42 protein-coding genes and 1 tRNA gene are annotated in these 46647 nt (G+C 45.5%); 18 read left to right on the plus strand and 25 right to left on the minus strand.

Features of this window, described 5'->3' with window-relative positions:
* Positions 1-180: 180 nt before the first annotated feature.
* Positions 181-702 carry a hypothetical protein gene (locus tag MRY86_RS20990; RefSeq protein WP_293571871.1) on the plus strand — a complete coding sequence of 174 codons (522 nt, stop codon included), beginning with the start codon at positions 181-183 and terminating at the stop codon, positions 700-702.
* A 176-nt stretch (positions 703-878) separates the two neighbouring features.
* Here MRY86_RS20990 and MRY86_RS20995 read toward each other — a convergent pair whose 3' ends face one another.
* The 5 genes from MRY86_RS20995 to MRY86_RS21015 all read right to left on the minus strand — a co-directional run bounded on the left by MRY86_RS20995 (position 879) and on the right by MRY86_RS21015 (position 9456).
* Positions 879-1409: a hypothetical protein gene (locus MRY86_RS20995; RefSeq protein ID WP_293571873.1), complete on the minus strand. Its 531-nt coding sequence runs from the start codon at positions 1407-1409 to the stop codon at positions 879-881.
* A gap of 482 nt (positions 1410-1891) precedes the next feature.
* Positions 1892-4228 (minus strand): carboxypeptidase-like regulatory domain-containing protein, encoded by a 2337-nt coding sequence (locus MRY86_RS21000; RefSeq protein ID WP_293570085.1) that lies wholly within the window; start codon positions 4226-4228, stop codon positions 1892-1894.
* A 104-nt stretch (positions 4229-4332) separates the two neighbouring features.
* Positions 4333-5103, minus strand: a complete 771-nt coding sequence (locus MRY86_RS21005) for a LuxR C-terminal-related transcriptional regulator (protein ID WP_293570087.1) — start codon at positions 5101-5103, stop codon at positions 4333-4335.
* Between the two features lie 18 nt (positions 5104-5121).
* Positions 5122-8007 (minus strand): aminomethyl-transferring glycine dehydrogenase, encoded by a 2886-nt coding sequence (gene gcvP / locus MRY86_RS21010; RefSeq protein ID WP_293570089.1) that lies wholly within the window; start codon positions 8005-8007, stop codon positions 5122-5124.
* A 153-nt stretch (positions 8008-8160) separates the two neighbouring features.
* Entirely contained in the window at positions 8161-9456 is a 1296-nt protein-coding gene (locus tag MRY86_RS21015) for an NAD(P)/FAD-dependent oxidoreductase (RefSeq protein ID WP_293570091.1), read from the minus strand.
* A gap of 218 nt (positions 9457-9674) precedes the next feature.
* Here MRY86_RS21015 and MRY86_RS21020 point away from each other — a divergent pair, with 218 nt between their 5' ends.
* The 4 genes from MRY86_RS21020 (at position 9675) to MRY86_RS21035 (ending at position 11802) form a co-directional block, all read left to right on the plus strand.
* A complete protein-coding gene (locus MRY86_RS21020; protein ID WP_363325464.1) occupies positions 9675-10259 on the plus strand; it encodes an FKBP-type peptidyl-prolyl cis-trans isomerase in 585 nt (194 codons plus the stop codon).
* A 91-nt stretch (positions 10260-10350) separates the two neighbouring features.
* A complete protein-coding gene (locus tag MRY86_RS21025) occupies positions 10351-10662 on the plus strand; it encodes a DUF6122 family protein (RefSeq protein ID WP_293570095.1) in 312 nt (103 codons plus the stop codon).
* 45 nt (positions 10663-10707) lie between these two features.
* Positions 10708-11391: a tRNA (guanosine(37)-N1)-methyltransferase TrmD gene (trmD, locus tag MRY86_RS21030; protein WP_293570097.1), complete on the plus strand. Its 684-nt coding sequence runs from the start codon at positions 10708-10710 to the stop codon at positions 11389-11391.
* Positions 11392-11430: 39 nt separating this feature from the next.
* Positions 11431-11802 carry a hypothetical protein gene (locus tag MRY86_RS21035; RefSeq protein ID WP_293570099.1) on the plus strand — a complete coding sequence of 124 codons (372 nt, stop codon included), beginning with the start codon at positions 11431-11433 and terminating at the stop codon, positions 11800-11802.
* A gap of 253 nt (positions 11803-12055) precedes the next feature.
* Here MRY86_RS21035 and MRY86_RS21040 read toward each other — a convergent pair whose 3' ends face one another.
* Both MRY86_RS21040 and MRY86_RS21045 read right to left on the minus strand, forming a co-directional pair.
* Entirely contained in the window at positions 12056-13630 is a 1575-nt protein-coding gene (locus tag MRY86_RS21040) for a choice-of-anchor B family protein (RefSeq protein ID WP_293571875.1), read from the minus strand.
* Between the two features lie 5 nt (positions 13631-13635).
* Complete coding sequence (locus MRY86_RS21045) at positions 13636-14118, minus strand: DUF6495 family protein (RefSeq protein ID WP_293563871.1); 483 nt, start codon at positions 14116-14118, stop codon at positions 13636-13638.
* Positions 14119-14216: 98 nt separating this feature from the next.
* Here MRY86_RS21045 and MRY86_RS21050 point away from each other — a divergent pair, with 98 nt between their 5' ends.
* The gene (locus MRY86_RS21050) at positions 14217-15059 is read left to right on the plus strand and encodes a TerC family protein (RefSeq protein ID WP_293563870.1); all 843 of its coding nucleotides are present in this window, start codon (positions 14217-14219) and stop codon (positions 15057-15059) included.
* Here the strand turns inward: MRY86_RS21050 and ilvN are convergent.
* The 3 genes from ilvN to ilvD are packed head-to-tail and all read right to left on the minus strand — an operon-like array spanning position 15056 to position 19115.
* Positions 15056-15592, minus strand: coding sequence for an acetolactate synthase small subunit (gene ilvN, locus MRY86_RS21055; protein WP_293563868.1), 537 nt, complete (start codon positions 15590-15592; stop codon positions 15056-15058). The genes MRY86_RS21050 and ilvN overlap by 4 nt on opposite strands.
* 48 nt (positions 15593-15640) lie before the next feature.
* Positions 15641-17395, minus strand: a complete 1755-nt coding sequence (ilvB, locus tag MRY86_RS21060) for a biosynthetic-type acetolactate synthase large subunit (RefSeq protein ID WP_293563866.1) — start codon at positions 17393-17395, stop codon at positions 15641-15643.
* A gap of 40 nt (positions 17396-17435) precedes the next feature.
* Positions 17436-19115, minus strand: a complete 1680-nt coding sequence (ilvD, locus tag MRY86_RS21065; RefSeq protein ID WP_293563864.1) for a dihydroxy-acid dehydratase — start codon at positions 19113-19115, stop codon at positions 17436-17438.
* A 575-nt stretch (positions 19116-19690) separates the two neighbouring features.
* On the opposite strand from ilvD, the gene MRY86_RS21070 reads away from it, so the two are divergent.
* The gene (locus tag MRY86_RS21070) at positions 19691-20581 is read left to right on the plus strand and encodes a hypothetical protein (RefSeq protein WP_293563863.1); all 891 of its coding nucleotides are present in this window, start codon (positions 19691-19693) and stop codon (positions 20579-20581) included.
* On the opposite strand, the gene MRY86_RS21075 is transcribed toward MRY86_RS21070, so the two are convergent.
* A complete protein-coding gene (locus MRY86_RS21075; RefSeq protein ID WP_293563861.1) occupies positions 20549-21241 on the minus strand; it encodes an autotransporter outer membrane beta-barrel domain-containing protein in 693 nt (230 codons plus the stop codon). The genes MRY86_RS21070 and MRY86_RS21075 overlap by 33 nt on opposite strands.
* A 140-nt stretch (positions 21242-21381) precedes the next feature.
* On the opposite strand from MRY86_RS21075, the gene MRY86_RS21080 reads away from it, so the two are divergent.
* Both MRY86_RS21080 and MRY86_RS21085 read left to right on the plus strand, forming a co-directional pair.
* Positions 21382-21453, plus strand: a tRNA-Arg gene (locus tag MRY86_RS21080).
* A gap of 123 nt (positions 21454-21576) precedes the next feature.
* A complete protein-coding gene (locus MRY86_RS21085) occupies positions 21577-22437 on the plus strand; it encodes a hypothetical protein (RefSeq protein ID WP_293563859.1) in 861 nt (286 codons plus the stop codon).
* Positions 22438-22503: 66 nt separating this feature from the next.
* Here MRY86_RS21085 and MRY86_RS21090 read toward each other — a convergent pair whose 3' ends face one another.
* From MRY86_RS21090 to MRY86_RS21135, 10 genes are all read right to left on the minus strand, one after another.
* Complete coding sequence (locus tag MRY86_RS21090; RefSeq protein ID WP_293563857.1) at positions 22504-22875, minus strand: DUF5681 domain-containing protein; 372 nt, start codon at positions 22873-22875, stop codon at positions 22504-22506.
* A gap of 85 nt (positions 22876-22960) precedes the next feature.
* Positions 22961-23143, minus strand: a complete 183-nt coding sequence (locus MRY86_RS21095) for a hypothetical protein (protein WP_293563855.1) — start codon at positions 23141-23143, stop codon at positions 22961-22963.
* A 28-nt stretch (positions 23144-23171) separates the two neighbouring features.
* On the minus strand, positions 23172-26153 hold the full coding sequence (locus tag MRY86_RS21100; protein WP_293571876.1) for a hypothetical protein: 2982 nt from the start codon (positions 26151-26153) through the stop codon (positions 23172-23174).
* Entirely contained in the window at positions 26092-26658 is a 567-nt protein-coding gene (locus MRY86_RS21105) for a hypothetical protein (protein WP_293571877.1), read from the minus strand. The genes MRY86_RS21100 and MRY86_RS21105 overlap by 62 nt, the downstream gene beginning before the upstream one ends.
* Before the next feature lie 127 nt (positions 26659-26785).
* Entirely contained in the window at positions 26786-27814 is a 1029-nt protein-coding gene (locus tag MRY86_RS21110; protein ID WP_293571879.1) for a hypothetical protein, read from the minus strand.
* A gap of 357 nt (positions 27815-28171) precedes the next feature.
* On the minus strand, positions 28172-28507 hold the full coding sequence (locus tag MRY86_RS21115; RefSeq protein ID WP_293571881.1) for a hypothetical protein: 336 nt from the start codon (positions 28505-28507) through the stop codon (positions 28172-28174).
* 194 nt (positions 28508-28701) lie between these two features.
* Positions 28702-28995 carry a hypothetical protein gene (locus tag MRY86_RS21120; RefSeq protein WP_293571883.1) on the minus strand — a complete coding sequence of 98 codons (294 nt, stop codon included), beginning with the start codon at positions 28993-28995 and terminating at the stop codon, positions 28702-28704.
* Between the two features lie 25 nt (positions 28996-29020).
* Positions 29021-29308 (minus strand): hypothetical protein, encoded by a 288-nt coding sequence (locus MRY86_RS21125; RefSeq protein WP_293571885.1) that lies wholly within the window; start codon positions 29306-29308, stop codon positions 29021-29023.
* Between the two features lie 2 nt (positions 29309-29310).
* Entirely contained in the window at positions 29311-30765 is a 1455-nt protein-coding gene (locus tag MRY86_RS21130; RefSeq protein ID WP_293571886.1) for a hypothetical protein, read from the minus strand.
* 92 nt (positions 30766-30857) lie between these two features.
* Positions 30858-32324, minus strand: a complete 1467-nt coding sequence (locus MRY86_RS21135) for a site-specific integrase (RefSeq protein WP_293571888.1) — start codon at positions 32322-32324, stop codon at positions 30858-30860.
* 373 nt (positions 32325-32697) lie between these two features.
* Here MRY86_RS21135 and MRY86_RS21140 point away from each other — a divergent pair, with 373 nt between their 5' ends.
* Both MRY86_RS21140 and MRY86_RS21145 read left to right on the plus strand, forming a co-directional pair.
* Positions 32698-33855, plus strand: a complete 1158-nt coding sequence (locus tag MRY86_RS21140) for a tyrosine-type recombinase/integrase (RefSeq protein WP_293571890.1) — start codon at positions 32698-32700, stop codon at positions 33853-33855.
* A 105-nt stretch (positions 33856-33960) separates the two neighbouring features.
* Entirely contained in the window at positions 33961-35445 is a 1485-nt protein-coding gene (locus MRY86_RS21145) for a hypothetical protein (RefSeq protein ID WP_293571892.1), read from the plus strand.
* Positions 35446-35529: 84 nt separating this feature from the next.
* Here MRY86_RS21145 and MRY86_RS21150 read toward each other — a convergent pair whose 3' ends face one another.
* Complete coding sequence (locus tag MRY86_RS21150) at positions 35530-36459, minus strand: hypothetical protein (protein ID WP_293571893.1); 930 nt, start codon at positions 36457-36459, stop codon at positions 35530-35532.
* A gap of 653 nt (positions 36460-37112) precedes the next feature.
* Here MRY86_RS21150 and MRY86_RS21155 point away from each other — a divergent pair.
* Entirely contained in the window at positions 37113-37847 is a 735-nt protein-coding gene (locus MRY86_RS21155) for a hypothetical protein (RefSeq protein WP_293571895.1), read from the plus strand.
* Positions 37848-38198: 351 nt separating this feature from the next.
* On the opposite strand, the gene MRY86_RS21160 is transcribed toward MRY86_RS21155, so the two are convergent.
* Positions 38199-39437 carry a GAF domain-containing sensor histidine kinase gene (locus tag MRY86_RS21160; RefSeq protein ID WP_293571896.1) on the minus strand — a complete coding sequence of 413 codons (1239 nt, stop codon included), beginning with the start codon at positions 39435-39437 and terminating at the stop codon, positions 38199-38201.
* A gap of 437 nt (positions 39438-39874) precedes the next feature.
* On the opposite strand from MRY86_RS21160, the gene MRY86_RS21165 reads away from it, so the two are divergent.
* From MRY86_RS21165 to MRY86_RS21170, 3 genes are all read left to right on the plus strand, one after another.
* Positions 39875-40327 (plus strand): DUF3291 domain-containing protein, encoded by a 453-nt coding sequence (locus MRY86_RS21165; RefSeq protein WP_293571898.1) that lies wholly within the window; start codon positions 39875-39877, stop codon positions 40325-40327.
* A gap of 336 nt (positions 40328-40663) precedes the next feature.
* On the plus strand, positions 40664-40840 hold the full coding sequence (locus tag MRY86_RS27245; RefSeq protein ID WP_366145572.1) for a transposase: 177 nt from the start codon (positions 40664-40666) through the stop codon (positions 40838-40840).
* Between the two features lie 15 nt (positions 40841-40855).
* Positions 40856-41647, plus strand: coding sequence for a hypothetical protein (locus tag MRY86_RS21170; protein WP_293571899.1), 792 nt, complete (start codon positions 40856-40858; stop codon positions 41645-41647).
* Between the two features lie 165 nt (positions 41648-41812).
* Here the strand turns inward: MRY86_RS21170 and MRY86_RS21175 are convergent, their stop codons facing one another.
* Positions 41813-42061, minus strand: coding sequence for a hypothetical protein (locus tag MRY86_RS21175; RefSeq protein WP_293571901.1), 249 nt, complete (start codon positions 42059-42061; stop codon positions 41813-41815).
* Between the two features lie 324 nt (positions 42062-42385).
* Here MRY86_RS21175 and MRY86_RS21180 point away from each other — a divergent pair, with 324 nt between their 5' ends.
* The 3 genes from MRY86_RS21180 (at position 42386) to MRY86_RS21190 (ending at position 45849) form a co-directional block, all read left to right on the plus strand.
* Positions 42386-43102: an outer membrane beta-barrel protein gene (locus MRY86_RS21180; protein ID WP_293571902.1), complete on the plus strand. Its 717-nt coding sequence runs from the start codon at positions 42386-42388 to the stop codon at positions 43100-43102.
* A 114-nt stretch (positions 43103-43216) separates the two neighbouring features.
* Entirely contained in the window at positions 43217-43684 is a 468-nt protein-coding gene (locus MRY86_RS21185; RefSeq protein ID WP_293571903.1) for a DinB family protein, read from the plus strand.
* Positions 43685-44448: 764 nt separating this feature from the next.
* On the plus strand, positions 44449-45849 hold the full coding sequence (locus tag MRY86_RS21190; RefSeq protein ID WP_293571905.1) for a hypothetical protein: 1401 nt from the start codon (positions 44449-44451) through the stop codon (positions 45847-45849).
* A 74-nt stretch (positions 45850-45923) separates the two neighbouring features.
* On the opposite strand, the gene MRY86_RS21195 is transcribed toward MRY86_RS21190, so the two are convergent.
* Entirely contained in the window at positions 45924-46520 is a 597-nt protein-coding gene (locus MRY86_RS21195) for a helix-turn-helix domain-containing protein (protein WP_293571907.1), read from the minus strand.
* Between the last annotated feature and the right edge of the window lie 127 nt (positions 46521-46647).

Genomic DNA, 46647 nt, shown 5'->3' on the forward strand with positions numbered 1-46647 from the left:
CAAAGCGCAAGTTTGGCAGGGGCTAGCCCCTGCCAAACTTGATTGGAACTACTATTTTACAATTATAGACTGTCTTAAGAAGCATAAGTCTACATTACCCTATCCGATGATCAGACAAAGATCTGGGTCAGTGGCCGCTTAAGGCAAGCAGAACCCTTTCTGATTGACGGCCAAACGTTGATGGTCAATGAACAGTTCGGCGGTTTCCTTATGGCTTTGGATGCAGGGACAGGTGCCTTCATAGAGGTATTTTACCCGACAATGGACGCTGACCCGGGCATACAGCCCTATACTGACATCAGGCAAATTCACGGCATAGGCGACGGTAGCCTGAAAGTCATCACCCAGGTAGGTTTCAGAGAAAATGAGCTAAGCCCGACTTATGATTATGCCATTGGTGATTTGACCATCCCAGTTGCTGGCAAAGGAGAGTTATTGATTTATGATTTGAAACTGGATACCGGGGTCTCCGCTCAGGAGGTTTCGGTACAAAAAGCCAGAGCCTATCCTAACCCTGTAAGCCCTGGTCAAAGGATTTATCTTTCAGATGCCAGCAATAATGCTTACACGCTGTTTTCGTTAGCGGGCAAAAACCTGGGAAGCCTCAAAAATGAGGATGCGTTTCCCTTCGTCTCTCCGGGGCTCTACTTGCTGAAAGGAAATAGGGATGGCAGGGCTTTTAAAATTTTGGTTGTTGATTGACTAATGAAGTTGTGTGAAAACCGATACCTGCAAACAGCGTCATTTTAAAGCGCCGTAACGGATGGGGGAGGCTTGTTTTGAGGGAGGGACAGCTAAGCAGGTGTATTTCGGTCAGGTCTGAATAAATAGGACAGCCCTGTTTGATGATTCATCGGCAGGGCTGTCTTTTGCGTGCATCAATACGCTAGTTTATATTGCGATAATTTTCTTTTTTGTCCCTTCGAGCGGCCACTAATCGGTATGGTTGTTTTAGCAGAGCCAATTAATGCGCCCAAGAGTCCCCCCGGAATCGCAAACAGGCCACCATAAAATACGGCTTTTTCCTCTGCACTAAATCTCAAAAATCCTGATCGATCATCTCCCTGTACAAGGCCCGCTAATCCTCCGATGACAAAACCTGTTAAAGCGCCAGAAATAAATCCTCTTCCAATCTGTCCTTTTTGCCTGAATTGAATATTTTGAATCTCATTGAAGTAAATCTTACGTTTTCCTTGTCCGGAAAGGTTTGATATCACGATCAGGCTATCCTCAACCTCATTCAGATACCCTTTAGTTATTTCAGCTTTATTAATAGGGTGAACCCATGTTTCATAATTCCTATTCGGCTTATTTTCTAACCTAGTTGTGGTTTGCCCTATCAGAAGATTGGGAGTAGGAATGCAAAAGGTAATTATACAAACTAATAGGGTGGGAATTGATTTTTTCATGTGATGAGTTTTAAGGGTTGAGTTCATACTTGGCATAAGATTAATCAATCATGTCTCTTCAAGTAAAAAGAATGCCCCTAATTGTTATTGGCATCTTTTCATTGCCTGCTGATTCGGATGTGTGATGAACATGTCTGCAAGCTCGGAAAATCAAGGAGAGTGGTGGAAGCCCATTTTCTCTTTTATATATAAAATTTAATTTAATATCAATAAAGCTATCTCTATCACCTGCCAAACATTGAGTATTTTGTAAATTTCCATTGGCAACCAAAATACTTAGTAAAATATCATAAATCTGGATCAGCAATAAAGCGCGCCAACATAGCATTTGCCGTAAAAGCATTGGACCGGCCTGGTGCTGCTGCGGGAGATATGTCAGCGGCAGCTTGCTCCAGATCGGTCCAAATTTGTTCCTACACTATGCCGAGCGTTAGCCTTTACGGGTATTGTAGTTAGATAAAGCCTTGATCAACAAAGGGCTATCAGAACTGAATTTTATAGCTCAGATTAGGAATAACTGTGGATGCCCGGTCTTCGTCAATAGTGTGAGCCACATGATTGTATTGAAACCCATTAAAATCGGGCGTTCCTGTTACATTCAATACTTTGAGTGCAAGCTCATGAGAACTTTTCTCTTTATTCATTTTGTAGCTTGCCGTAAAATGGACATTCAGGGTAGGGTCAGCCTGCAAGCTAAAGGCTTTGGTTTCGTCGTATACTACCTCTTCAAGCAAATGCGAAGCAGCTTCATTGACGGGCGAATACCGGTTTCCTCCCTGGTAACCAATCCTTCCGTTTAGACTGAATATGTTTTGTTCCCGCTTACCTGCCAGCCATTCCTTCCCGATTAGAAAGTTAAAAACATAGTTGCGGTTAAACCGGGTATTGTGCCAAGCCCCGTCCCCTCCTTTGTATCTTGATTTAAAGATGGAAGCCGTAGCCAAATAGTAATAACCATTTGAAACATATTTTTCAAGGGTGACATCGAGCCCATAATTTTCGCCAACGCCGGTATTTTCTAGCTTGGCTCCAAAAAATAAATCATTGTGGAGATTAATAAAAGAAAACGAACTGTCTGGAATGATAGGAATAGAAAACAACCATTGGTAATAGGGCTCGACTTTTAAATGAACGAGGTCTGAAATATTCCAGTCATAACTGATGACCATATGGTGTGCTTTGCTGAAGTCAAGGTCCTTGTTTACTGCTTCTTCGCCAGTAGCAGTTGAGTTGTTGAAATAATAATTCAATTTTTCTAGCCGGCTGTGTAGTCCGTAGCCGAAGCCGACTGAATGATTGTCGGTAATTTGTTGACGAAGCCCTAACCGTGGCTCTAGGGTAGATTGTTTATTCAAAAGAAAATACTGGCCATTAATTCCAATATTCATCGATAGGTTTCGAGCTAGGTTAAGGGAGGAACTGGAATACCCCGATACAACACCGCTAAATCCGTCTGCATCAAAAATTTCCTGGGGTGGATCACCGAGGGTTAAAGCATTATTCGAAAATATATCGTACATCATTCCCGTAAGGAGTATCCCTGTTCTATTGGTATGCGTTGCATTAAATTTTTTGTTGAATACCGATGAAAGCACAAGTCTGGTATTTGTGTTATAAATGTTGCTTGCGGGCTGCAATTGCTGTTCCTGGTCCAGCCTTTTGGTCGACCAATCTGTATTGATCATTGTGGCAGCCAATGTGGTTTTGAGATATGCCCTTTCGGCAAAGAAATATTTATGGGAAAGTCCGGCCGCTCCCATCCGCTGTTTTATTACATCGGTTTGTTTGTCATCGGTGTATAGCCGCTCTGCTGCCGCCGTTTTAGCATCATTCGAAGCCCCATCAATCATTCCAAGGCCCCATAGGGTAAAAATGCCGGACTTCGTTGAGGGGAAATTTAATTTGAATGACAAGTCCTGGTATTCAATGCTTCCGGCACCATCAGGCAATAAGGGGGCAGCTAAAGCCAAGGTTGAATAGCGATAATTAAACAGGTAAGATGATCGCCCTCCTCTGGTTAGTGGCCCTTCAGATGAAATGTCGATACCCAGTAGCCCCAGTTGGAAAGTATGTTCGTGTTCTTGGTTGTTTCCGGTTCTCATCTGTAGGTCAAAAACACCAGAAAGCGCGTTATTATATTCTGCGGGGAAGGCTCCGGTAAGAAAGTCGGAGTTGGCTAGCACCTGACTACTCAGCGCCGTCAGGGTTCCGCCACCCAGGGAATTGAGGTCAGCAAAATGATTAGGATTGGGAATTTCAACTCCTTCTAACCTCCATTGCAAAAATTTTGGTGCATTTCCTCTCACTATTATTCCATTCTCACTGGTATTGCTAGCTACGCCTGCAACGGATGAAGCGAGGCGTGCCGGGTCGTCAAATCCACCAGCATAGCGGCTAGCCTCTTCCACGCTCAACATTTTGGCGCTAACTGTAGCCATTGCATTCAATGGTTTTGCCTTGTTTACCGTTGGTGTCACCACTACTTCACCAAGCTTCATCACGCTTTCCTTCATCCTAATAGTAACCTGTGCCTGCTTGGCTGACGACACTACAACTTCGTACACGACAGAAGGCTCGTAACCCAAAAAGTCAGCTTGCAGGTTGTACCTGCCCACCGGGAGGTCCGCAATAATAAAATGCCCCTTCATGTCAGTAGTCGTGCCTATTATGGGGTCAGAACCAATAACCACCACCGTAGCCAAAGGCATAGGCCTGGTTGACGCGTCATCAATAACGGTTCCGTAAATAGAAGGTGCAGGCTGTGAAAATAGCTGCGTGGTAAAAAGTATTACCAATAAAGTTGAGATCAATCGTGTCATAATCTTTTGATTTTAGACACAAAAATCTCTTGTCTAACGCGACCTTACAATACTGAAAAATCATTAGCCGGTATTTAACTAGCTAGTAATGAGTTGATTATGACTTATTCCAACAGGCCGTATTTTGATGCAAAAATTATTGCTTCCATAGAATTGTTGGCACCTAACTTTTTAATTACCCGTTGGCGGTGCGTATTTACCGTGTGCACGCTGATGGATAGCCGGTCAGATATCTCCTTGCTCAACAGCCCTTTCTTTACAAGTTTTAGTACTTCGGTTTCTCTCCTGGTTAGTTCAAACTGTACTTTTCGTGGTATTTCGAGCGGAATAAATTTACCCGTTCTAAAATTAAGCAACTGGCTTTTGCCAGCCTCAAGATGCTCTTGGTTAGGTGCTACATCAACCATCGTGAGCATTAACCAAATTTGCCCTTTTGGGTCTAATTCTAAAATCTGATATTGCTCAACCATTCGAACATACTCACCCTTTGCATTCAGCATTCTGTATTCGTTGACTACTTTGTGGTTGAGCTTTTCATCGCCGGACAGGTTGATGAAAATCTTCAGTGCTGTAATACCACTTATGCTCAGTTTTTGTAAATCTTCCGGATGTATCCTTCGGGCAAAGAATTGCTGCCCTTCATCTTCATAATCCGACACTTGATATCCCAGGGTAATGCCAAAATTTGACGAATAATACACCATTTGTTTCTTCGAAAAATCGAAGATGCCTGTTCCCGAGTTCGTTATTTCTGATAGGTTTTGGAGGACTTTTGATTGTTTAAGAACGATACTTTGGTCCAGGCTGTCCTCTTCATATTTTATCTGAGACAAATACCTCAGAAAAATTTCCTCCAGGTTTTCTTTATTTGTCATTAAGCAATAGGGATATAACTAGCTCAACGCATCCTCCTCATAAGCCTCCATTGGCGGGCAGGTACAGACCAGGTTGCGGTCGCCGAAGGCATTGTCTACACGGCCTATGCTAACCCAGAACTTATGCTCGAAGCGCAAGTGGGGCAGTGGGAAGGCCGCTTTGGACCGAGAGTAAGGCAGATGCCACTCGTCCATGGTGATCAACTGCAGAGCGTGTGGGGCGTTGACCAGCACGTTGTTGTCCTCGGCAGCTTCGCCCCGGGCAATCTCGTCGATCTCTTCCCGAATGCAAAGCATAGCATCGCAGAAGCGGTCGAGCTCGTCTTTGCTTTCACTTTCTGTAGGCTCGATCATAATCGTGCCGGGCACAGGCCAGGAGAGGGTGGGGGCGTGGAAGCCATAGTCTATCAGGCGCTTGGCTACATCCTCTGCCGAAGCCACAGATTTATAAGGGCGCAGGTCGATGATGAGCTCGTGGGCTGAATGGCCGTATCTGCCAGTGAAGAGCACATCATAGGCGCTTTCAAGGCGGGCTTTGATGTAATTGGCATTCAAGATGGCTGCTTTTGAGGCATCCGTGAGGCCTTTCTTGCCCAGCATTCTGATGTAAGCGTAAGAAATCAGCAGGATGCTGGCACTGCCAAATGGCGCTGCGCTGACTGCTCCGATGCCCTGATTTCCGCCAGTTTGAATCATGCTGTGGTTAGGCAGGAAGGGCTTCAGGCTCTCGTTGACGCAAATTGGGCCCATGCCGGGGCCACCGCCACCGTGTGGGATGGCAAAGGTCTTATGAAGGTTGAGGTGGCAAACATCGGCGTCAATAATGCCCGGGCTTGTCAGGCCGACCTGCGCATTCATATTGGCACCGTCCATATAGACTTTGCCGCCGTTATCGTGGATGATTTTGCAGATTTCCTGAATTTCAGTCTCGAATACACCGTGAGTAGATGGGTAGGTGACCATCAGAGCGGACAGCTCATTGCTGTGCTTCTCTGCTTTTGCGCGGAGGTCTTCCAGGTCGATATTCCCCTGATTATCACACTTCACAACCACGACTTTCATGCCTGCCATCACTGCACTTGCCGGGTTGGTACCGTGGGCAGAGTCCGGGATGAGCGCCACGTTGCGGTGGAAGTCGCCGTTGGCTTCGTGGTAACCGCGGATGGTCAGCAAGCCAGCGTACTCGCCCTGTGCGCCCGAGTTGGGCTGCAGAGAACAAGCAGCAAAGCCAGTGATTTCGCTCAGCCAGGCTTCCAGTTCGCGGAAAATTTGGAAGTAACCTGCGGCCTGATCAACAGGAGCAAAGGGGTGTATGTTGGCGAACTCCGGCCAGCTTACCGGGATCAATTCTGTAGCCGCATTCAGTTTCATGGTACAGCTACCTAAGGGGATCATCGAATGCACCAGGGACAAGTCCTTGTTTTCCAGAGACTTGAGGTAGCGCATCATTTCCGTTTCGGTATGATAGCTGTTGAATTTTGGATGTGTCAGGTAACTGGAGGAACGCTCCAATGCAGCTGGCAGTTGGAGCCCTTCTTTCGCTTCTGTTGTTAAGCTGGCGGATTGCCCTTTTACTTTAGCGAAAAGAGCAGTGAGGCGCTCAATCTCTGCAAGGTTAACTGTTTCGTCCAGGCTGATTTGTATGCTGTCTTCGGTGTACCAGAAGTTGGTCTCCTGGTTCAAGGCTTCGGTTTTGACTGCCTGAATAAGTTCGGCGTCCGCTTTGATGCTAAGGGTGTCGAAGTAATGCCCATTCTGCTGCTCATAACCCAGGGCTTGCAGATTTTGGTCCAGAATTTTCGCTAATTCATGCACTCTTCGGGCAATAGCTTTAATGCCTCTAGGCCCATGGTATACAGCGTACATGCTTGCCATTACGGCCAGTAGTGCTTGTGCGGTACAAATATTAGAAGTCGCTTTCTCCCGGCGGATGTGCTGCTCGCGGGTCTGAAGGGCCATGCGGTAGGCTGCTTGGCCGTGGCGGTCTACAGAGACGCCAATGATGCGCCCGGGAATCTGCCGCTTAAACTGCTCGCGGGTCGCAAAAAATGCAGCATGCGGCCCACCGTAACCCATTGGAACTCCAAAACGCTGCGTATTGCCCACTACAGCATCTGCGCCCCATTCACCAGGAGGGGTGAGCAGAGCAAGGCTGAGGATATCGGCGGCAACAGTCAGGTAGATCTCTTTGTCGTTGGCTTGCTCCGCCAGTGCCCGGTAATCTTCGACTTTGCCGGTGCGGTCAGGGTACTGCAGCAGCATGCCGAATACCTTGTCGGTTAGTTCAAAAGACTTCCAGTCGCCTACCACCACTTCGATGTCAAGCGGCTTGGCCCGGGTCATCAATACCTCAATGGTTTGCGGCAGTACGGTATCGGCTACGAGGAATTGATTGATGGCTTCCCCTTTGTTGCGTTTGTTTTTCTGGCTGTAGAACATCGTCATTGCCTCCGCTGCAGCCGTGCCTTCGTCCAGGAGTGAAGCATTGGCGATCGGCAGGGCCGTGAGATCGCTCACCATGGTCTGGAAGTTGAGCAATGCCTCCAGTCGGCCCTGAGAAATCTCTGCCTGATAGGGGGTGTACTGCGTGTACCAGCCTGGATTTTGAAAGACGTTGCGCAAAATAACCGAAGGGGTGATTGTGCCGTGGTAGCCCATGCCGATGTAGGTTTTGTAAACCTTGTTCTTGGCAGCGGTGCGCTTCAGCTCGTTGAGGAAGTCAAACTCCGTCAGGGCTTCCGGCAGGTCCATTTCCTTTTTTAAGCGGATTTTGTCCGGCACAGTCTCGTCGATAAGCTGATCCAGTGACTGTACGCCAATGGTTTCAAGCATTTTCGGCAGATCTTTATTAGAAACCCCGTTGTGGCGGTTCACAAACTGATCGAAGGAGGTGGTGTGTTTCATTATCCGTCGCTTGTATTGTTATATTCGGTTAGGATTATTGGAATGGAGCTCATGCCCCGCACCGTAATTTTAAGCCGCAAAGGTACGACTTTTTTCTGTCCGCCTAACAAGCAATCCGGAATTTGGGTTGCTCCTTTTTATGTAAAAATTCTATCATTCCCGGGCGACGTCCGCAGGGCCTTCCTTGGGGCGGATGATCAGGCGCAGGGATTGGTCGTAAGTCAGGTAGTTCCAGACCCAGTTGAGGAATATGAACACCTTGTTTTTGGCTCCTAAAATCTGGAAGAGGTGTACAAATAACCATATCAACCATGCGAAAGCCCCCTGGAATTTAAAGCCAGGCAGGTCGGCTACGGCACGGTTGCGGCCGATAGTGGCCATAGAACCGAGATCCTTGTAGGAGAAAGGTTCCATTTCTTTGCCCTTTGATAATTTTTTGAAGTTTTTGCCCAGGTGCCTGGCGTGTTGCATCGCAGCCTGTGCCACCTGCGGGTGCCCTTTGGGGTAGTCGGGCTCTTCCATGTAAGCAATATCGCCAATTGCAAAGATACCTTGCGTGCCTTTCACCTGGTTGAACCGGTCTACGGCAAGCCGGTTTCCCTTGACCAGTGCCTCCTCCGGCAGGCCCGGCATTTTATTGCCTGCCACACCGGCTGCCCAGATAAGCTTGTGGGTAGGGATTTTTGAATCGTCGCTCAGTGTGGCGTACGCTCCATCAAATCCGGTGACCATAGCATTTAGCTGAACCTTAACGTCCAGCCCCTCGAGAAATTCCTGCGCTTTTTGGGCGGCTTCTTCCGACATGCCCAACAGCAGCCGGTCAGCCCCTTCCACCAGGTGGATGTCAATCTCATCGGTATTCAGCTGTGGGTAGTCCTTGGGGAGGACATAACGCTTCATTTCCGCCAGAGCGCCTGCTACTTCCACACCAGTAGGCCCTCCACCAACGATGACGATGTCAATCAGTTGTTGCCGTTTTTCGTAGTCCGTTACGGATAGCGCGATTTCATAATCGGTGAGGATACGGTTGCGCAGGTGCAGCGCTTCTGAAACGGATTTCATGGGCAGGGCTTTTTGTTCAATTTCCTCATTGCCAAAGAAATTGGTGTCTGCGCCAATGGCCAGGACCAGATAATCGTAGTTGCAGATGCCGAGTGGGGTATGAAGTTGCTTTTGGTCCGTGTCCACCCGTTCCACTTCCGTTACCCGGATGAAGATGTTCTTTTCGCCCTGAAAAGCTTTCCGGAAGGGAAAAACGATGGAGCTGGGCTCCAGACCGGACATGGCCACCTGGTAAAACAGCGGTTGGAACTGATGATAGTTGTTTTTATCGATCAGAACGACCTGGTAGTTTTGTTTTTTGAGTGCGCGGGCAAGGGTCAGCCCACCAAATCCACCGCCTACAATAACGATGCGTTCCTGGTCGGATTCAGGTATGTTAATTTTCATAAAGTGAGGTCTGTCGTAAAAAAGTCTACGGTATTGAAAGGGCTTATCCGGGTCAATGTTTGCAGCTTTTTTTACCTGGGTTATTGAAAGCGTTATAATTTTCTTTTCTTCGCAGCGTTTCAGCAGAACAGAAAATCAAAGTATTTATGAATAAAACAATTCTATCAGTCCTTATGTTAGCAGGGCTGTTCACAATGACCACAGCAAAAGCACAGGAAATGGATTCACTTAGCTACGCACTGGGCGTACTTTTAGCGCAAAACCTGCAGAGCCAGGGCTTTGACAACCTGGACGAAACGTCTATGACTACGGCTATTCACGATGTACTGGCGGGCAACGAGCCTAAGTTTACAGCGGAGGAGGCCAATCAGGTCGTTCAGCAGTACATGATGAAAAAGCAGCAGGCAAAGCACGCCGATGCAATCGAAGCGGGCAAGGCTTTCCTGGCTGAAAATGCTAAGCGCGAGGAAGTAAAGGTTACAGATAGTGGCTTGCAGTACGAAGTGCTCAAGGAAGGCAACGGCCCTAAGCCTACCGAAACCAGCAAGGTGAAAGTCCATTACCACGGCACACTTACCGATGGCACTGTGTTTGACAGTTCCGTAGAGCGTGGCGAGCCTACTTCATTTGGGGTAAATCAGGTCATCAAAGGCTGGACGGAAGCGCTGCAGCTTATGCCTCAGGGGTCTAAGTGGAAGTTGTATATTCCATCTGACCTGGCTTACGGGCCGCGTGGCGCCGGCGGAAAGATTGGCCCATACGAAACCCTGATTTTTGAAGTGGAACTGCTGGAAATCCAGTAAGCCCTTTCAGGATAAGAAAATGTCGACAGGTGCTTTCGGGATGACCGGGAGTGCCTGTTGTGTTTTTACAGCATCGCAAAATTGCTTGGAAATGGCATTGCTCCAACCGCTGGTCCACTACAGCCTGCACTTTCTGGCGCCCGGCCTTCTGGCTTACCTGTTTTTCCGTTCGCAATGGCAGCGGGCCTGGCTGATCATGGTCGCTACTATGCTCGTAGACCTGGACCACCTGCTGGCGGACCCTGTCTTTGATCCGGGGCGCTGCAGTATTGGCTTTCATCCCCTGCATTCCTATCCGGCTATTGCTGCCTATGTTCTGCTGCTATTTTGGCCCCAAACGCGAATGGTGGCAGTTGGGTTATTATTTCACATGTTAACCGATTATCAGGACTGTTTGTGGTAAGGCGGACTTCAGACTGAATTGCTACATTTGCAGAAAAAAGGGACCATGCGCATCGACATCATCACCGTATTGCCGGAGCTTTTGGAAAGCCCGCTCAGCCACTCCATCATGCAACGGGCACAGGACAAGGGCCTGCTGGAGGTTCACTTGCAGAACCTGAGGGAATATGGCATCGGTAAGCACCGGCAGGTAGATGACTACCAATACGGAGGTGGAGCAGGTATGGTGATGATGCTGGAGCCCCTGGTCAACTGCATTGAGGACCTGCAGTCCGAACGCACCTACGACGAGATCATCTACATGACCCCTGACGGGGAACGCCTGCACCAAGGCCTGTCCAACCGTCTTTCCCTAAAGGAAAACCTGATGATCATCTGCGGGCATTACAAAGGCATTGACGAGCGGATCCGGGAGCATTTTGTGACGATGGAGATTTCTATTGGTGATTTTGTGCTTTCGGGTGGCGAGTTGCCCGCGGCAGTGCTGGTAGATTCGATCGGGCGTCTGCTGCCGGGGGTGTTGAATGATGAAACTTCGGCTTTGTTTGATTCTTTTCAGGACAATCTGTTAGCGCCACCTGTGTACACGCGCCCGGAGGAGTTCAGGGGCTGGAAAGTACCGGAAATTCTCAAGTCCGGCAATTTCAAAAAGATTGAAGAGTGGCGGATGGACAAGGCGGTGGAGCGCACCCGTGCCCGTCGCCCGGATTTGCTGGAGGGGGAGGAGTAAGGTATGTCGTCCCGAGTGAAATACCTGTTTTTATTGCTCTTGCCCTACATAATTATGGTAGTGGTCAATGAAGTTTCCCGTTGCCGGCAGCCTGTTGCTTACGAGTACAAAGGCGGCGTTACCTATGGCGTTTCCATTCCTGCTATTAACCCCTCTGAAGGCGACCCGGATCGTTGTACCTGGCGTTGCCACGATGAAACTGAATACTGCCTCCGCCACCATGTTGAGCCTCCACCTCCGGATTGGCTGAAAGAAGTTTACTTGGGCATTATCAGGCTGCTGGCTGGCACCGGGGTTTATGGGCTGTCGAATGTCTTATTGCTCGGAGTGGTGTGGCCATTTATAATGTTGCTGCTATTAATTGGAGTGGTCCGAATGCGGCGAAGAATCAAATCACTTCGGTATGAGTAGCGGTATGGAATGGATTGTTAGGGCTTATGTGTATTGTACTGATTTTATAATCAATGTGGCTAATGGCACGGGTTTGTCTTATTTTGAGGTGAATGCGTTGCTTTTTATACTGGTTTGGCCTGTTGTTTCGCTGGGGCTGCTGGGGTATTTGGTTTGGCTTTGTTTTCGGTATTGGCAGCTCGAAAAGGAGATTCACCCGTAGAGAGTTGCAGGCTAAGCAAGCTTAACAAAACTAAACTTGCAAGACTACGGATTAACGAAAAATGACAGGGGCAGTGGTAAGTATCGCTCCCTGAGAGGCATAAACTACAAAAAGGTATTGCCCGGCCGGAATACTGCTGCGTTCTATGCGCAGCTGATTTTCAGACAGAGTTGGCCAGCTTTTCAGGACTTTCCCTGCCGTAGACAGTAATGCCGCGGTAGCGCCTTTCGGCAAAACCGGAAGGTCGATGGTGACTTGCTGCGTGGCGGGGACAGGGTAGGGGCTGACCTGGTATTTTTGCCGCTCGTTTTGGGTGGCAGTGCTGATGGGGCTAAGCGCTACGGTAAACTCTGTGCCGGCGCCGGGTTCGATGTCCACTTCGATGGTTTTGGTCACGTAACCACTTCGGGTGACCTGCAGGGTGATGCTGCTGGACAAGGTGCCGGAAGCAAAGGCGCCGTCGAAATCTGTGGTTAGTGCGAATCCTGGAATTTCAGGGGCAGTGATAACGGCATTGACAATGGGTGTTCCCGTCAAACTGTCTATCACTTGCCCGTAGTACCGATTTGCCTGAGTGTTGTTAAACTCCCAAACGTACAGCCCGTCCTCCCGGTTGCCGCCCAGGATTTTGCCGGAAGGCAAGTAAGGGCAGGCGGACCAAAGCCCGCTGAAGCCACCGCTCTGGCCGGCGAAGGTGTCGTAATAGCCAACTTCCACCGGTACTTCCGGGTCTGCAATATCCAGCACGCGCAGCCCCTCGGTGTTGTGGGTGATGAACATGAAGTCGCCCCGGATGTATGGATTGTGCACCAGGCTTTGAAGGTTAGCCGTGTAAGTAGCAACCTGTACCGGCTCGGTGAGGTCAGAAATGTCGTACATGCGAGCGACCAGCCCATCCTGCTCATCACAGAGAAAGAGGTAATTCATATCAAGGGTGGTGGTCATGCTATGCGTGTTCCCCCCGGGATAGGACATACGGTAAAGCAGTACCGGTGCTGCAGGGTCAGAAATGTCCAGAATGTCCATAGTGCCTTCGTAAAAAGCCGCCGCAAAAAGAATATCACCTCTGACGTGACAGTCGTGGATATAGTATCCCGGCTGATAAAGCCCCACTTGCTGAGGGTTGGCCGGGTCTGAGACATCAATGAAGTGCACCCCGGAAGTGGTGGTCGTCCCGCAGACAAACACGTAGGGCTGTTCCTCAAAAATGTCCTTTTGTATGATATGCCCCCGGTTGAACTGAGCATTGTAGGTTGTCGCCAAAGTGGCATCCTGAGGCAGCCCACTCAGGTCAATGACCTGCATGCCAGGATGCGGATTGGCACCGCCTTCCGTCACGACATAGGCATGGTCGCCTACGACAGTGATTTCCCGCCAGTTGGAAGGCGGGCCGGGTATGAATGCGCGTTCCGTGAGGTCGCCATTGGTGCCGATTTCGACCACAGCGGTGCCGGTCTGCGCGCCCAGTAGAGCATATTCTGTGCCATCAGCCCCCACATAGCTCCAGGAGCCTGAAGCCCGCCCGTCACCCGGATTGTACTGGCCGCAAAGGCTGACATTAAGGGCATCTTGCGCGTGGAAAAAGGAAGGGAAAAACAGCAGGCAGGCAAAAGTGACAAGTCGCATAAGGCTTAGGCTTTAAGGGATTCTAAGGATTTGAACAGTGCACCATCCCGGGAGATGAGGGCTCCACCTTCCATGAGGTGAAAGATTTCCATTTTTCGGGATTCGGCGTATTTTTTCTCGGCAGTGTAGAGCTTGAGCTTGGCGCCGGTTAACTTCAGCTGCTCCTGCATTTGCTGCGGGCTCTGCTGCTGAGTAAGGTCAACGGACGATTCGCCCTCAATTTTCAGCCCGTTCATTTCCGCCTGTTCCTCCCCGAAGCGGAAGGCTTTAAGGTCGTGCGGTGTTTTATGTTCCAGGTACTCGACATCCTCCAGTACCTTATCGAAGACCATATCGCTGAAGATTTCGATCAGGCGGTTGGCTTTATCGTTGTCCTCACCTTTAATTTTTTCCCATTCATCGGCCGTTACCTGATTGGCAGCCAGGAAGTTGATAAACTCCTTTTCCAGTTCCTGCAGCTCTTCATTACGTAGGCGGCGGTACTTCATGTCTTCGCTTTTTTTGTAAAGGTAAAAAATGATAACAGGGGCAGCCCTATAGCTAATCGGGATTTTCGTAAACTTGCGGTCAGAAAAACTGATGCACCATGGATTTTATAATGCCCGATTTCGCCAGCGGAGCCGTTTGGATGAGCCTGCTGACGCTTACCTTTCTGGAAATTGTACTGGGGATTGACAATATTATTTTCATCTCTATTGCTTCGGGCAAACTACCCGAAGAGGAGCGCCCCAAAGCCACCAATATTGGCTTGATTCTGGCTATGGTGCTGCGTATTGTGCTGTTGTTCGGGGTGTCTGTTCTGGTAGCTATGGAGGAACCTTGGTTTGAAATCCATACTTCCTGGATACACGGTGGGTTTTCCGGGCAGAGCATCATCCTCATCCTAGGCGGGCTGTTCCTGCTGTACAAAAGTACCACCGAGATCCGCCACAAGCTTGAGGAAGAGGACCCCCACGATGAGACGCCTAAAGGCAAGGCGTCCCTAACGAATGTGATCATTCAGATTACCCTTATCAACATCGTTTTCTCCTTCGATTCCATCCTGACTGCGGTAGGCATGACAAATGGGGTGACCGGGGCGTTGATTATCATGATCATTGCCGTAGTCGTATCTGTAGTGATTATGATGTTGTTCGCCAATCCGGTAGCCAGCTTCGTCAACAAAAACCCAACTATACAAATGCTGGGCATGGCCTTCCTGATCCTGATCGGCTTCATGCTGATTGCGGAGGGCGCACATTTGGCGCACCTTTCAATTGCCGGTTCAGAAGTCGGCACGATACCGAAAGGCTATCTATATTTCTCGATCACCTTTTCTCTTTTTGTCGAGTTCCTCAACATGCGGCTGCGGGCCAACAGGAAGAAAGCACCGGTGCAGCTGCATGGTTACACGGAGGATGCCAAACGGGAGGGAATTTTGGAGGATTAGTTAGTTTGTTCTGTTTCCAACTCCTTTAGATACCGGTTCAACCGTTCCATAGGCTTCACAATCGCCACCCGGCCGGAGCGGACGAACTCATAAATGCCGATTTTCTCCAGCTCATGGAAGAAAGCAGTGGTCTCGTGCTCATGGCCGGTCTTTTCGAGGACGATAAACTCCGGCTCGATCACCAGCACGCGGGCATTGTGCTTGCGGATCAGGTGCTCCACGTTTTCGCTGTTGCTGAACACGTGGGTGGGCACCTTGTAGAGGGCGATCTCCTGGTAGACGACCTCCTCAGAGGTGTAGTAAAAGGCCTTAAGTACATCGACTTGCTTTTCGAGCTGGGCGACGAGCTTCCTGACCATTTCTTCTGTAACCTGGACTACGATGGTAAAACGGTGGATGTCCGGCTGGGAAGACTGGCTGGTGGTAAGGCTCTCGATATTGATGTGGCGGCGGCTGAAGACGGAAACCACCCGTGACATCAAGCCACTGTAGTTTTCTGTGAAAACCGTTATGGTGAATTGTTGCTTTTCCATTGTATTCTGGATAGGCCGGGCTGTAATGGGCCAGGCAGGTTCATGAGATTAGGCTTTGGGCTGCGGTTCCAGTACGATTTCGTCCACGGCAGCTCCGGAAGGTACCATGGGGAAGGTATTGGTCTCTTTTTCCACCCGAACATGCAGGAGGTAGGGGCCGTCATGCGCCAGCATTTCCGCTATGGATTCAGAGAGTACTGCAGGGTCTGAGATGGTTTTGCCCGGTACGCCGAAACCTTCTGCAATTTTCACAAAGTCCGGGTTTTGCAACTCCACGGAAGAGTAGCGGCGGTCGAAGAAAAGCTCCTGCCACTGCCGCACCATGCCCAGGAAGTTGTTGTCTAGCAGTACTATCTTGACGGCCGTATCCATTTGGGCACAAAGTCCGAGTTCCTGAATGGTCATTTGGAAGCCGCCATCGCCGATAAAAGCCACGACTTCTCGTTCTGGCTGTGCCAATTTAGCTCCAAATGCGGCAGGCAGGCCATAACCCATGGTCCCAGCCCCTCCGGAGCTGACCCATTGATTGGTGGACTCGTAGTCGTAGTAGCGCGCAGCGATCATTTGATGCTGTCCCACATCGGTGGCTACCACGGCCTGTCCTTTGGTTTGGCGGGACACTTCACGTACGACCATGCCCATACGGATTTGCCCGTCTTCGGAAGGGGACATATCGTGCCGGATCACTTTCTCTTCCTCCTCCGCATCCATCTCCTTAAACCGGGCGATCCATTCGGGGTACTGCTTCTCTTTGATCATAGGGAGCAGTTTCTCCAGTGCCTCTTTTGCGTCGGCAAGTACGGCGACATCTGCCGGTACATTCTTATTGATTTCCGAAGGATCGATTTCGATGTGGATGACTTTGGCTTGTTTGGCATATTTTTCCAAATTGCCCGTCACCCGGTCATCGAAGCGCATCCCAATTGCAATGAGCACATCGCAGCGGTTTTGCATCACATTTGGCGCATAATTGCCATGCATGCCCAGCATCCCCATATGAAGCGGGTGGCTGTTGGGGATACTGCTTAGCCCGTGGATGGTGCACGCCAGTGGAATACCCGATTTTTCAACAAACTGCCGGAACGCCTCTTGCGCATGAGCAATCTGAATACCGTGGCCTGCCAATATCAGCGGGCACTCAGCGGCATTAATCAGCGCAGCAGCGGCAGTTAATGCCGAGGTGGAAGGTTTGGGCTTGGGCTTGTAAGAACGGATTGGCCCTTGCTTTTGATAGCGGAAATCGAGCATCTCGATCTGCGCATTTTTGGTAATATCAATGACCACAGGGCCCGGCCGACCGGTATTGGCAACGTAGAAAGCCTTGGCAAACACTTCCGGGATTTCCTTGGCAGAAGTGATCTGATAATTCCACTTCGTAACCGGCATGGTACAGTTGATCACGTCTGTCTCCTGAAAGGCATCGCTGCCCAGCAAGTGGTAGTATACCTGCCCGGTAATACAGACCAACGGAACTGAGTCCAGCAGCGCATCTGCCAGCCCGGTAACCAGGTTGGCAGCACCAGGACCGGAGGTAGCCATGCAGACCCCCGTTTGGCGGGTGACCCGTGCGTAGCCCTCTGCAGCATGAATGGCGCCTTGTTCGTGCCGGGGCAGGATGTGACGCAACTGCTTTTCGTAGTGGTAAAGCGCATCATATACCGGCATGATAGCCCCGCCGGGATACCCGAAAATAGTGTCTACCTGCTCTTCAATCAGGCAGCGGAGAATAGCTTCTGCGCCGGACAGGCGTTCTGTCTTTGGTGGCCCTTCGAGGGTTTCAGTGGAGGTCGCTTGCTGTTTCATACATGGTCGATTTTCATGGTACTGAGAAGTAGCTTGCAGGCTATAGTTGATCGGTGACACAGCCTTCGCTGGCTGAAGTGACCGTTTTGGCGTACTTACGTAAAATACCGGTGGTAGCCCGCAGCGGTGGTTCCTGCCATCCGGACCGGCGTTTTTCAATTTCAGCTTCGGTAAGGTCCGCTTTGAGCGTGTTGTTGACCGCATCAATAATTATGGTATCGCCATCCTGCAGCAGCCCGATGAGGCCGCCGGCTTGAGCTTCGGGCGTGATGTGGCCTACTACAAAGCCGTGGGTGCCTCCGGAGAACCGGCCATCGGTAATCAGGGCGACTTCTTTGCCCAGCCCTTCGCCCATAATGGCAGAGGTAGGCTTTAGCATTTCGGGCATGCCCGGAGCGCCTTTGGGGCCACAGTAGCGGATGACCACCACATCGCCGGCTTCAATTTTATGGTTGCTGATGGCTTCGTTGGCTTCCACCTCGCTGTTGAAGACCTTGGCTGTACCTTTAAAGTATTCGCCTTCCTTGCCGGTGATTTTGGCGACAGCGCCTTGTTCTGCCAGGTTGCCGTAGAGGATGCGGATATGCCCCGTAGGCTTGATGGGCTTGGATATCGGGCGGATTACATCCTGCCCTTCTTTTAGCCCCACGATACTACTCAGGTTTTCTGCAATGGTTTTTCCAGTCACGGTCATACAGTCACCGTGCAGATACCCTTCTTCCAATAGCAGCTTCATTACGCCTGGAACGCCGCCTACTTCGTAAAGGTCTTGCATGACGTACTTACCGCTTGGCTTCAGGTCGGCAATAAAGGGCGTACGGTCGCCAATTTTCTGAAAGTCATCAATGGCGAATTCCACTTCGGCAGCCCGGGCAATCGCAATCATGTGCAGCACGGCATTGGTGGACCCGCCAAGGGCAGTTATAACCGTTACCGCATTCTCAAAAGCCTTTCGGGTCATGATGTCGCGCGGTTTGATGTCCTCGCGCAGCAGATGGTGGATGGCAGCGCCTACTTTATGGCACTCCGCCTGTTTTTCCATGCTCTCTGCCGGAATACTGGAGTTGAAGGGCAGGCTCATGCCCATGGCTTCAATTGCAGATGCCATAGTGTTAGCCGTGTACATGCCCCCACAGGCACCTGGCCCAGGGCAGGCGTTCTTAATGACGGCTTTGAAGTCCGTTTCCTCAATCGTTCCGGCAATCCGCTGTCCGTAAGCTTCGAAGGCTGAGACGATGTCCAGTTTCTGGTCTTTGTGGCAGCCGGGAGCAATGGTTCCGCCATAAACAATCAGCCCGGGGCGGTTCAATCGGGCGAGCGCCATCATAGCGCCCGGCATATTCTTATCGCATCCCACAACTGGCACGATAGCATCATACCACTGTGCAGAAGCCACCGTTTCAATTGAGTCGGCAATAATGTCGCGGGAAGGCAATGAAAACCGCATGCCATCGGTGCCCATAGACATGCCATCGCTTACTCCAATGGTATGGAAAATCAGCCCGAGCAGCCCCTCAGCCTTTACACCGCCTTTGATTTCAGTAGCGAGGTCGTTGAGGTGCATATTACAAGGGTTGCCTTCCCATCCAGTACTGGCAATGCCCACCTGCGCCTTTTTTAGGTCCTCCTCGGTGAGCCCAAGGGCATAGAGCATCGCCTGAGCGGCCGGGCGAGTGTCGTCCTGAGTCAGTTCCCTGCTGTATTTATTGATTATTGCCATCTTCATTTAGTGCTTAAAAAAAACAAGCCAACACGCATCGGCCGGGCCGGGCGGGGCTTGTATGGATTCTTTGTTATTGGATTTAATAGCTAAGGATTTCAAATGTAAAGGGGGCAGGGACCATTTGCGAATTAAAAACGGTGGAGTGCTACGGTTTGTTAAAGTGATATTTTTAGGTTAAGTATTTGTTTATCAGGGTTTTGGGTGGGGCTGGCTTACGAAATTGGGAAGGGGCTCTATATCCGGCGAGAGTACACTGATGACATTGACCTGCCTGATGCCACGGACCTTGGCAATCCGGTGCTGTCACATAAGCATGCCCCCGCTCGCAATTAGTGGAAATCCACGCAATCAGTCTAATCCGTGTTCCCAACCTCCGCGTAACAATAGTACACTAATACCGCTGATCTTGCAATCCATTGCCGCCATACCAGCATGCCCTGCTCATATGCCCCCGCTCGAAATCAGTGTGAATCCGCGCAATCAGTCTAATCCGTGTTCCCAACCTCCGCGTAACACCCATACCGCTCATTCACGCACACAATTGTACCTTTGAAGCTTAAAAAACAACTTTTATGCGGATAACTTCAATTACATTATTACTGTTCTATAGTTCGCTTTTACTCAGTCAGAATTTTCTGAGCAATAAAAAATTTAAACTACCCAAAGTAGTTACCGAGACATCTGGTGCTTATTTTGCAGGTGCCGACAGCCTTTGGTGGCTCAATGACAGTGGAAATGCCCCGGAGTTGTACCGGACCGATGGGGGAGGGGCGCTACTGGAAACCTATGCCGTGCCTGGCAGCCTCAACCGGGACTGGGAGGACCTCACTGCGGCACCGGACGGGCGTATCTTCATTGGCGACTTTGGCAATAACGCGAACCGGCGACAGGATTTATGTATCTATATTTTATCGAAAGACGGGCAGGTGGACAGCATCCGGTTTACGTATCCGGATCAGGAGGCTTTCCCACCGCCCAAAGCAGAGTGGCAGTTCGACATGGAAGGCTTTTTTTACTATCAGGACAGCCTGCATTTGTTCTCAAAGGACAAATCAGAGCAAAGTTTTATTACCAAGCACTACAGCCTGCCTGCAAGTCCAGGTATTTACACTGCTAACCTTCGGGGGCAACTGGAATTGCCCAAAAGGGTAGTGACTGCAGCTGCTATTAGTGAAGATGGGCAAACGGTAGTCCTGTTGACCTATCGGTTCAAGATGTTCCTGGGCTTTTTCCCACTCACCCCCGCAGATTTATTCCTCTTTCGAGATTTTGAAGGAACAGGCTTCCTAAGCGGGCAAATGCAGCGCAAACGGGGCGCCCGTTGCCTGATGCCCACGCAGTATGAGGCGGTAGACTTCACGGGGCCAAATACCGTTTATATTGCCTCCGAGCGTACGCCTTTATTCCACCAAAAAGCCAAGCGCCGGAAGCTACCGCTGATCGAAGCGGATGCCCAGCCGTAGCCCGGCCCAAAACTGTTGGATGGCACTTTCGGTTTCGAAGAGCGGATCAGGCTCAGCGGTGATGAATAAGTCATCAAGGCCTGCCCATTCAGAAGGGAAGTAATAGCGGAAGCCAGCCATTGGCGTGAGGGTAACGAAATCTGACAGCCCAATATCGAGCCCTGCCCCTACTCCGATACTGAAAGCGAAAGTATCTTCTTCAATATCCACCGCAGCAGATTCCCGGGTTTGGATGGTGTGCTGAAAATAGGAAACCCCGGGAGAGGCTTGCAGGAAAAAGCCTTTCTGAAAGAAATCGCCCGATTTAGAGAAGGTGGGGCAATCGCAGTCCCCCTCCAGGTCAAGCAGGTAAAAGTTCGTGTTCAGGAACAGGCTAAAGGCATTTTGCGTAAACTCATGAGGATCGCCAATAACATCAATCGTTTGCTCGGACCTGCCGAAATTGAGCTCCGGCAGTAAATCGATACGTGTCTGCCCCAGCGGTATCCAATAGTCGATACCCATGGCCCAGCCATTGCCAAGTGGGTTCATTCCCTCTGCGATGGAGGCCGGGTAGCTCCAGTCCGGCGCGTCGTTGAACCGGGCACTGCTGGTTAGCCCCAGCTGAGCGTTCAGTTGGGAAACAAAAGCCAAAAGGGCAAACAAAAGCAGGGTTCTCATAAAGGTATTTTTATCTAATTAAACGCCCGAGCACAGAAATGTTATGCCAGATGGAATTTTAAAGATGAAGTTTGTGTTTTATTAACTGCTTTCTTATATTTGCAGCCGCTTCAAAAGGAAGCGATCTAATCTGTAAGGTTGGCTCCATAGTACAAGGGATAGTATGTAGGTTTCCGGAACCTAAGATCCAGGTTCGAGTCCTGGTGGAGCTACTAACAAGCCTCTGAATGTATTGATATTCAGGGGCTTATTTTTTTACACCCTCTATCGTTTACAAATCGTTGACAGAAAACCGCTTTTTTTGGGCTTATTCTCTTCAAAAGTTATTTACCCCAATGAAACCAGCCTTAAACAGCAGAATAGAACTACTAGGGAAAGCGTTCCCTTTACTCTCAGTCACTTTATTAGCAGTAGCATACCTAAGGATTCATGAGTATTACGGATATTTCAATATCAAAATTGAACGCTATATAGATGCTAGTGAAATAGTCTTTGTGTTCTTCCCTTATCTTGTAAATACGCTTTACTACCTGTCTGCTGCTTTATTGATGAACCTCCTAATATTTTCTATCCTTGAATTTGAATTACCCGAAGATCAGGACGATCAAAAAGAATACCGGCAAAAATCTTTGAAGTATTATTTCAGCTTATTAAGGCTCGCTAAAATCAAGAGGCTGGGATTTAGGAGGACGATTGGCGTACTAGTAAGGTTAATCAGGACATTAGAAATTGGTGGTCTTTTCTTCCTCATAGGGTTATCACTGTTTCTTGATTGGGTTTATCAAGGAGAGTGCATGACCAACCTGCTATCTGATTATTACATTTGGCTAGTTTTCGCCTGGTTCATTTGGATATTCGCTGTAATCCACAAAAAACAAAAACGATTTCAAACCTTAATTGACTTCACGTCCCTTGCAATTATAATTTTTGTTCTCATTCTTATTACTAATCGTAGGGTAGACTGCGAAGTAACAGAGCTTTTATCTAATCCATCGAAAGCTTCTTATGAAATCAAGGGCTCAGACTTTGAAATACTAACCGATAGTACTTTATTACTCGTAGGCATGACAAGGAACTATATTTTCTTATATGAAAAGAATGAAAAAGAGACAAGAATCTTAACTAGGAATGCAGTTGAAATATATGATATCAACAGAAAACCTGTTGAAGAAAAACCGCCTGCCAAAAAGAGGTAAGATTGAGGTCAAAACCAAATGGCAAGCGGATTAAATGAAAGTCTAAATATACTTCATTTTTGCAAATCAGGCTTTTTCATTGCTGCCTTCAATTTTATGCTTTCGCTCTGCTGCTTTCAACATCAAAGCTAAATACTGTTCTAGTTCTTCAGGATTCATATACTGTAGCTTGTCCGCTTCGCCTCTGTTGTCCTCGATCTTTTGCTCTACTCTTTGCAGCTTTGGTATAGAGTATTCCAGCAAGCGCGAAAAGAAGTTAAGACGCTCGACCGGCTTTAGCTTCTTTAGGTCTTTTTCTATCTGCTGCCAATTTTCCTCTATCAGGGCGTTAACCTTCCCTCTCAAATCCCTTAGCTCTTTATTCTGAATCCCTTTAGGCCTTCCGGCTGGATTTGCGCTTTTCCCTTTCTCAAATCGCCCTCTCGAATCTCTTTTCATAGCTTTAATTTACCTGTTTTTACGTGATATTATCAGGTGAATAAGGAAAGAAGCAATAGAGAAACTGCCTCTCTCCCTTTTGAATCTATTTTTTAAGGAGTTGTGATCTGAGCTTAATACAGTTTCTTATTTCAGATAAAAAACTCATGTCGCCTACCTTTTGCCCTTTTAGGCTTGCTATATAAGCATCCAGGGCAGCAAGCTCCACTTTGTCTAGCTTCAAAATCTCATCCTTAAACTCTCTCTCGAAATCTTTTTTGTTTTGCATTGTCTATGATTGAGAAATTAGTAAATACTTAAAACGGGCAAGCCTTTTCAATATACCTCGGTGGGCAATGGTCGCAAAACTGGACTGCTACCCGGACTTTTGTGCCTGCCTCGCTTTTTATCGGGGCAAAGTCCCAGGTTCCCCAGGTGGTGCCTTCGTCTTTGCTCACTTCCCATGTGGTGGAGCAAATAGAACTGGAATAGCTGCCTGCAATTTCAGGAAGGTAAACGCAAGGCGCAACCTCATCAAATGCGACATCTATAGTATTGTAGCAGTTGCCCCCAGTGCCGTTTTCGGCTTTTACTGATTCATATACTTCTACATCAGGGCAGGAATTTGCAAAGGTCACTTTCCTATAAAATACGACTGTGCCAAATTCGCTAATTTCTTCGCCTGGGGTGTACGCTGTTGGTGCCTCTCCGTCTACTGAAACAGTCCAGGCATCTGTATCAACCGGGCTATTAAAGCTATCTATAGCGGTTGCGCTTGCTGTATTCGCCCTTTCGTTGTGTACTATGTCAATAATAAAACTGTTTGCGCAATAGTCCCTGAAATTCACTGTTCTTACCGTTTCAACCGGCCCGCAGCTTTGCAGGTCTGTGGAGCGCCGAAAAACTACCTGGGATTGTGCTACTATAGAATCCTGTGCCTGGTAGCCCTGCCATGTTTGCCCCTGGTCCGTGCTGTACTCTAAATCGTCTGCAATGATAGGGGCGTTCACAAATTCGTTGTTTACGTCTGCTGTGATTGTATCGCCTGGTACATCTACGTTCACCGAAATACCGGGGGCATCGCTACATTTTACAATCGTGGGAATTATCGAAACGTCCGCACATTCAGGCGCAAAGCGATCAGGGCGAAAAATAGCAATACAAGGCTCTGAGCTGCAAGCCTGCCGTCCTGATACCTCCAACAGCCGGGCAAAGAACGTGCGCCCGTTATAGTATATTCTTGCCCACTTCCTAAAGTCCAGGGCTTTGTAAGCTAAGGCAGGTAGAACGACCTGGAAAGAGCTACGAACGCTCTCTAAACGTGCGCTTAGTTCTTCTTTCCAGCCTATATTATAAAAATCATTAGCATGGTCCCCGTAAACCGGCCCGCCTTCTTTAGGCTGAGGTAAAAGCCCTATTTGAATATCGGTATCTCCCGGCAATTGCTGGTAAGCAAACGGCAGGCGGTTTTCTGTTGTCCCTTCAAAAATCCAGCGGCGCAAGGGCGAGAATGGAACGTCTGTTTTCCTGGTTGAGACGTAACCCGCAAACTCAACCAGCCGGGCCCCTAAATCAAAGCTCAATTCCCCTTCCTCGTTATCTAGCAGATGAGGTATAGAGACGTTATAAAATGCCGTCTCCGGCGGTATTGCTCCAAATTTTTGAATCTCTGAATTGATAGTCGGCTCAAACAGGGGGTTCTTTATCTCGTTTACGTCCTCGTTTTTAGTTACTGGCCCAAAGTCGACAAGGCGACTATACAAGGGGCTTTCGTCCTCTAACCCTTGCGCTTTTATTTCCGCGTCGTTCGCGTCCTGGAACCTTAGTAGCGCATAGCGTTGAATACCTAGTCTTTCGATTGTGATAGCCTCGGAGCTTTGCACAATTAGCGGGGTCCAGTCCTCAATATCATTAGTGTAAAAGCCCTCTATTGTTTCATCGTAGTATTCCCTTTCGTAGGGCGTATAAAGCCAAACGGTGCGGCTCTCCCAGTCTGTCCTGATCTTGCCATTTACAAGGCTTGCAACGCCCTTAAAAAAGTCAAGTAAGGTTAAGTCATTGCGCACGGCGATGTTAAGCGGTATAGTGTCGCCTGATTGATAAATGACCTTCCGGGGTTCGTTATAAAACGTCCCCTCGATGTATCTAGGGAATAGCTGAAAGCTTAGAGCAACGTAAACCGTTGCCCCTTCCGGGACATATACGTTTTTAGCGCGTACACTTATATTTGCCTGGGGAAAATTCAAAGATGCTGAGGTGCCGGAATTGGGGGAAATATTACCCTCTTTTGCCTCTACTTCCTCAATTGTGCCATCGGGGTTTTCCCTCATCACTCTAACAACGAATTGTCGATCATAGGCAGTCGCCTCAAACTGACAATAGATATTCGCTACAAAGTCAGCTATGACCATGCCGCCGCTGAATTTGCCTGTATCTGGGTTGTAGTAGCCGTTCGGGTTTAGCTCTACTTCATCAAATACAAGTACAGGTATTGTATTGCCTTCCTCAACCGATGGAGTGATAGTTGCTACTCCATCAATCTTGACTTTAGCTAAGAACTTCTTTTCAGGCAGATACTGTTCATCGGCCCCGTAATCCTTTCCCGCCAAATAGCACCCCAGCTTTCGCCCTTTTGTGCTTTCAAGCCAGGGGGACCTGAACGACCAACCGCCGCCGGTCGCACAAAAGCCTTTTTGCAGTAACCCCAACAGGTGAAACCAGGGGCGAAAATCTGCTACTTTCATTTCGTTTTGCGCTGTCCAAACGCCATAAAAGCAAAGCGGAAAATATACTGGGGTGCCTCCATCGCTGTAGCTTGAATTGTTCTGCCAATTGTCCCTTAGGTTCGCCTCGTTTAGCTCAAATTCTCCTAAATCAGCATCTCTTAAATACAAGTCCCTGGAAGCGGTTAACCAATGCCCCGCGCCCCGGCTAAACTCCGCCTCCAAAGTCTTGTCCTCATCGTTCGAGCCGATAAAAGTTAGTTCCGAAATGCGATGTATTACAGGCCCTTCCTGAATTAGGACAGGTAGGGGGCTATAGTCATTTTCTGTCCTGTTGTGATTTCTCACAAAGTCGCTAACAAACTTGTTTTTTGGCGTATAGGGCAGGCTTACAGATAATACCCCCTCATCGCTTATCTCGTTCAGCTCCGTAAGCTCTGCAAGCGCCTTAGAAAACTCCAGGGCAAAATCTGTACTTACATCTAAATACAGCTTTCCATTTGTAAGGAAGTGATTAGGAACAGCAGGATAGTCTTTGAGTATCTGGATTCTCAAACAAGGTCCGCAACAACTCATTTTCTTTTGATTTTTTTCGTGGTAAAACTGGTTTCACAGGATTGAAAAAGCTATCGGCTTCCGCGTAAAAGTCAGGTAGTTTGTATTTACTCAGCCGCTTTTGCTCTTTTTCAGTCAGGGGCCTTACTACTGTCATGTCGGACAATCGGAAATAGACTTTATCTTTTACCCTTAGCCGTTGTTTCAGCTCATCTAAGTACTGCCCGTATATCATGCCCTCGTACTGATCTATGAAAATTAGTAGTACACGCCCGTTAAACCGCAGATACTTGCGAAAGTCAGCGTAATCTATACCGTTATCTTGACAGCAAGCCCGCCGGGGGTAGGTTTTCGCGTCTACTCCTATTCTCTCGCCTCGATGCGTTATTACTCGAAAATCAATGCCGTGCGCCCTGTTGGGTGCCTCTTTGTACTGCCATCCCCACTTGTCAAATAGCTTTTTTACAATTAGCTCGCCTATACGACCTTTTTTAGTCGTTCGGAGCTTCTTAAAATGCGTGTTCACTTGTGTTCATTTGGATTAAAAAAATAGTCTCTCAAACCATTTTTTTTGTTCCCTTTCGCTGGTAATTTTTAGGCGGCAGTTTGTAATCAAATTTGGTTACAAAAACCCTTCATCATATGAAGGGTTTTTAGGCTCTTTTCTCATGGTCAAAAAAGAGGTCTAAAACAGGGCAATATTCGCCGCTATTTTCGCCCTCGATTAATTCGTACAAATCGTGTAGTTTTTTCTTATACCTGGTCCTGTAATTTCGTGATACCTGATCTTCACCCTGATACATTTCCAGGACCGCAAATTGCACCGCCTCATCAATTGTTTTACCGTCTTGAATGAAGTTTTGCAGGAACGCGAACAACATCTTATCTACTCCCTTTAAATTTCTAACCTGATCTGTCATAGCTTTGCGCTTTGCTGCTACGTTCTTAGAATCTATATAAACAGCCTTTGCAGTTTCTAGGGCTTTTTGCTGCTGTTCAGCAGTTAGACAGACAACATTTGAAAGGCTAGGGTTAAAGTCATCCCCATACAAATATTTGAAATGCTTCCTGTTTTTGATTGTAGTTTCAATTCGCGCTATATACTCATAGATTAACTCTGCAAGGTGCTTAGATGCAAACAAGTTGCTTTCTTGCATCAACTCAATGCCTTTATGGTATATCTTCAAAAATGGAGCACTTTTAAAGCTTGTAGTCGAACGTTCTGAAAATTGAATACCTAAGTTGTCAGCCTTTCGGAAAGTCTTAACAAGATGTTTCCTTTTGCCAAATACAGACTTTTTCAGGTCGCTTATTTGCGCTTTTAAGGCTTTAGGGGATAGAATCTCATCCCGCTTAATATCTACGTCTGTACAGGAAGATTTATCGAATAGACTAAGTGCATCAACGTCAATAAGACCGTGCCGTTGTATCTCGCTATACAGACTGTGTACTGATTTTGAATTAATGCCCTGTAGGTATCTTTCCCCCAGCATCTTGGAATGAATACCAATAGAAATGAATCTTTCCGGCCGTCTGCCGCCTACGTTCATAGCTTCGTACTTATAAGAAACCTCGACGCCTGTATGAGGGTAGGTATAGCTTGTTTGATTTACGCCAGACGTGCCAATAATGCGCCCGGTAGCGCTGTTTACTTTAATGATCTGACTGTTTGCAAGCTCCATACACTTGATTTTTACGCATTCAGCAGGTATCCGCACCTTTAGCGAATCTACAGCAGTTGTAAGCTCTACGTCCTTACGTTTGTAGAACTCCGTAGAATCGCTGCAATTCTCGCTTAATATGCTTATATTTGTATTCACTCAATTCATTGAAAGCCCAACTGGATTATGCCTCAGTAGGGCTTTTTTCTTGTATGTCGTAAGGGGTTTTTAAGCTAACCTGCCGGGTATATATACTAAACCAGGTAAAAACAGGGGGTTATTTGTCCACCGGTGAACCCCCTAGCACCGCGCCCGTTTAGGATAGTCCGACTACCAAAACCCCTTAGAATCGGCAGGCGGAATAGCCTATTTGTATAGTTAATATCCCTTTAAATACTTCTCTGCTTTCTCAGCAAAATGCAGGATATCAGTCTTTCGATATGCTTTCTTCCTACCGTTTTCCGAGATACTTTTTGCTTCGATTATACCCCTCTCAACCCACTTCGCAAGCGTTCGGGCATCCTTAAAAGGCAATAACTCAAAGGCTTGTGCTGAGGTGACCCACTCGCCGAGGTGCGGGTACTCATCTAATGCCTTTACTCGTTTTTCTAAATCCTTTAGCAATTTTTCTTGCCTTGTAAGCATATCAAAAAAGCGATCTAGGGATTCGGAACTAACCTGATAAATTTGCATACCTCTACTATTAATCATCATTACGATTGATTTTTCTGGTTAAACTATCAATGTTCTTTATTGCTTACATCACAATACTAAAACTGCAAAAAATTAAAAGCAAATTTTTCCTGCCTTAAAATCAATTTTCCTTAAAAAAGACAGGTTATTTGTAATGATTACAATTTTTATGCTTCTATTTTAGCTATTTCAGTAACTTTTATATTTCTAACAATTCATTCACGCTTTGGCGCTTTTCGCTTGGCTGCATTGTTCTTCTCTAATGCTTCCTGTGAACCTTGCCAAATTGCGTTGATTAAAAAGTCTAGCTGCTCCTTTTCTTCGTCTGTAAGCTCTTTGTCTTTCAAGCGAAGAACTAAACCTTTAAGCTCGATATTCAGACGCTTGTTAAGTGCTATCCCTTTATCTAGGTCTGCAAGTAGCCCCCTTTGCCGCTGCTCTGTTTTTAGTAGGTAATAGCGTAAATTTGCAACCGCTTCTGGGGCTGTGATCTGTTCAATTCGTTTCATCGTTGTTGTCTTTTATTAGTTAAAACTATTCCTTACCTGCTTCGCATTTGGGTTTCTGCTGATAACTTTTGCTGACTAAAACAAAATAGTCCTTATGGCCTGCCTCTACACTATCTAGCATTCGCTGTAGTGCTAAGAATGCTCCATAAGCGCGGTTCCATTCCTGCTCTGTTCCGTTTTTTCTCGCTCTTTCTTCCGCTGCCTTAGCTGCTTCAAACTCTGCTTTCACTGCAAGTTTGAGCGCTTCGTTTAGTAACTGCTTATCACGTGTGAATTCTGCTGCTACATCATTATCAGAGACGTTCTTTTCCATAGTTATTTGCCTTTTTTATAAATTGGTGAATAAGGTTTGCCGCCATGTTGACGTGCGTGAAATTCAGTCTTGCAATCCGTGCAGCAGAACCGCTGCCAGTTTACTTTTTTGGTGTATTCTTTACCGCAATTATCACAATTCCCGACCATTGCGTTAACGGTTGCGTTATGCTCATCGCTTTTCCCTTCGCTCTCTAAGCCCTCGTTTTGCTTGCGTTGACGTACGTCAGGACCTTGGGTAAAAAAGCCTATCGGACGCCGTTTTGCTGCTATGCGAATTGTACGTTCTTCGCCCTCGCTTTCATCGTCTAGTTTCAAGCTCACGCGTACGTTAGCCAGTTCGGTAGGGTCGTATAATTCCCGCTTTGACGTTGGCAGGGGTGCAGCTGGGGTATTTTCGTCAAATGCTGCAATCTTCGCCCTAACAGTGGTCTGTAAGCGTTCGCGGATTGCCTGCCATGCCTCAATATAGGCTGGGGGGTTAATATCGTGTTGTGATAGTTCTACTGTCTCATCAATGCCGCTGCCTTTTAGGTGGATACGATCAAGGATAACAGATGCCAGGAAGATAAACAGCGCTATTATGGTGAAGTATGCCAATCCGCCGCCGTAGCTGTTCACTGTTCCGGCCCGGTCTGTCTGTGCTGTTTTGTACTCGCTTTCAATTGCTGCTAGTGCTTCGCCCTTTACGCTATCTGCCTTTGCAATCCCTGCCTTATATTCTGCTTTAAGTGCTGCGAGTGCTGCCGCTTGTTCGCTAGTTAGTTCTGCAAGCGCCGCCGCCTGATCTGCTTTCAGGTCCGCTATCTTTTGTCGGGCCTGATCTTTAGCAGTAGCGTAAGAATTACCCGTCCGTTGCTCTTTGTTGTAAATATTCGATAACTCGCGCTTTGCGCTTGCGATCTTCCCGGCATAGGCTGCTGTAGTGGCCTGTATTCGCTTTTCGTACTGTCCTGCTATAGTTGTGCTATCTGCCCGGTATGCTTCTTCTAGCTTCGCTTTTTCGGCGTTGTATTCGATCTGTTGCGCCTGGACTGCCAGGCTGTCCAACTGAGGCGTAATAGTTACCGCATCGACTACGATTTTACTATTCTTATAGCTCAGTACCCCTGATGTAGTTAGCAGAACAGCAGCTAAGACAAATACGAAAATAGTTACTGCTCTGTGTAGACCTTGCCACCTGCGATATAAAACAGCGTCAACCGCCTGGGGAGCCGTGACTCTCAAACTGATCTCTAATATAGCAGTGCCAATAACAGCAATTGCGGCAGATGGATAAACCGCATACTGACCAAAAATAGGTGTGAGAATTGATAGAGACGCTGCGAAGATGCCGCCTACCTCAGTAAAAGCGCTTACAACTTGCGCAAAATAGCCGGATGCCTTGACCGACTTAGCTAATTTGGCGTACACGCTGAAAAATGCGTGATCTTTCGGAGTAGACCGAAGATGTTTCATAACTTTGAACGTTTGTTATTATTACAAATACCCGCCTGCCGGTCGATCTCGCCAAAGAACTGTTCCGGCAGTGCGGGTTTTTACTTCCATGCCTATGCTGTTTTGATCTCCCTAACTACCGCCTGACCGCCCTGCAAATCTTTTTCATATCGACGTAGGTAGTCAATTAGTGAGCCCGCCCGTTTCTTTAAGCTACGGCGGTCATAGTTGTCTGTCATCGTTTTTTTGCCGTGGGTGGTAACTAAAGACAATAAGGGGTCTGGTGTGCCGTAATCTCTCATATTAGAGACGAACGAGCGCCGGGCAACGTGTGAGGTCATTTTCTTGTACAAGGGAATTAATTCGCCCTTGTAGTTTATCTTACGATCAATCCCCGCAAGTTCTCCTATGCTCTTTAATAGTCTGTTTACAGTACCAAGGGGTATTTGTGGCATTGTGTCGTTTGTTTTATTCATTACGTCTTTGACGTAGCCGTATATCGGCGCAAATGCGATTTTATCGCCCTGTCCCTTTACTGTGAATACCTCTACAAACTCAATACCGCGTACTGTTTCTACCCTTTGACCTCTGCTTACCTTATGCCAGTCACTATGACGTTGCCCATGCATACATGCCGCAACAAAGCAAGCTCTTACAGTCTCGGCCATTGGCTCTAATCGAGACAAGTCCACCGACCATACTTCCCGTATTTCTTGCGGGGTGAGGTATGCACCCTCTACGAGCTTGCGCCGGTTAAGCTTCAAGTCCTCTTTAAGCCTAATTCCCTGGAAATGATTATGAGTAATATATCCCTTTTTCTGTGCGTACCTTAGTAGTGTAATAAACGCGCTTATCATCTTTGCAATATAGGGGTCTGATAACCCCCGGTCTGAATCTGAATACCTGTTTAAACGCGCCGTCCTGCCTTTTAAAAAGTCTCTGAAGTCCTCAAAGAATTGCAACCTCATATCTGTCCACTTTGGCACATACTCAGCCTTACAAAATGCTTTGAAGTGATAAAGCAGATTACTTTTTACCCGCCATCCGTTTGTTCCTCTGGCTTTTGCATCGTCAATGATATGTTGAATGCTCAGTTCCATAAAGTCAACTAGCTTCACCCCATCGTTACTGCTTAGTTCACTTTTGCGCTGCCTCCCTGTGCGCTCAGATAGTACCGCTTTTATTTCTTCTTTGGTCACTGGTTGCCTGTGAATCAATTGCGCTTCATCTGCTGCCCTCTGCTTTTGTTTCTTTAGCTCATCTACTACACTTTCCGCAATGCGCTGCAACCTGTCCAGTTCTCTATTGGTAGCAAGTGCGCCTGGTGCTTTCTTTTTCACCCGCTGCATAATCTCATCCCAATGACTTTTCGGGTCAGTAGCTAAGAATGCATTTCCGTCTGAATCAGTTTTAACAATTTGGTCGTGCCTGACCTTTAGCCCGGTGGGATGTACTGCTCTTTGGCTTTTATACTCACTCAGTACATACATATAGACAGGACGCGCTGCCGTCAATCGGTGCGCCTGGTATTCGCCGTTCTTTTTCTCTGGTGGTTTTACGTAGAAGTTGACTAACTGCATAACGTTTTGGTTTTGACCTCGTGTGCAAGATATACAATTACCCTTCGTTTACAAAACGTTTACAGTAAAAGCGATGATTTAATGTATGTCTATTCCTGTATCATCAATATATGTATACTTCAATTCTAAGTATATAGAGGTTTTGAAAGGATAAATAATAATTGCACTTTTTCAATAATACTCAATGTGCGTTTCCTGGTGGAGCTACTACGAAAAAACAAAAAGATTTATCTTGAAGCCAGATTCCTCGCGGGTCTGGCTTTTTTGTTGCGTTGATGTCTAATCTGCTGTTTTGTTCATTTTGCATCTTTTTGTTTTTAATTACGGTTTTTTGCAGTATATTTCACAGGTATTTCACTGAAACAAATGCCTCGTGAATCTGACAAATAAACTTAACGGCCACAAGAAAAAAAGTGGCGAGATCAGCGTCCGTCTCTATGTCTCCGATGGCGATAAGCGCCGCTATCTTTCTACTGGTCTCTATATCCATCCAGAATATTGGGATAAAAAGAAAGGGGAAGTCAAAAGCAACTATGCTCTGGCGAAGTCTTACAATCGAAAGCTGCTTCTTCATAAACGGAAGGTTGAAGCTTTTTTAATGGAGGGTGGCAACCTTGACCATTATGGGAAAAAAGAGGAAAAGGGGAGTGTTCTAACCTTCCTGGAAGATTACCTGAATTCTAATCACGGCTTAAAGCCGAGTACGGTGAAAGGATACAGAACCGCAGTCAAACGGTTAAAAGAGTATGCCGTGCATTCGGGCAAAGAAGACCTTCTCTGGTCGGATATCAACCGGCAGTTCTACCACAGTTTTTCAGAATGGGTAACCAGCAATGGAGCAAACTGGAGTGGGTTGGCCAAACACCTGCGGGTATTGAAAAAGGTTATGCGACTTGGAAAAGAAAGGGCATTGCACGATAACGATGCGCACCTTCAGCCCTGGTTTAAGGCCCGGGAAAACCAAAGATCCAATAAAATTTACCTCACTCAGGAGGAGATCTCCAAAATCGAGTTGCTTGACTTATCCTCCATGCCTGCACTCAAACGGGAACGCGACCGGTTTTTGATTGCTTATTACTTCCTAATACGGTTTTCTGATGTCGTACGGCTTTCCAGATCGAATTTCTTTGTTCAGGAGGGCGATACTTACCTGCTATACACCAGCGTAAAAGAGAACACACCGGCAACGGTGCCGGTCAAAAAATCTGCATGGTCGATTTGCCAGGCTCATGATTTTAATTTTAGTTTTACTGCCAACCAAGTTGCTAATCGGTCATTAAAGCAAATTGCAAGTATGGCCGGCATTACACAAGTAGTCAACCAAGGTGATCAAACGGGTCCTAAGTGCCAATTTGTGACCTTCCACACTGCTCGAAGATCAGGGGCCACCAACCTACGTTTGATGGGAGCCTCTCTGAAAACCATTGCAGATATTGGAGGCTGGAAGAAGCTGAGTACCGTAGAAATCTACCTTCGGCCCAGCGGTATGGATAGTGCAAAATTGGCTAAGAAGTTAGGATTTTTTGATTAAATTAAAGCCTTTGAAGCATTAGATTGAGTCTGATTCTTGAATAGAATTTTTCAGCTTTCAATCCATTAACTTCCTTCTATTTTGTACCATTTTTTCCCAAGCCATATGAAGACGATCATTACCTCGTTTGCCGTATTACTATCCTGTATTCACTTCCTATCCTCACAAAATACATGGATTATTGGCTACGATACAACTGCCATTAACTCTGGAGGAGGCACCTCTATAAGCTTCATGGGGGCTAGCACCCCCCCAAACATCAGCTATCTCCAAAAGCAAATGGATATTTTAAACTGTCCGGCTGTATTAGATGATGATATGGGAAATCTACAATTTTATTCGAACGGATGCTATGTGTCTGACGCTAACCACAATAAAATGCCTGGATCCGATTCTTTAACGACAGGTCAATTTATAGACGTTTACTGTGATCAGGGTTTGGGCGGGCTAGGTCTTCAAACGACAATCGCTTTACCGGCTGTTTCTAATGAAAGGTACAAATATTTATTCAAGTACAACTATAAGTTTATTGCTCAGAATGGTGGAGATATTAGGGGCGTGGAATTAGTTTATTGCAAAATTGACATGGATGGAAACGACGGATTGGGCGAAATGATCGAACGAAACGTTTCAATTGTAACCGATACTTTCCCTACCGGATATTTAAGTGCTGTAAAGCATGCTGATGGAATGAGTTGGTGGTTACTTGCCCCTAAAAGTTCTAGCAATACGTACCATAAAATCCTATTAGACTCTACCGGCATTCATTATATGGGAGCTCAAAGTATAGGGAGAGTTTGGGATCACAGAGATTGGACTGGACAATCTACATTCACACCCATTGGGGCTCACTACTTAAGGCATAGCAATTTCAACAAGCTGAATATTTTCGATTTCGATAGATGTACAGGTAATTTAAGCGATCCTATTATTATTGATGTCGAAAACACTGATTATGCGGCGGCTGGTGTTTCTGTTTCCTCAAACAGCAGGTTCGCTTATGTCTCTACTTTCAGTAATTTATACCAATTTGACCTGGAAGCAGGAGACATTGAACAAAGCAAAACATTAATCGACACTTACGATGAAGCTCCATTTCCTTATTATAGTGGCTTCTCCCTTTCTGCATTGGCTCCTGATCAAAAAATTTATATTGCTGGTACCAGTAGTCATAAGCACCTTCACGTTGTCAACAGTCCAAATGAACCAGGTTTGGAGTGCAGTTTTAGTCAACACGGTTTAGATATTCCTTCCTTTAACTTTGCAGGTATCCCCAACGTCCCGCATTTTAATACAGAAGAATTAGATTGCCTGCCCTCAAGTAACTCGAATATTGAAGCGACAAATATAGAATGTATCCTCTTTCCTAATCCAGTTGAACAGGGGCAAGATTTTCAGTTGAATATAAAGGGCATTCCAATTCGAGAGGAACATGAAGTTCGTTTTTATTCTTCATCAGGCAATCTTTTAGAAAGCCATTCTTTGAGTCAAGGTCAAATCACAATTTCCACCACAAGTTGGCCAATAGGAAATTATTACTACACGATTTACCCTGTTAAAGACTTAGCAGGCAAATTTATCGTCTTCTAGGTATCCGGAATTTCAGCCATTCAGAGTTTTGAATTTTTCAAACGTTTAGCCCTCAATACAGGATTGAAATTAACGCGGTCTTTTTTAATCTAAGCCAAGCAAAGAAAAGATAGACGGCTCCTTAGGCTTCCGCGCCCTCACCGTCTCATCCGTCCGAGCCGTGTCCACACCGATCAGATCATACCGATCCGGGCTCTCCGTCCAGCGCAGCAGGTTTTCATAGGTGGGCTTTAAGCGCTTTTTATTAGAATACAGCATGTCTATGAATGCCCCACTAGGGTTCTGTATGAGCGGCGGAATCATCTGGCCTAATTTCCGGACCTGCGCTTCACTGAGCTTCACGCCATCTTTTTCGGCTGCTTTGAGCTGGCTGCGAATGTAACCAATATAGCTCTTGTTCGTTGCCTTTTCCTCCAGGTCAGCGTATTCCTTTTTGAACTGCTCCCGCTCGGTGGCGCTCATGTCCTTTTTCTGCGTCTTCCGGATATCCTTGATCTCCTGCTCGATTACTTCTACCGGGCTGCGGCGGGAGCTGGCAGGCTTGCTCTTTGGCTTGTTCTCAGCTTTTTTCTTGGGCGCCGTTTCTTTTTTCTTGGCGGGAGGCTTGCTGGCACTGGTTGGCTTAGCTGAAGCTGGCTTTTTGTCGTCAGTTTTCGATGAGGACTTTTCAGTTTTTGACGTCTTTGGCTTCGGTTTGGGCTTACTGGCTGGCTTTGGAGTACTCGCCTTTGGCTTGGATGCTGGTTTATGCTTATCCTCCTTATGCTTCTCTACGGTACTCTCCTCGGTACATTTCCGGGCGAAGCTGGCAGCATTCATAATAAACACCGGATGTCGGTATGGGTTGGCGCTACCGATGCCCTGGTCAACAAAAGCCAGGTGCGCACCTCCAGTGCCGACCGCATCATCGAGACGCAGGAGGAAGTAAACCGGATCTTCCGGGCGGCTAAAGCCTGAGGGGATAATACACACTACGGGCTGTTTAAGCGCGTAGACTTGTAAAGAAGTTTTCATTTGGTTTTTTGGGGTTTACATGCCTCGGGCGGTTGTCCGGGGCATTTTTTACAAAGGCCCCAGCCTATAGAGCAGCTAAATTATTAAGCAATAGAAAATTGTGCTTCTTTTTTCAACGTATCTGGTGGTATTGTAATGCCTTGCCTTAAACAAAGGTTTATTTTACTACGTTTTGTAGTGTGCGAACATGGCTTAATATCCCCCTGCTATCATTTTGAGTGGACATCTCTAGTCATAAGAACCAAGTTTATTGAGCACTTGAGATATCCCTACTGTTATTTTGTACAGCAAGCCGATGGCATACACTATCAGGCTTGTTGTCTTTAGCATTGACATGATAAGCACTCAACGGAGCATCTTTGGGGCTATCAATGCAAAATTCTCCCACATAAAGAGGCAAGTCTAAATAGGGGAATCAAAATTTAGGCTTATTATTGGCAAAGGGCATGGTTTTAACCAGTCCTTTGCTTTTTTAAAAGGAAGAACAGCGTATTCCGGAAGCACTGATTCGATCGCGGCCTTATAATAAGTATGGCCGGCCAAAAAGCTCAAATCATGGAAAGCATAATCCTTAAACTTATCAATTTGTTGATTGTCTTGTCTTTGATTCCAGTTTTAATTTTAGCAAATGTCTAGATAGAGTCCCGGTTTAAATGAGAAAACTATTTACCTTTTTCACATACCTTTTAAGGCAATTAGGCTTTAAGCCTAAAAAGACTTTTGTCAGAATAAGCCAACAGCCTTCTCCCTCTGCACCCCACGTGCCAAAGCTGCGGCGAAAGATTGAAAACACTGGTGTTAAGCCAAATATTAGCCAAGATGAAAAAGTTGATGAATTTATACCCTTCGAAAAGATTGCTGAGGTCATTCGTCGGTCTTTTTTGCATTTGCCCCCTAATGCAGAGCGTGGTTTGCGCCAGGTTTACGAAGCGCTCAAACGCCATGAAGTAAGCGATATAGGGTATATTGCATACATCCTTGCAACGGCCTGGCATGAAACTAACCAGACTATGTTGCCAGTCAAAGAGGCTTACTTTATAGGTGAGCCCAGAGCAAGTAGGTACCGTGAAAAACTGCCTTATTATCCATACTACGGTAGAGGTTTTGCCCAGATCACTCAACGAGCTAACTATGAGCGTTTTTCTGAGCTATTGGATGTAGACCTGGTTGACAACCCAGACCTTGCCTTAGAGCCTGACATCGCTTCAGATATTTTGGTGATTGGGATGCTGAAGGGGTTCTCGCCGGGAGCGCCTGTATTGGAAGATTTTATGCGCGGCAAGTATCCCGATTGGCATAGCGCCCGTAAGATTGTCAATGGCACAGATTCTGCAAAATTGATTGCTATCTATGCTGCCAGGATTTATGATGGGCTGAGGTATGGATAAGCGCTTTTAGCCAACTCAAATTTTATTGGTATCTTGTAGGCGTATCATCAAGTTTAGACAAATAAGTAATAATCCCCTCTTACCCGGCGGCGCGTGCAAGGTTGACATTCAACCTTCAAGGCAGAATTGAATTGTTGAAACTGAAAAGTTAGTTGATCGAGGATTCGTCTTCGCGCCAAGTGTTGGCAGCAAGGCTTTGGTTGAAAAACCAAAATAGCTTGCTGCCTTTTTTTGGAGTTATACGCCCTTGTAGAAGCCGCTTTTCAGCGGATTGTTTATCTTTAGCAAAATTAATGTTACATAGGGGAATCTTAGATTCCAAAAGTTACTAGCAGTGGTGCCGAGTCTCGTTTACTGGCCTACTGCTTTTTTTATTGAAAAGGTAACGCAAGTGAACTCTTGGAGTTTAGATCTTAAGGTAACTTTTCCGCCTATCTTTTTCGCAAGGGAAGCAACAGTGGCCAGGCCAATGCCCGTACCTGTATTCCCATCTGCATCTTCATGATAGTCAATTTCAAACTCGTCCATTGCCCGCTTTTGGAACTCCTCTGACATGCCGGGCCCATTGTCCCACACACATATCCTGTAGTGTTCATCAGTTTCGGAAAAAAGGGTCTTAATCAACCCTTCAGGCTTATCGTTGTATTTGATCGCATTCTCATAAAGATTGAGGAGGATCCGCTGTAGAATTGAGGGGTTGGTCAAAACAGGAGGCAGCTGGCCGCCCACTTCAAATTTCACAGATTCGGGTTTAGGGATGAGGGCTATTGATTCCTCGACCAGTTCTTTGAGGTCAACCTCTTGTATGCCATCTTCCCATTTTTCTTTGCCTGAAGCAATGGCTATAGTTTTGTCTACCAGGTTAGAAAGGTCTACAGCAGCTTTGGAAACAAAGGAGAGCATGTCCAGCTCTTCTTCGTCCAGTTTAACTGCGCAACGCCGCTGGATAAGTTTGGCAAAGCTGTTGATATGCCTCAAGGGGGCCTTAAGGTCATGGGCAAGGGTATAGGAGTACTTTGATAGCTCTTCATTCATGGCTATCAATTTGTCCTTTGCATTAATGACCTGTTGGTTTCTGAGCCGGAGCTTCAAAAGGTGCATGACCTGGTCGGCAAAACGATGAAGGAATTCGAGCTGTTCTTCGCTCAGCTTTCTGGGCTTATTGTCAATTATGGCCAGAGTGCCAATAGACACCCCTCTTTTTGTGATCAGGGGGACACCTGCATAAAAAACCACCGCTCTTGCCTTGTGGACTAGAGGGTTATTGTCAAACTGTGGGTCTTTCCTGGCATCTTCGACTATAAAAAGTGAGGACCTGCTTTCGATAGCTGCGACGCAGAAAGAGTCGCACATAGGCGTTTCAGGCACGTCCATGCCATATTTTGATTTGAACCATTGCCGTTCTTTACTAACGAAAGTGATCAGCGCCAAGGGCGCTTGGCAAATATGAGCTATGGTTTTCGTGATTAGGTCATAGCTCTCTTCAGGAGAAGTATCGAGTATTTGGTACCTGAGTAGTTCTTGCTCCCTTTCTTTTGGGGCAATAATAGGGGCTTGCCTTTTTTCTTGTGTTTGTGCAAATTTATTCATGTGTGCAACAGTATAACATGGTAAACTATAGAGGGTAATAGCAAAATAGTCAATTCTGCTGAAATGTTCAGTATCCGGAACATGTATTTTAACACAGTTGTCATCATTTTGTAAAAAGCACCTTGTTTTATTATCTTCGTGTTATACGAAATATGGTTTGGGCATGGCTTTGAAATGAGTCGTTATATTGAAGCCAAATCGAAGAAATAGGGAATTTGATCGCAACAAGGACAAATGTTTTCATTTGGTTTTTTGGGGTTTATTCGGTCTTGGGCTTTTGCCTGAGACCTTTTTTTTGGGCAGTAGTGCCTTCTACTGGATTTGTCAATACAGATAGGTTTGTGACAGGTTGCATTGATGGTTATATGGGAAATGCTTATTTTTGGCAAAGCTTATTTATCGCGCATAGATGCCGTTGCCAATAATAAACCACAACTATGAAGAAATATCATATAGCAGAAATCAATGTCGCTCGAATGAAAGGCGTGAATATTGAAGACCCTATAATGAAGGAATTTGTAGAAAATTTGGACCGTGTTAACAATTTGGCAGAAAATAGCGATGGCTTTATTTGGCGTTTAAAAGACGAGAACGACGATGCCACAAGTTTTAATCCTTATAATGACGAACAGGTAATAATAAATATGTCTGTATGGGAATCAATCGAGTATCTAGAAAAATTCGTCTACAAGACTTTTCATACAGATTTTTTGAGAAGAAGGAAAGAGTGGTTTCAACCTTATGGAAAAGTTTATACAGCTATGTGGTGGGTGCCAAATGGGCAAATACCTACTGTTGAAGAAGCCATCGGAAAATTGGATTACCTGCAAGATAATGGTGCTTCCGAAGTTGCTTTTGACTTTAGAAACAGGTTTCCAGAACCAAAATAATAACAACTTGAAAAAACTATTGGCAACACCAAACAAATACTTATAGCCGAGACCGCTACTAAGTCATTATCAACAAGTCAGTGAATGCTGTTTTTTGGGGTTTGTGCCTCGGGCGGTTATCCGGGGCATTTTTTATTGATAGGAACCCTGTCTTTGCACAGATTTATACAAAACCACAGATAAATAAAAGGTGAGATAAATTTTATTGACTTTTAGATGCATACGAAAAGCCCAATAAAGACGCGCTTTCTTGGAGTTATCAACATTCCACCTCAGTAATCCTTAACGCTAAATCAAGGTGATTTGATTTCCAGTGCAGTATCTTGTGGGAGAGAATTGAAAAAGGGTACCGTTGGAGCAATCAAGGCGCTCAAAGAGAACGAATCAGGCAGGTCGGTAGAAGAGATCAGCCGAGATCTGGGCATTACAAAAGGGACATTCTATACCTGGCGCAGAAAATTCGTAATATTAATGCGCGCGTACGCCTACAAAATCTTTGTGCAAAAGGTCTAATTAAAAACAAAAATTATGGCGGAGATAATTCTTGAAGTAATCAAAGATGCAGACCTAATTAAATTTTTTGCAATAGTTGGGTCAATTTTTTTCTTCTTCGGAGTAGTGGGAAGAATTTGGGGTGTAAAAGAGCCTATGTCAAGGTCGTCAAAATGGATACTATCAATAGTGGGGATAATCATGTTACTTGGAGCAGCATTAGGTTTTGTTGATAATAAAAACCAGTTAATATCAAATAAGATAATAAGTGAGCAAAAGGAACAAATAAGACAAGCAGAAGCGACTAAAACTGTATCAAATCAACAAAATGTAAAAGGTGATAATAATAAAACTGTTGGAAATGTTACAGGGGATAATAATCAAGTTGTCCAGGGGAATAACAATAAATTAAATAGTGATAACAAAACAATAATCAAATCATCATATAAAGAGGGAGATTATATTGTCTATTTTTCATACAATACCGAAACCAAGGATACAACAATTTTAAAAAGAGTAAAGCAGCAAAATGAGCCGGTAAAACCTGTTAGCAAAGAAAAATCAGATGTATGTTCGTTAAATAACAAGACTTACTACATGATGACAATGAGACCTCATTATTTTGTTAAATTCTATGACCAAAATGGAGATACTTATAAGTTTGTTGCACATATAAATGCTTATGACTATAACGGAACTGCCAAATTTACAGGGAAAGAGATTGTATTTTTTGGAAATAACTCAACAAAGGGAGAAGCTTCTCTTTCTAATGGATGTAAATATCTAACAGGATTTTTAGGAAGTCATACCATGAATTTCACATTGTAAGAGAAAGAAAAAACCCGACACCGAACAAAGCATACAACGGTCATGTCGGCTAAACGCCGCAACGCCGTGTATGCGAGCCGTTAGGCACAATTTGTATTTATTTTCTCGGACTAATAAAGCTCTGCCATGGACGTCCCAGGAAAATTGAAACAAATAGACATTGCACTACGTAAATGTAAAGACCCAACCAAACGCACCGCTCAGATGACCGATGCGCTTGATCTCATAATTCAAGGAATGCGCGATGAAACTAATGCCCCAGGAAGAAATCACGAGCTCGGCCCTGCCCGGCTTGATGATCACGAACAAAAGGATACGGTACACGAATGAGTCTGCCCAGACTTGTTGGAGTATGTATTTGAAGGAGATTGTCAGTATCTCTCTACTGTACAGGGCTAATAATGCCTGGTACATATTTGCTATCTTCAGTGCAATCTTATCAGTCGGAGCATATCTGCAATTTCAAAGTATAGAATTTACCCTCATCTTTTTTGCCGGCATCATTCTGGGCATCGCTATGTACCGTTTCAGTCGGTCCTATTCCTTCACTATTTCTACGGTTAGTACCAAGCACAGTATTCGGGTATCAGGGGGCTCTTTGAGCACTGCCCTGGTGGTGATTGAGTTGATTGAGCATAATCGGGGGGAGTGAAGAGGGATAGGGTGATATTTTGTGTATAAACGATTTAGTCACCATGGGAAATAAGAAAATCTGAATTCACATATTAAGTAAAAACAATGAAGTTATTAAAGATTAAAACTACAATATTTATATTGCTAATTGCTAATATTTCATATTCACAAATAAACCTAGGTGTAGAAATTGGTAAATCTTATTATTCGTGGTTAATACACGAAGAATCAGATTTCAATTATTCGAACTTTGATCAAACAATGAAAAATGGTATTTCTGTATCAGCATTTATTGAAAAAAAGATTAAGGATATTTGTATTCGAAGTGAATTAAGTTTCAAAAGGAAGGGTTCAATAGTGAGTGCGTCAGAATTATTAATAGATACCGGACCTCATGATTCTTTAAATATAATCTATAACCATGACATAAACGTAGATTATTTTGAGTTTTCACTACTGCTTAATCAAACGGGATTAAAAGGCGACAAATTTGAATTCAATGCTCTATTTGGGCCTAGCATAGGTTTTGGTTTAGGTGGAAATGAATATTCTACTCTAATTGAAGATTCAAGTAATAGAGATGATAGAATTGCAACTGTTGATCAAAAAATTGACTTTGATAAAAGTAGTTTTAAGAGATGGGATTTGGGGTTTAAATTAGGCTTTGAATGGGTCTACCTTTTTAAAGAAGACTTTTCTATCTTTTTTAGTCCAAAATATCAAGTAAGTATTACAAATTTCAACAAGATAGAGGATAATACCGGTCAACAACTTAGAAATAGCGGATTTACAATTAGCTTGGGAGCGAAGATGTTATTATAACTGAAAAACACGATGACTAACAAGGGCTAGCCGACAATACTCCGCGATGCTGCGTACTGCGGCTAGCCGGGCCGTTGGCTGTAATGTAAAAGGACATTCTCGAAAACAAAGAAAATGACTCAATCTGAACTCATAATTTTAAACTTTACAGAGATTAGAAGAAGAAGCGTAAAACTTTGGAAAGGACTTCCTGAAAGCTATTACAATTGGAAACCTGACGAAAAAGCAATGACTGCCATAGAAATGGTTAGACACGTTTTGGAAGCCGACTATGGGTGGAATATAATAATCAATAATGGGAGTATGGCAAATTATCAAACGCCCTGGAAAAATCGACCATTTATTAGCGTTGCTGACGAACTTGAATTTGCTAAAACTTACAGGAATACATTCCTAGAAAGCGTTCGCCAATTTTCGGATAAAGAATTAAACGAAATGAAAATCACTCACCCCGGAAATGGAGATAGAAAAATCCTTGGAAAATATTTATTACGGATTGGGTATCATGAATCTGTTCACGCAGGACAGTTCCTTTCGTATTTGAGAGCCATGAAAATTAATCGCCCAGAGATATGGGATTAAAAGTAAAAACACTACAGCCAACAAAACCTAATGTGCTAAAGCGGAAGTCCGCTTTAGCTGTACCTCTGATCATCCTTACTGGCTTTACATCAACACCCAATTTGAAACCAACATCCAGGGGAACAGCTTCGTGGATATTGAGCTTGAAGAAGGGTTCTATCAATTCCGGATGGAGCAGATCTCCGGCTTCCTCCTTTTCCCCACCGTCCAGGAAACCGAAATGACACTGACGTGCGGGAGCAGGCGTTGAAGTATTTGGCAGAAAATCAATATTCTAAATAATGCAATACATAGGTTATCTACTAGTAGTCATTCATTTGTTTCTTCTTGGTTGGAGTGCCGGAGGTTTCTCAGAAATGATATTTTCAAATGTACCATGGACCCCATACACTAATCTAGACTTTCCGAAATGGTTGCTACCTATTCATTGGGGTTCAGTAATGATCACATCAATCGGTTTTTTGATTGGATATTTCACCAAATGGAGTGGAACACCTGAGTTTATGCTTGCGGCCTACACCATGCTATTTACAATATGCGTGATAGAAACCTTTGGATTTATGACAAGCACCTCCAAATATATTGCGATGGTGGCTGAATTAGTGGTATACACTGCCATCTTAATAATCCTATTCAAGAATAATTCTTTTGGTTAAGACGAAAGAGGAAATAAAAACCGAACCACTAACATGATATATATGACAATGCTATCTATCGGTCACATTGCGCATATACTTAACGTTGTGGGCAATTAAAAAATCAACATGACAGAGAAACTACTCAGTACAATTCTTATCATAGGTTTAGGGTTTTTCCAACTACACGCACAGCATACCAGTCCTTTGCTTTCAGGAAAAGTAGAAATTTCTATAACTGAAGGGACGTTCGAATGCGATTTGACGCTATCGGACATCCCCACCATTGAGGACTATTTTATTAGGATTAACGCTGGCATGAATATACTTCATATTAGAAGTAAAAAGCCGTATGACTTTCTAATTTACTTTAAAAAATCCTTGAAGGACACGCTCTCCTCAGGTGAAACAGCTGCGTATTATTTTGAGGATAACAGCGGTAAAGGAAAGTTTCTACCTGAAGAAATTCAATTCAGATACGTCGGAAAATTTCCTGTAGCATCAGATACTTTGGAGTATTACAGTCGTAAAGATTGGAAAGGCAATATTGCTTTTAACGGAAAGTCCGTCAGGACCGATGCCTTTCAATCTGCTTGGTATCCTATCATTTACGACATAGCAAAAGACAAGCTTTATCACAAAGTTAGGTACGACTTTGAATTGAGTTGTGCAGATTGCTCTACTTTACACGTAAATGGTAATCCACCTGTAAAGGGCTCGAGGCATAGATTTAAGAGCGAATTGCCTGTTGGCCCAGCATTATACAGTGGTAACTTTGAATTTATTTCTAAGTCTGATACCTACCTTCTGAATGCTGATTTATTACGAGAAGAGGCAGATAAATTTGAGGAGGTGGTCAGCTCATACAAAGCGTTTTATGAGCAGAACTTAAATATTCCATTTGAACAGGTAACCACATTTGTAGAGACAACACCAACATCCCTGAAAGATGGTTTTATGTATGTCAGTTATCCTACCATTTATTCCATTGGCTGGGGTGAAGGTTTAAGGGGGATTTTTGACCCAGAAAAAGAGAATCATAATAAAAAAATGATTGCTCACGAATTAGGTCACTACTATAGCGGAACTTTGAAAGTATTTAATTCACCAATAGGGAATGTGTTAAGCGAAGGATTAGCAGAGTTTTTATCCATGAAGGTATTGGCTGAGTTCATCGGCGAAAAGGAATTCAATGCTGATTTAAAAAGAAAATATGAATTATCAACTAGACTTAATCCTACACCAATCTCCCAAATCGGTACTGAGGAAGATTTGGGGAATCGATATATTTACGCTTACCGGTATTTTCCATTACTTTTACATGCTATTGAAAAAGAGATAGGACAAAAGAGAATGTGGCAATGGCTGCAAAATGTTTTTAAATCAGAAATCGACTATACTGATTATGAGTATCTTTTGCTTTCACTCGCAAATGTGGTTTCTGAGGAGGAATTAAAAGTAGTAAGGAAAAAACTTTTGGAAAGTTCAGCATCGTTAAAGAATATCAGAGATAATCTTGGAATTGAATAAAAATGCCCACAATGGTTTGCATAGCTGTCCATGCTCCTACCGTCGCACGGCAGATATGAAAACCGTTGTAAACATTAAAATGAAAATTGCTTTTGGTACTGCGATGGTGTAAGGCCTGTGTACCTTTTAAAAATTTTGCGGAAGAAATTCAAATCTTCGTAACCCGTAGCGTAGCTTATTTGACTAATATTGGATTCACCCGATTCCAACTTCTTTTTTGCAAATTCAACCTTTGTTCTTTGAATATACTCAAGTGGTGATATTCCAGTGGCCGCTTTAAATCTTCTTATAAATGTTCTCTCCGAAAGAGCAGACATATCAATTACTTTCTTTACGGTGATAGCTTCATGGATTTGACATTCAATAAACCTTTGAGTAGCTAGAATAGCTTCGTCACCGTGTTTTTTCTGCCCTATGAAAATGCTGTAAGATTGTTGGGATACATTCCCTTTATTGATCAAGAGAATTTTGGCAGTGTAATTCGCAAGTCTTTTACCGTAATATTTCTCGATTAGATAGATGCCTAAGTTTAAAAATGAAGTGGAGGCTCCGGCCATAATGATATTGTCGTTATCCACCAAAATATTTTCACTTTTGACTGCCACCTTAGGGTACTGTTGCTTGAACTTTTCGGCAGCAAACCATGAAACGGTTGCCTCCCTGTTGTCCAATAAGCCGGTCTCGGCAAGTATAAATGCGCCGGTGTAGACTTATGCTTCTTAAGACAGTCTATAATTGTAAAATAGTAGTTCCAATCAAGTTTGGCAGGGGCTAGCCCCTGCCAAACTTGCGCTTTGC

Origin of the sequence: Phaeodactylibacter sp. (assembly GCF_022763345.1) — a bacterium.
GTDB lineage: Bacteria > Bacteroidota > Bacteroidia > Chitinophagales > Saprospiraceae > Phaeodactylibacter.

Coding starts and splice junctions, on each gene's coding strand:
- MRY86_RS21020 (WP_363325464.1), top strand. CDS start 9,675: ATGGATTCACTTAGCTACGCACTGGGCGTACTTTTAGCGCAAAACCTG.
- ilvD (WP_293563864.1), bottom strand. CDS start 19,115: ATGGCAATAATCAATAAATACAGCAGGGAACTGACTCAGGACGACACT.
- MRY86_RS21130 (WP_293571886.1), bottom strand. CDS start 30,765: ATGAAACATCTTCGGTCTACTCCGAAAGATCACGCATTTTTCAGCGTG.
- MRY86_RS20990 (WP_293571871.1), top strand. CDS start 181: ATGGTCAATGAACAGTTCGGCGGTTTCCTTATGGCTTTGGATGCAGGG.
- ilvN (WP_293563868.1), bottom strand. CDS start 15,592: ATGGAAAAGCAACAATTCACCATAACGGTTTTCACAGAAAACTACAGT.
- MRY86_RS21085 (WP_293563859.1), top strand. CDS start 21,577: ATGAAACCAGCCTTAAACAGCAGAATAGAACTACTAGGGAAAGCGTTC.
- MRY86_RS21155 (WP_293571895.1), top strand. CDS start 37,113: ATGAGAAAACTATTTACCTTTTTCACATACCTTTTAAGGCAATTAGGC.
- gcvP (WP_293570089.1), bottom strand. CDS start 8,007: ATGAAACACACCACCTCCTTCGATCAGTTTGTGAACCGCCACAACGGG.
- MRY86_RS21180 (WP_293571902.1), top strand. CDS start 42,386: ATGAAGTTATTAAAGATTAAAACTACAATATTTATATTGCTAATTGCT.
- MRY86_RS21015 (WP_293570091.1), bottom strand. CDS start 9,456: ATGAAAATTAACATACCTGAATCCGACCAGGAACGCATCGTTATTGTA.
- MRY86_RS21005 (WP_293570087.1), bottom strand. CDS start 5,103: ATGACAAATAAAGAAAACCTGGAGGAAATTTTTCTGAGGTATTTGTCT.
- MRY86_RS21050 (WP_293563870.1), top strand. CDS start 14,217: ATGGATTTTATAATGCCCGATTTCGCCAGCGGAGCCGTTTGGATGAGC.
- MRY86_RS21160 (WP_293571896.1), bottom strand. CDS start 39,437: ATGAATAAATTTGCACAAACACAAGAAAAAAGGCAAGCCCCTATTATT.
- MRY86_RS21100 (WP_293571876.1), bottom strand. CDS start 26,153: ATGAGTTGTTGCGGACCTTGTTTGAGAATCCAGATACTCAAAGACTAT.
- MRY86_RS20995 (WP_293571873.1), bottom strand. CDS start 1,409: ATGAAAAAATCAATTCCCACCCTATTAGTTTGTATAATTACCTTTTGC.
- ilvB (WP_293563866.1), bottom strand. CDS start 17,395: ATGAAACAGCAAGCGACCTCCACTGAAACCCTCGAAGGGCCACCAAAG.
- MRY86_RS21125 (WP_293571885.1), bottom strand. CDS start 29,308: ATGGAAAAGAACGTCTCTGATAATGATGTAGCAGCAGAATTCACACGT.
- MRY86_RS21190 (WP_293571905.1), top strand. CDS start 44,449: ATGACAGAGAAACTACTCAGTACAATTCTTATCATAGGTTTAGGGTTT.
- trmD (WP_293570097.1), top strand. CDS start 10,708: ATGCGCATCGACATCATCACCGTATTGCCGGAGCTTTTGGAAAGCCCG.
- MRY86_RS21135 (WP_293571888.1), bottom strand. CDS start 32,324: ATGCAGTTAGTCAACTTCTACGTAAAACCACCAGAGAAAAAGAACGGC.
- MRY86_RS21110 (WP_293571879.1), bottom strand. CDS start 27,814: ATGGAGCTTGCAAACAGTCAGATCATTAAAGTAAACAGCGCTACCGGG.
- MRY86_RS21040 (WP_293571875.1), bottom strand. CDS start 13,630: ATGCGACTTGTCACTTTTGCCTGCCTGCTGTTTTTCCCTTCCTTTTTC.
- MRY86_RS21165 (WP_293571898.1), top strand. CDS start 39,875: ATGAAGAAATATCATATAGCAGAAATCAATGTCGCTCGAATGAAAGGC.
- MRY86_RS21090 (WP_293563857.1), bottom strand. CDS start 22,875: ATGAAAAGAGATTCGAGAGGGCGATTTGAGAAAGGGAAAAGCGCAAAT.
- MRY86_RS21000 (WP_293570085.1), bottom strand. CDS start 4,228: ATGACACGATTGATCTCAACTTTATTGGTAATACTTTTTACCACGCAG.
- MRY86_RS21115 (WP_293571881.1), bottom strand. CDS start 28,507: ATGATGATTAATAGTAGAGGTATGCAAATTTATCAGGTTAGTTCCGAA.
- MRY86_RS21170 (WP_293571899.1), top strand. CDS start 40,856: ATGGCGGAGATAATTCTTGAAGTAATCAAAGATGCAGACCTAATTAAA.
- MRY86_RS21120 (WP_293571883.1), bottom strand. CDS start 28,995: ATGAAACGAATTGAACAGATCACAGCCCCAGAAGCGGTTGCAAATTTA.
- MRY86_RS21025 (WP_293570095.1), top strand. CDS start 10,351: ATGGCATTGCTCCAACCGCTGGTCCACTACAGCCTGCACTTTCTGGCG.
- MRY86_RS21070 (WP_293563863.1), top strand. CDS start 19,691: ATGCGGATAACTTCAATTACATTATTACTGTTCTATAGTTCGCTTTTA.
- MRY86_RS21075 (WP_293563861.1), bottom strand. CDS start 21,241: ATGAGAACCCTGCTTTTGTTTGCCCTTTTGGCTTTTGTTTCCCAACTG.
- MRY86_RS21145 (WP_293571892.1), top strand. CDS start 33,961: ATGAAGACGATCATTACCTCGTTTGCCGTATTACTATCCTGTATTCAC.
- MRY86_RS21045 (WP_293563871.1), bottom strand. CDS start 14,118: ATGAAGTACCGCCGCCTACGTAATGAAGAGCTGCAGGAACTGGAAAAG.
- MRY86_RS21185 (WP_293571903.1), top strand. CDS start 43,217: ATGACTCAATCTGAACTCATAATTTTAAACTTTACAGAGATTAGAAGA.
- MRY86_RS21150 (WP_293571893.1), bottom strand. CDS start 36,459: ATGAAAACTTCTTTACAAGTCTACGCGCTTAAACAGCCCGTAGTGTGT.
- MRY86_RS21175 (WP_293571901.1), bottom strand. CDS start 42,061: ATGTACCAGGCATTATTAGCCCTGTACAGTAGAGAGATACTGACAATC.
- MRY86_RS21095 (WP_293563855.1), bottom strand. CDS start 23,143: ATGCAAAACAAAAAAGATTTCGAGAGAGAGTTTAAGGATGAGATTTTG.